Here is a 57671-nt window from a genome sequence, read left to right as displayed (position 1 = left end):
ACACCTGTGACCAGTCGATAATCGTCATACCAATGGAGATACTCAACGTAATCATGAGAATGAGGTTCAAGTTGAGTAATGATGATATCTGAACGGTTCCTTTTTAACGCATCAAGCGCATCATCCGTGGTGGGGCACTGGAGCCATTCAGTTTGCACTCCTGGCGCTAATCGCCAAATCAAATCGATAATTCTTTTCATCAGAATCGGGCTCAGTGATAATGTATGGATAATCTTTACACAGCCCACAATCTCATTTTTTTTATAGTTTCTATAATGTCGATTATATTAGATATTTTTTTTACTATAGTCGCCCCTTCTGTTGTAGGCTGGCAACCGCGCCGATTACGCAGGAATATTTTCTTGCCAAAATACTTTTCAACCTCACTGACCGCGTAACTAATGTTGGACTGGCTGCAATTAAGCACTGCTGCCGTTTCAGAAAATGAGTGTAACTCTGCTATAGCACGAACTATTTCAAGAAAAAAAATTTTCACTGAGTTCACCGTTTTTTAAAGTGTTTAATGCATTTTTTTGGATAGGCTATACGTATGCATACTTGTCAGATGCATATAACAAATTATTATCGCTATGCTTTATCTATAAATTAGATATAGCTGTTTGAATGGAAAGTTCCCTGCCAATCAGATAGTTCATCGACAGGGCAAAAATTAACTACTAAGATGCTCTGTTCTCAGTCCAATCAAACTCAAGTTGTTTAGCCGTTCTCAAAGCAAGATCTCTGTTTTTGAGCCGTTCGATCAAATGTAAACTCATATCTATTCCTGCTGAAATGCCTGCCGAAGAAACAGTAGCTCCTTCATCTACCCAACGAAGCCCTTCTTTAACAGAAAGTTCGGGAAACATTGCGCGCAGATCAGCAATATCTTCCCAGTGTGTAGTGGCTGATTTCCCCTCTAAAACTCCAGCCGCCGCAAGTAAGAATGCTCCAGTACATACTGATGCAGTGATTTTCGTGTTTAACGACTGCTTAGCTATCCATTCAATCACGTTTTTTTTATTGAGTTCAGCACTAACGACTCCACCTGGAATAATCAGACAATCAATCTCAGGATGATTTTCCAGTGAGAAATCAGGATCAATTTTAAGTCCTGCCCTGGCATGAATTGGTTTTAACGTCTCACCCACTGTAAAAACATTAAATAGCGGGTTTTCACCCTGGTTAACTCTTGAAGCACAGGTGAAAACTTCGTACGGGCCTGTAAAGTCGAGCACTTCAACATTATCAAAAATAAAAATACCAACCTGCATAGTCATAACTAGACTCCTTTGATAGTACTAATAATAAGGTGATGAAACTTGTTTTTTTGAATAAAGCGCTAGCTAAATAGCTGTTCCTAATACCGCTACACTTGCTATTTATGGGCGTGCAACAGTCGTGTTAGGGCAAAACATGGCATGAGCTGATGTAGCGCGGCCCAGACATAAGAACAGCACAATCCCTTGTCCTGCAAGGGCTAGCCCAAAGTGGAGCACTATTCCGCACAGCTATTTAGTTCTAATATATATCTATGAATACAGCGTTGTCAGGATTTTTTTAGCAAGGGTTACCCATATTTTTTCACCCGCAGTGTTGGTTAACATAACAAGCGACAAGCCTGCTTGAGGATCTACCCAATAATAGCTGCCATAGAGACCAAACCAGCTCCAGCTGCCTATACCTTCACTTCGTTGAGCCTTTTTGGGGTCTGTAAGCACCAAGCAACCTAATCCGTGGCCCCATCCCGCGTTCCTATCCCCGATACTTATTTCACCGGTCGAATTTCCCAATAAACGTGCTGTAGATTTAGCGCTGAGTATAGAGCCACCGCCTTGACGTAGACATTCAAGCAAGCAGTGGTAATCTTCTGCGGTTCCAACTAATCCAGCTCCTGCGGAATACCAGGCATTGGGTGTTATTGCACGTTCTGGAGATAATCGGGCGCAACCACTTCCGACCGCGAGGATTTCATGAGCAGCCATCCGTCGCCCTGACTGCAGATAGGGAGTTGCCAGTAATGAAGTATCATAAATTTCAAAGGTTGTATTATGCATCCCTAGCGGATCCGTAACCTCCCGTTTGATAATATTAGGTAAGGTGTCACCCTCCAACTGGCCGATCACCCAACCCAGCACGTCGGTTGCAAGAGAGTATTGCCAATGGCTACCGGGTTCAAACTGTAATGGCATGGCCTTAAGACGGTGAAGATTTTCTTCCAAGTTATGTGCCGGCAGATCCAAACCATCTGAAACTCCTGCTTGTTCATAAAGGTTCCCGGGAGGTTGTTCAAATCCATAGCTAAGTCCAGCGGTATGGGTAAGCAAATGGCGGATCGAAATTGGCGGAATTACGCCATTTATTAATGCAGGTTTAAAAAATGGCAGTATTGAACTAACTAATGTATCAAGTGACAGCTTCCCTTTCTCGATTAGTCTCATCGTCGCAACCGAGGTCACCAGCTTGGTTAAAGAGGCCAAACGAAACTGGACGCCTTTTGACATTAAGCGTGATTGTTCACGATCCATCCAGCCTGCTGCATTATGGTAGACACGGTTCCCTTGCTGAGATATCAGGATCTCTCCCCCAACAGGCAACTCTTGCTGCACAGCCTCTCGCCAGACATGATCCAACTGTTCCAGTATCTGAGGAGAAATTGTGCGAGTAGCATTCATAACCATCGCAGCTCACCTTTTACTGCCTGGCAGAAGATTTTGCTGTAATCCTGGGCGGAGTGACGCACAGGATTGGTTAATGAGCAGCCATCAGCAAAGGCCATCTCTCCCACTAAAGTGGCTTGATGATCATCAATACCCACTTCTGCAAGAGTGTGAGGAATATCCAGTGACTGACGTAATTCAAGGATCCATTCCATTACACCTTCAAAACCCGGCCTCCTGAGTTCGAGCATGCGAGCCAGATAGTCCATGGCCGCGTCTATTGTTGCCCGGTTTGCCTTTAGCACATAGGGCAGTATGATGGCATTCAATAAACCATGATGGCCGTCATAAAGTGCACCCAGACTTTGCGCTATCGCATGAACCCCACCTAAGCCTCTCTGAAAAGAGACTGCGCCGAGCGCCGATGCAACCAGCATTTCCTGACGGGCCTCTAGATCCTGACCATTCTTAAAAGCCCGAAGCAGGTTCGCTTTAATCATTTGTATGCCTTTGACCGCAACCGCCTCAGACATGGGATGATAGACGGGTGAACACCAAGATTCGAGGCAGTGAGTTAATGCATCCGCACCAGTGGCAGCCGTTAATTGCGGTGACATTCCTGCAGTCAGTTCGCCATCGAGAATCGCTACACGTGGCATCATCGCTGGATGAAAAATAGTTCGTTTTACTGGCACGGAACTGTCCGTGATCACCGCAGCACGTCCCACTTCAGAGCCTGTACCCGCGGTAGTTGGAATGGCTATAAGAGGTGCAATTCCGGCGACGTTAACGCAGTCAGCTCTGCCCTTAATATCTTCAAACGTCCACAGAGGATGTTGTTGACCGGACATCAATGCTACTGCTTTAGCGGCATCTAGCACTGAGCCGCCTCCAAGCGCAATTACCCCGTCATGGAGGCCTGAATGATAAATTTCCAATCCATGAGCAACGTTTTCACCCGTAGGATTACTTTTCACATTATCAAACAATCCGAATTGCCCTAATTTTTCCTGACAATCTTTCAGAATATTCTTAACCATGTCAGTGCCACTTATACCTGAGTCAGTGATCAATAAAGGATGCCTTATGCCTGACTTATGGCAAATATCGGGAAGTTCTTTGATGCACCCTATTCCGGCCCGAACTTTAGTTGGATAATCCCAGTTGCTCTGCGTCATAGTATTTACCTGTTAGTAGCTAACGGTTGAATGTATAAAAGGAAGCAACATCAAAAGTAGTTTCCCACCAAAAATCATCATGACTATACCCGTAATTAGATCGACACTTCTTTTTGCAGCCCTATAGCGTTCCTGAATCCAGCGAATTGAAAATAAAGTTGCGAGCAAGGTAAACCAACTCATCGCCAGCACCGCAATAATCATTACACCTGCAACACGTACCCACTCAGCTAAATCTGGGGCGGTCACGGTTGTAAAAACACTGGTATAAAATGCCAACGCTTTTGGATTTGTTAAATTGGTTAATAGCCCAAACCGATAAGCACGCCCTATACTCTCAACACCTAATGAAGCAATATCCCGTGATTTCGGTTGACTGCCCGCACTTTTTAGAGTTTTAAACCCAATCCAGCATAAGTAAAGACCTCCAATAAATTGCAGCGCAGGTTGAAGCCAAGGTAAAGTCTGAAAAATAAGCCCTAATCCCGTGGCAGCCAGAATGGCCCAAATTATACTGCCACTTGCCACACCTATTCCGGTGAAAAGACCATACACTCTCGACATACTCACCGAGATCTGGGTGATTACCACAAAATTAGGTCCGGGGCTAATAATTAATACCAAAAAGGCGCCCGCCAGCGTTAATAATAACGAGGTTACGTTCATATACACTCTCTTAATTTATATAGTTTAAAAAACGAAATAACTTTATTTCAGTTCCGGTATAATAATCTTTCCTCGGCTATTGTAAGAACACTGATGCATGATTTTACGGCCTGACGTGTCTCTAAAACAGCATCGCAGTGGTTATCTGTTGTTGTTACATAGTGGTTATAAAATGTCGATCCCTCAACTATTGGGCCAAAAGCCCATATACGAGGTTGTTCGACGTCATCTTCATTAACTACCCTCCCTAATTTATCTGTATCTATTCCATCGTGTGGATATTCTCCAGCAGGACTAATAAGCCCCTGTTGTAGGAGTGAAATTAACATGGGAGAGCGAGTGCGAATTAATCCACTCGATATCACTCTCGCCGAAAGAATGGCATCCACATCCAAAGTGATTTCCTGAGGATTTGTGACACTGTATAATCTGTTTCCCTCTTCAGCCACATACATAGGAGGTAATATATGCAAAATTCCGGATTTTATTAACGCAAGAAGTTCGTTATAACGCTCAATGTGTGGCCCACCCACGAGTCTGTTCCCTACTGCAGCGTATCGCTCATAAAACAGATGTCTAGATGTGGTATTTAAACCGTCATGATTTACAGCTTCACGTAAAACATGTCGTCCTCTGCGCCATACTTCCAGGGCCGCCTTAACTGGGCTGTAATTCACACCACGCAAACTTTCGATAAGGTCCGCTCGTATCCATCGACAAAATTCCTCTTCATATTCCCTAATATCTACTTGCCATGGTTTCCAGTTGAGGTATTGGTCTGGGTCGAAGGGACCATACTCTTTTGCTAATACCGAAAAGAGATATTCACCTGTTCTGGTGGCAAGCTTGTCATAAATATTCTTTGCTATTGCCATGGAGTGATTACGCGCGCATGCCAGATAATAGGTGGCCTTCATCTCTTTTTTAATAAGAGGTAAAATATGCTCGACAAAATCAAGGGGTGATAATCCATTTTTTTCACGTAACTTTTTAACTGCCGCTGATGTTAAAAATAGAAGAGGTAATGTCTCCTGTTCGTCTCTCTGCTGCCACTGTGGTCGTGCATGAAAAGGTAATCCTGAAGGTGAAAACATATAAATTTGAGGCTCTTTGCCCGATGGATGATAAATCAACTCTCCAGCTTGGGGCTGATATTCTCCACCTCTGCCCTCAGTCAGACGAGAAAGCGCATCCAGTGCAGTGAGCCCAAGCCCCGATATGGCCACTTTCTTAATGGGTTTGAACCGGGCTTCCGTTCCCGGCCATACGCCGGCATGAACCGGTGACACAAAAGATGCAGGTACGACACTTTCATGTCCCGTGTGCCCTAGCGTCAAAAATATTGCATTTACTTCTACGTTTTCATCTGACTGGCAGTGGAGTAAATATGTCGTTCTGGTACTTATGGGCGTACACGTCATTACACGTGTTTTATGGTAAAAAAGACGTAAACCTATCGGAGCCATTGTCATCAATAGTTGATAGCAGTCCCGCAGATAACGGCCCAAAAGACGACGAGGGAGAAAATCCCCTGCCGCAACTACCCTCCCAGAGCAGGCTGGATAACCTCGCTCATCAAGACGAACGGTCTGCGAATGACACCATTCGAGGAACGTTGGTCCTAATCGACCGTTATCAAGCTCGCTCCATGAAAATGCGGATAGCTGCCCCGCAACCGTATTAAGCATTAAGTAATCAGGCTGCCATTCACCATGTATTCCGCATCCTGGGACACCATCATCAAATAAATGAAGCTCTACTACCTTTTTGGGTGATTCCCTAAGTGCCAAGATTATGCTTTCAAGAATGAGTAATCCTCTCGGCCCTAAGCCCACAATAGCGATTCGTGAAGGTTTCAGCATATTTACCATCTCCCCGACTCAAAGAAGAAATTCGGTATTTCAATCGCTCGGCCCAACTTACGTGCTTGCTGATATACGCGCTGCCCTACGGCTAGGTCGAGAACACCCAGTCCGAAGGGAGAAAAGATTGTGGCTTTATGCGGATCTAACTGCACTCTGCCCAAAATGAATTCAGCTAGCGTTCCGTTAATAAATTGGCGATGGCCACATAACTGTTCTGCTAAATGTGGCGATGTATTCGCTTTCAGGCAGTGGTCAATATCATCAAGAAGATTGTTACTGCTGGTAATAATCTCAGGTGATAAGTCACGTAGAGAGATATTTAATACAACCTGATGGGGCTTGAAGAAATATTTATGGATATATGGCGCCCCTGCGGTTGTTGCCAGGACAACCACATCGGATGAAAGAGCTTCTTCAAGAGAGCTAACAGAGGTCGTGAGTTGATGATACGTTTGCGCATATTCCGCAAAAGCCTCTACCGAAGGTTGATCCCTGTCATGCAGCACGGTTTTTTCAATATTCCACTTATCATGGCGAAAAAGATCGAGGATGTTTCGTGCGATAAAGCCTGCGCCGATAAAGCCCATACTAATGACGTTTCGCGACGGTAGCAATTTGCAGGCGGCCAATACAGCCGATGCTGCCGTCCGCATTGCGCTAATACGTGACCCTTCAAGGCAAGCATAGGCATATCCGGTATCAGGATTATTTAAAAGGAGTACGGCAGATGCGCGCTGTAATCCTTGTTTTATATTATCTGGATAGCTGGATATCCACTTGATTCCGTTACTTCCATTCTCACCCGATAAGCTTGCGGGCAACGCAATAATCCGATTCGCAGGATTTTCAGGGAAACGTAGAAAATAGCTGTCTGGGTTAACGGTCTTGCCGTTGAAGTGTGACAGGTAGGCATTTTCTACGTCATCAATACAGGCCAAGGGATCTTCGTTAAGAAGAGACGTAACCGTTCGGCCGTCAATAACGTGGAATGGCATAGATGACGCTTCTTCAAGATAGACTGTTGGTTTTGCAGTTGCTTCAACCCACTTAAGCCCTCCGTCTAATGTTTCACTCGGATAACGCTCTGACACCCAACCGTCATGATAAACTGTATCAAGATAGCGCTCTCCCCAGTCTGGTGATAGTGCTACCACAACGGCCCCTGGTGGTATACGATCACGCCAGTGATAGAGACCCGCGATTACCGTGCCGGTAGATCCTCCTACCAACATACCGTGGTTACGGGCGAGGTAGCGACACATTGCCACTGTTGCACTCTCATCAATGAGTTCTAAGGCATGAATGCCTTTCTGCTGGAAGATCGGCGGGGTTTGGCTTGTCCCCAGTCCGGGAATAAAACGTCGGCCAGCGGGAGTCCCAAAGGTCACCGACCCTGCACTATCCACAGCAATTATTTTAGTTTCGGGGTGGTGCTCCTGAAAATAGTCCACACATCCCATCAGCGTGCCAGTTGTACCCGCCCCCACAAAAAGATAATCAATATGTGCGAACTGACTACCGACGGAGTGCGCGGTTCGGGCAGCGTGAACTCGCGGGTTGGCTTTGTTTTCGTATTGGTTAAGCCAGACATAGCGAGGGTCTTCAGCCAATTTTGTACGAATATAGCTAATACGGGAGCCCAGGAATCCGCCGTTATCGTCGGGCTGGCGAATCATCACCACCTCGGCTCCGTAACACTTCATGACCTGTAAATTGTGATCTGCTATATTCGGGTCTACAACACAGGTGAATTTCAGGCCTTTTTCAGCACAGATCATTGATAATGCGACACCAAGATTGCCGGAAGAGGATTCGATTAATACGGTATCTGGGTTGATCAACCCACGCTTTTCTAGATCCTCGACCAGCCCGATGGCCGTTTTTAATTTGATGGAACCAGCAGGATTCAGTGACTCTAATTTCAAATAGAAATCCGGGCCGACATCTTTTACGGAAAGAAAAACCTGATCATGTACAATATCTGAAATATGACTGTGCATATTAATTTTCCTCACGCGAGCCAGGCAATGATTTCATGATTTTCTCAGCCCTCAATGCCATAAGTGAAAATGACTGGCTGTCGCTGATACCGTGGCTTCTCTCTGAAAGTCCGTTAACATAAATATTCACTCCTTTTGTTTCACGGAGGGCAACCCGATAATTACGCTCAATAAGTAATCCACCGTCCTGATCCTGTGCCAACCAGGGTTGCAGCTGAGTCAACAACGCCGGAATGCGCGCCTGCTGGTACCCCGTTGCCAGCACAATCACATCCACTTCGATAATCTCTTCTTTACCGCTAAAAATATCGGCCAGGGTAATTTTGTAGCCGTTATCAGATTGGCGAACGTCAACGACTTCAGAATAAGGTCTGATAAGTAACCTCTCACGTCCGCAAATCCGATCCTCATAAACAAATGAAAACAGTGTCTGACTCTCATCAGGATCGATTCCCGCATAATTGGTGGCATTACTCCATTCCAGAAATTTTCTGCGGGAAACATTATCCAACTGATGAAAATAGTCCACATGCTCAGGTGAGAACACCCGATTAGGGAAGTGTCCAAGCTGAGTCAGACGGAAGCCTGGTGATCTGTGCACGGAGTGGAGTGTGATATCCTCGCGTCTTTTAAGAAGTTCAATGACCGATTCACTCGCGCTCTGGCCGGAACCTAGTACCAGCCAGCGTGCGGGTAACGCTTCACCAAAACGTTTTAAACAGCTCAGAAAATGGGAGGTGTGAAATACGCGCTCACCCAAATAGGGGAGAAATTTATCAGGGATGTGTGGCTGGCTTCCCGAGGACAGTACGATATTTTTGGTTAAGTAGGTGTCGTGTTCAGTCACCACCTTTAAACCATGCAGCTCACCGCCCTCAACAACCGGTAGTATCTCTTTGGCGGGAGTTGAGAAAAGCGTATTTTTATCCACTTGGCTGGACACCCAACGAATGTAATCAGACCATTCATGTCGACTGGCTGGTCTGCTAAGCAGCCCAAAATCAAACATGCGGTTTTTGTCTTTTAAATACATTGCGAATGAAAAACGGCTACGTGGATTACGTGGTGTTACTAAATCACGAAATACGCTGTGATTAATATCTGTGCCACTTAATAATAATTCCCCATGCCAAACGGTATCGTCAGATTTTTCCAGATGCAGCATTTTAATATCCTGCGGGGATGAATTATTCTCCTTGGCATCTTCCTGTACACACGCCAGGGCTATTCCTGCGGGGCCAAAACCAACATTAACAACATCATAATTACTTTTGTTATCACAAAAAGAATCGCGGTCATGCAGGTATGTATGATCCATAATATTTCCTGAGATTTAATGGAGTTTAGATGGCAATAACGTTAAAACCATTTTCCGTAAGTTCCCACACCTTATGTACTGAGTGCCGGCTTTCACCGTAGATGAAAGATATTTTACCTAACACTGTTTCAAAATCTTTTTCACAGAGTAAATATAGATAATTAGTTTTATTACTTTCGGCTAGTTGAGCAATAATCTGAAAGGCAGCTATGCATTCCATATAATATGTTTCAGGCTCATCGCCATAATGCTGCCGGCAGTACTTGCCAAATAAATCTGATAATGGAGTTGTAACTGCAGGAATACCCACTATATAAACGTCAGGGCTTTTATGAGGCTTAACCCCTAAGCTGGGAGAGGCAGCATCATCTGTCAGGATCAGCGGATTATTTTTCGCTTTATTAGCGCAGGCAAGGATTTTTTCCCTGCTTTTCCCCAGGCGTCCTGCAAAAATCTCAGCATCACATTCTCCACCCGGTACGATAACGGAAAGTCCCCGTCTTGACGCTTCATCACAAACTGCTCTGGCAAGGGCCATCCCATGAGCACTATCGTCCGCGCCCACATCTAACTTCGACCACGAACGGCTGATAACGAAATCGATCAGTTTCATAGCCAACTGTTTGTCTGGTGGACACAAACGAAAGGCACCATTCGCAGGCTCACACAGAGCATCCATCGTAGCGGCTGGCGTGATTAGTAGGATGCCCGCCCGACGGTAATGTTGCGCTGTACTTAGCGCTGCATCCGATGAAAAGTGCCCTACAACAACATCAACTTCATTTTTAATAAAGTAGCGTGCCACTGTCAGCGCTGTTTCCTCTGATGCCCCGTCATCCCGAAAGAGGAACTCAATCTTTGATAAGCCTGGAAGTTTGCTTCGCGCTACGGCAAGAGCACGCATGAAGGTTCTGGCGTGACGTGTCACCTGCGGTTCAAAGAGCGCGGTAATGCCGACTTTTAAGGTTTTCATCAGCGATCCACCCGGATTAGCTTTGATAAAGTTGATGACCCCTCTTGACGTTCTGGCGACAGTTCGTGCCAGAAATGTCGGGTAGGTTTGCGTTTGCATTTCAAAAAGCGGCTGATCTCATCTGAAGCAATATCAGCGAGCGCAGGAGCAAGCTTAAAACCAATCCCGCTGAGTCCCGAGGCTATGTAACATGGGCTACTGTTTGAGGTAAATCCCAGTATTGGTCGTCCATCCCGACTGTAGCTGTCATAACCAGCCAGTACATCCAGAACCCGTGTCTCACTACACGCACCAGTGATATCTCGCAAACGCCGCAACGCATCCTCTTCATGCTCTTGATTAGGAGCGGATAATTCCGTAATGCGCGATGCATGCGTGCGTGGCTGGCAGCCAACCTGTACAACATCTCTGCCTGTCGGGATTGCATAGGCCAGAGCAGGTGCATCAATAACCGGAATGTGGGGTAAATCTGCACCATACAGCCGCGCCAGTGGAATCGTCCTGACTTCCATCTCCTGTGAACATAAATGATGGCTCCAGGCACCAGCCGCGATGACTACTACCCTGCAGGAAAAGGTGGCTTGGGCAGTATGTATTCGGCATTTATCCTCTTTTTCCATATCGATAGCTTCAACTTTAGCGTGCTCAAGTAACATTCCCTGATGCATCACTATGTTTGCCATCAGCCGCGCTGCCATCCGCACATCTCCGATACCCGCGTTTGGCTCATATAAGTTCACCCGATCATTTCGATGTGCGACACACAATGACATTTCGTCAACTTCACCTGCTGACAGACTCCGCATAGTGTATTCAGCGCAATTGTATTTGCTCAGCGCATATTCAACCTGAGCAACCTGCGTGGGCGCAGCACGATACAACATTCCTGTTCGCAGAATTGCACTGCTGAACACTTCACCAAAATGAGCGTTACACTGTACATTCAGGGCATGGGAAGCCAGTGCCATAATCATCGGGTCGGGATCATAGCAACGCACCAGACCTCCTGATAAAGCGGACGCGCCCTGACCTGCAACCGTTCCGGCCTCCAGTAGTACAGTTTCAACATTACGCTCGCAAAGCGATGCGGCGAGGGTGGCTCCCACCACCCCACCGCCAATGACGCAAACTTCACAGCCGATGGTCATAGGCTCCCTCGTTATATGCTGTAATCAGCCGGTGAGCCATCCACTAACCAGCAAAGAATGGCGTTTTCATACAAACGAAACTGGGCAATCAGCCGATGGCTCAAATCCGGGATCAAAGCTTGCCCTGCGACGGCAATAAACGCTGCCAGATGCGTGACCGGTTCACCCTGCCCCAGCCTGACACGACACAGAGCGAACGCGTCAAGAATGGTTGCTGCCAGCGCTTTCATAGAAAAATTGCTGGCATCTCCCGCGGAAAGCCACTTCTGACGCAGCCCATTAAGGAGCCCTGCGTCGGGTCCGGTTAATTCCCGACTCCAGCTCCAGTTCATTGTTTCCGCTTCTACTTCATGGAAGATACGGGGAACCAGGTCCTCGAATATTGCCTGATGCCATGATTCAAATTCGTCACTACGAAAATCCCCCTCCTCCTCTTCCGGCGCAATGCTGGCCAGATACAGGCGTGCGCTGTCACTGCCTACTTTCTCCACTAGTTCGCGTGCCCAGATAGCATGATTCCGGCTGGTAGACAGGTTCAGACCGTCCAGCTTAAGAAACTGGTTGGGAATAAAGCTCTGGCGGACGTTAATTTCGGGACACTGTTCAAGCAGGACTGGGTAAGCAATGGCGTGACTGAACAGGCAATCAAAGCCTAAAAAATGGACAATTTCACCGTCCCCGGAATACCAGAAGCGTGAGAAAAGATCAGCTTCATTGCGTTGTGCTGCATATTCTCGAAAGGCAGCGATATAACCCGCCATGCCCATAAACCAAGTGTGAACACGGCAGCTACCATCTTCTTCGAGGTCTAATCCTGCCTCTTCAGGACGGGTAATTCCCCAAGGTTTGAGCTGGTTAATGGCAGTATCCAGCCAGCTATCCATTGGGTGACGTTTTTCATACTTTGAATGAACGTTTTGTAGTAACGGGGCAAAGCGTTCAAGGTGTAAAAAAGCGCGCTTTACGGGGTTAAATTTGGGAAGTTTACGACACAACTTACAGTGAAAATCCTTCATTAGATTAGCATCTGGGGCATGGGCACAACCTTCACACTGGCTGGCGTCTGAATCAACACCACAGTAGTTGCATAAACCACGGCCAAAAGCTTCGTAGCCCCACACCTTGCAACTCTCACAGTAGGGCTCTGAAGATTCGTGAAACTGAATCGCGCCTCGTTCCTGAACAAACTTGAACAATTCGCTAACCGCGTCCTTGAAAAATGTATTCTTGTAAGGTGACATCCAGTTATCAATGGAGATCTTCATCGCCGCTAATGACTGTTTTATTTTCTCTGTGTTGCTTTGCGCTAGCACGGTCGGTTCTATACCGGTTTCAATGCCTTTACGTTGCATGTAGGACTGGTAATCGTCTGAGTAAGAAATCAAAACACACTCATGTCCGCGCTGACGCTGAACTCGGGTAAAAACATCAGCAGATAAAAATGGTCCGGCGATGTGGCCAATATGCAAATCGCCATTTGGAGTAGGTGGTGTGACAGTGACAATATATTTAGACATCCAAACACCCCGTACTGTCGTTATGTTGATCAATAAAGTTATTAACGTAATTCATATCCCACCACACCACATAAAAATGAAAGTCTTCGCTTGAGTCATTAATGATGTAATGATTAGTGTGTTTCGGAATGGCTGCTATATCGCCGGTGGCGAATGCATAGCGGTCATCACCGACAATTAATGTTGCTTCTCCTTTTATAGCAATAAATATTTCTTGATCTATTTGGGTATGTGGCTCACTTTCCGTTCCTGGTCGGACTACGCACCACCCGCCAGCAAATGGCATGGGGTAATTATCCCATGGAAGTAATCTTCTCCCATCTAATCCATATTCATGGATCAGCCCATCAAAATTAGATTTACGAAAAACCTCAAATTTATTCATAAGCCCCTCACATTTAAAAAACAGAAATGATATTGGAGCAAAATAGAAAGAATGTTTATCTAAATTTCTGATACATAGAGAGATTGATATCGAACTTTTAGTTGCTAAGACTTTATGTTTAACCAGTTTTTTCTCTGCTGGTTACGTATTAGCTTTCCTTTTGAATGAAAAAGGCAGCGAATATTGCTGTTATTTTCATTGTCGGCAGATGAATGCACCTCCAGATAATATTTATTTAAACAGTGCTGTTTACCCCTAAGTATCAGAATAGTTGTCACCCCCTCTGAAAAAGACACCTGAGGGCGATGGAGTGACAAATGAAACGTATTTCACCGGAGCGCAAAGCTGCAACACTGGCAAAACTGCTGCCCCTTACAACATGACCATCGCGGCTGTTGCACAGATGGAGGGAATAGGTGACCCCGGGGCAGCGGCACCGTGGAGAAGATAATGCCCTGCTGAAGCAGCGTGATGACCTGTACCGGACGGCACAGAAAGCCCATCCTGAGCGGTGGTCAGGGAGAACGAGAAATTGGCAGCCGGAAGGCCCGGTAACACTGAATCCGGAACGGGAAAAACATGCCGATTAAATTAAGCAGGGGTGCCAACTACCTTGACACTTACCGCTTACCTAAAACACCACAATCGTTTCCGCTTTGAATCTGTGGTGAAAGGAAGCGTTTTTCGCGCTAGAGGGTGATTCAAACCTGCTAGGGAGCAGCAGCTGAACGCGGATAATTTGCAGTAAATTTATGTTAAACAGGGTTATTGTGAAGATTTTTCAGGGGGGATTTGAGTGCGTGAAATTTGCTAATGTAGAAATCCAGGTCATTGCCAATGATTTTACGCATGAGTGCCAGGTAGGTACGGGGAGCCTGGAAAGTTGCTATTCAACATTACGAGGGGGTTATCATAGGGAAATGGATCGTATTAATGCCGATTTTGATAGAAGTGTAGTCCTCGTTCGTCAGTGAATCAGCTACTTTTGTCTAAAGAGTCTACCTTGCGAATTTTGAGTGTAATTGACTTGAATCGATTTTGGGCATTAACTGTAACGAAACCGATCACCACATCATAAGCTATCCTTATTGCTGCAACTTGAGCAGAATGGAAGTGAGGGCAATGAACACAGAATAGTGACATAAATCACCTTTAAGAAAAAAATTTATATATTATTGAAAAGGTAAACTTTATGCTGTGTTCTTTAATCAAATGATAATTAACACGAGGCTATAAGTTGTTACAGGAGGCGATATGCAGTTCAGAAAAATTGCCAGCTATGATTATGAAGAATGGAAAATTCTTTGGGATGGATATTTATCTTTTTACAAAACCAGCGTGGACGAGAGCGTTTCAATTGAAACCTTCCGAAGATTGATTTCTGAAAATGAACCAATGTACGGTCTATTGGCTGAGAATGCAGGTGCCATTATTGGTTTAGTGCATTTTGTTTTCCACAGGAGCACCTGTACTAAAGGAAATTACTGCTACTTACAAGACCTTTTTGTCAGTCCGGAAGCACGTAAGCAGGGTGTCGGCCGTACATTAATCGAAAAGGTCTATGATAATGCAAATGAAAACGGATGCTCGCGAGTGTATTGGCTCACTCAGGAAAATAATTATCAGGCACGAACAGTGTACGATAGAGTTGCTGAGAGGACTGATTCCATACAGTATCGCAAGTTTTTTAGCTAAAATCGTTGGGCCTTGGCAACCTATATGTAAATTTTAATTGCATACAGAATGGCCCGCTTAATTGAACGATGTGATGTTAACCTTTATCCACAGAGATTTTCATTCATAAACATAAGATTAATGCCTGATAAGAAAAATGCTTGTTGAAGGCATTGGAGAGAGTATGGGCAGTCATATGCCTGATGAGTTTTCATTCGGCCATGACTAGGGGTTTGAGGGGCAATGTTGCAAAGTTATTGATGAGTTAGCCTTTCGTGTTATTGAAAGGTCTTATCTTTCAAAGACTCTGCTCACCAGACGCATCTCATCCAGGGGATGCCCAAAATAAAATGATTCTGCCTGACCTTTCCGTAGCGCACGCATCACTTCAATCCCTTTGATTGTGGCGTAAGCCGTCTTCATTGATTTGAAGCCCAGCGTGGCGTTGATTATCCGTTTCAGTTTGCCATGATCGCACTCGATTATATTATTCCGGTACTTTATCTGCCGGTGATGCACATGCTGCGGACATTTACCTTCCCGCTTCAGCAGTGCCAGCGCCCGCCCATACGTCGGGGCTTTATCTGTGTTGATCAACCGTGGAATTTGCCGGCGCTTCGTATTGTTCAGAAGTTTACCCATAAAGCGATATGCGGCTTTGGTGTTACGACGTGAAGACAGGTAAAAGTCAATGGTGCAGCCCCTGCTGTCGACGGCGCGGTACAGATAAGCCCAGCGTCCGTTGACCTTCACGTAGGTTTCATCGGGATGCCATGAGCCAAAACCGGAAGGCTCACGCCAGTACCAGCGCAGCCGCTTTTCCATCTCAGGTGCATAACGCTGAACCCAGCGATAAATCGTGGTGTGATCGACATTTACTCCTCGCTCAGCCAGCATCTCCTGCAGCTCACGATAACTGATGCCATATTTGCAGTACCAGCGGACGGCCCACAGGATAATATGACGCTCAAAATGCCGACCTTTGAATGGGTTCGTGTGCTGCTCCTTCAACTAAACAGTGGCATCAGTTTACCATCGCCAGATCTTTGCAACAGTGCCCGAAAAACTCCTATATCGTCACCCTGGTAGAGCGCCATTCCCGCTTTGTTATGCTCGCCAAAATCAGGGACAACAAGACCATAACGGTTATATCAGCGCTCATCAAACAAGCACGGGAATTGCCTGTTGAGCTTTATAAAACATTAACATGGGATCGTGGCACTGAAATGACCAGCCACACCCGATTTACTGTAGCGACAGACATTCAGATTTATTTCGGTGATCCTCAATCTCCCTGGCAACGTGGCTCAAATGAAAATACGAACAGATTGCTCAGACAATATTTTCCAAAAGGAACTGACTTATCGGTTCACAGCCAGCAAAGACTTAACAGTGTTGCCAGACAGCTCAACGAAAGGCCGAGAAAAACGCCAGACTATGAATCACCCGCAGAGCGGTTCAATAAGTGTGTTGCGTCAATTGGTTGAACTCACAATGGAAACGTGACGGCAAAGCGAAACAATCTTATTTCATACATCATCGCGACAATAAGACGCTATTTTTTGCGGCTATAGGACGCGCTCCTTTTGACAAGGAAGCTGGCAGAGAGGGATTCGTGATAGTCACTGCGGCCGGTGATAAAGGTCTGGTAGGCATACATGACCGGATGCCGCTTGTACTCAACGCCACCGCGGCTTTGGAATGGGTCAGTTCAGAAACGTCGGCAGACAGGGCCACTGAACTTATGCACGAGAGCGCTCTCCCCTGTGAAGATTTTGACTGGTACCCAGTATCTGAAAAAATTGGCAATGTCAGAAACCAGGGAAAAGGTGTGATTGAGAAGATATAGGTTGTGTCATTCATAAATTAAACTGTTTCCTCCCGGACGTCTTTCGACAATATCTTTAGCTTATGAGCCATCCGACTCTGCTCTGATACAGCATTAATTTATTTATAAGCTTTGACTAAATTATTCAACTGGTCCAGAACCTCCATTACTCCCGCTTTCGCATAGCGCTACCCACGCCATAAGCCGCTTCCTTGAAATTTTAACCCCGCCGCCGCTCAGATCGGGCAGCCTGTACCATGCTACCGGCCGCTGGAAACCGGCCAGCCTGCTGCCTGCCCAGTCGGCAATCTCTGCCAGCGTGGCGGCCTCTGTTGCTACCAGCGCGACCGGACGATGACCATATTCAGCGTCCTCGCGCGGCACAATAAAAACCTGTGAAATAGCGGGATGCGCCAGCAAAATCTGCTCGATCTGCTCGGGCTGGATACCTTCCCCGGCAGAGAAAAACTGATTATCCATGCGTCCGCACACCCGAAGCTCCCCTGCCCGCCACTCGCCTCTGTCGCGGGTAGAGAACCAGCCCTCCTCGTCCGTCAGCGGGATCAGGCCACCGTTTCGCCAGTAGCCGCAGCCCAGCGCCGCCGACCGAATCTGGATCTGGCCGTCATTAATGCGGATGCGCTGCCCGTTAAGCGGCAGGCCCACGCCCTCTTTCCCATCTGCCCGCTTAGCGGCCAAGGTGGAGGCGGTTTCCGTCAGGCCATATCCGCACCAGCAGGCGATGCCGCGCGCTTCCGCCTCCGAGGTTAACGAGGCTGGTATTGCCGCTCCACCCAGCAGCACGGTATGCAGCGTTTCCGGCAGCGAGGGCAGCTGCAACACCCGCCAGAGCTGCGTAGGCACCAGCGAGGCGAAAGTGGCGTTTTCCAGCGCCCGGGACAGGGGGAGTTCGCCCGGTAGCACCAGCCCGGCCCCCCTCAGCAGCCAGCGCCAGAGAATGCCCTGCCCGGAAACGTGAAACAGCGGCAGGGAGAGCAGCCAGCTCTCTTCGGCGGTAAACCCCAGCCGCTCACACACGCCCGACGCACTGGCCAGATGCGCGCTGAACCTGTGTGCCACCGCCTTCGGGGTGCCGCCGGAGCCTGAGGTAAAGGTCAGAGTGGCGATGTGGGCGGGATCCCACGGATGGGGGATAACGCCCGCCTGCTCCGCCAGGGTCAGCGTACGGGGCGCAGTATCGGCGTCGCAATCGGGGGGCGAAGAATGGGGCACCGTATCGGCTCCGCCGTCGGCGCGTAAAGAACGGAGCCGGGTATTTCCCTCCGGCTCCGAACGCAATAATGGCGTCAGGGGGGAGCCGATTTCTTCCTCAGCCGTCAGGATAAACTCTGCATCAAGGCCGCAGAGCATCGCCGTCAGCTGGGCAGCAGGGAGTCGGGGGTTGACCGGTATCAGCCGCGCGCCGCATTTGAGCAGCGCCAGATACGCCAGCAGGCTCGTTTCACCGTTCGCTCCCCGGAGCACCACGGCACTGCCGCAGCGTACCCCCTGCTGGCTGAACCCAACGGCCAGACGCTCAATCCTTCCGGCCAGCGTATGCCAGTCGTAGCCCTGTTCACCGCAGCAGAGCGCAACTCGCTGCGGATAACGTCGCGCCCAGCATAGCCAGGGCCAGTCAGTTAGCTCTGTCACATGCTCTCCAGCTCACTCTGCGAGACAGCGGGCGGCATATTCAGCTCTGCCATATGCTCTCCAGCTCACCCTGCGAGACAACGGGCAGCGCACTGCCGGGCCAGCAGCGGATAAGCTGCTGCTGCATTAGCGCAAGCGTATCCAGCCCGGGCAGCGCATCCGGCGTCAGCCAGCGGGCGATACGCGCCAGCTGCGTCAGGCCCAGGCTCGACTCCAGCGAGGAGCCGATCACCGCGACCAGCCCCGCCCGCTGTGCAAGCTCTGCGCGCTGGCTAACGGCGTGCAGGCTGCCGGTCAGGGTGGGTTTGATGATGACTGCGCGAAAATGAGGCTCAGCCTTCAGGGTGAAACCCGGCTCGCGCGCGCTTTCATCCCAGCCCAGGGCGATGCCCGTCTCCAGGGCAAAGCGGCGAGACTCTGCCGCCGTACGGCACGGCTCCTCAATAAACGCGATACGAGAACGGTATTCGCTGGCGACGAAGTGGGCAAAGCGGGCGGCTTTATCGGGCGACCAGCTGCGGTTGGCATCCAGCCGCAGCGTCAGCCCCGGCACCGCTTCCAGCAGCAGATTGACCATTACGCCATCGCGCACCGGTTCGTACAGCCCCACCTTCATCTTGGCGACCGTAGCGCGCTGTTTCCGCAGCCTGTCGATAAGCTCATCGGGATCGCCATTGCAGAGAAGGGCGCTGTCGTAATTCCCCTCTCCCGGGAGCTCGCCGGATAATTCCGCCTGGGCGCAGCTCAGACCAAAGGCAACCGACGGCAGCCGACTTTCGCTGTCCGGCTCGCCCCGACACCAGCGAGACAGCCACGCGATGGCGTCCTGCCGCGCCTCGTCCAGCGACTCAGCGCTGAATCCGACCAGCGGTGCGATCTCTCCCCATCCTTCGCGATCGTCTTCCTCAAGCCTGACCAGCAGGCCGGATCGGGTTTTGATGCGTCGGTCCCGCAGAACCGTGCCCGCCTCAAGGGGGATCGCATAATGAAATAACGCAGCGCGGCGCATCAGGGATTCCGCGTAAATTTACTGAAGTCGGGCTGGCGCTTCTGATTGAACGCGTTACGCCCCTCCTGCCCCTCTTCCGTCATATAGAACAGCATGGTGGCATTGCCGGCCAGCTCCTGTAATCCGGCCTGACCGTCGCAGTCGGCGTTAAGCGCCGCCTTCAGACAGCGCAGCGCCATCGGGCTGTTCTGCAACATCTCGCGACACCAGCTTACCGTCTCCTGTTCCAGCGCGGCCAGCGGGACCACCGCATTGACCAGCCCCATCTCCAGCGCCTGCTGCGCACTGTACATCCGGCACAGGAACCAGATCTCCCGCGCCTTTTTTTGCCCGACGATACGCGCCATATAGGCAGCGCCCCACCCGCCGTCAAAGGAGCCGACTTTAGGCCCGGTCTGACCGAACTGAGCATTATCAGCCGCGATGGTCAGGTCACACAGCATATGCAACACGTGCCCGCCGCCCACCGCGTAGCCCGCCACCATCGCCACCACGGGTTTAGGACAGGTGCGGATCTGCCGCTGGAAGTCGAGCACGTTAAGATGATGCACGCCCGATTCATCACGATAGCCGCCGTAGTCGCCGCGAATTTTCTGATCCCCACCCGCGCAAAACGCCTCATTCCCCTCACCGGTGAGGATAATCACCCCCACCCGCTCATCATGACGGGCGTTGTCTAACGCCTTAATCATCTCCTTAACCGTTTGAGGCCGAAAGGCATTGCGCACCTCCGGACGGTTGAGGGTGATTTTTGCAATACCCTCCGGTGATTTGTGAAAGCGGATATCGCCATAGCCTGCGCTACAGTCCAGCCATTCAACCGGTGCCGATAACATTTCTGGATCAGGATAGATCATAATTGTTCCTTAGTCGGGAAGACGCTGCGCCAGACGGCGGGCAAACGCCTGCGGATTAGCCCGATGGGCGTTATGGCCCGCTGCGGGAAGGGTCTCATACGGAATATCAGCCTGTTCGGCCAGCGCGCTGAAACGGCGATCCTGTTCCCCACAGAGATACTGTAGCGGGCAGGTGAGCTGCGCGATGTCGGGGCGTAAATCGGGCTGTACGGCAAGGGATGTGGCCATCAGCATCTCCGCCAGCGCCTGTGGGTGATTGTTGCGGCGCAGGGCGATCAGCGCCTGCCGCTCTGGTTCCCGGAGGTCGGCAAAAACAGGCTGGCGATACCAGCCGTCAAGGGTTCGCTCCAGCGGCTGCTGGCGGAACCTTTTTGCCCAGGCCCGATCGTTTTCTCGTCGCTGCTGCCGCTCTTCATCGGTGGTCAGCCCGACATGCCCGCCCTCGACGGTCAGCCCCAGCAGATCGCTGCCGCCGTGACGGCAGGCGTGGTATAACGCCACCCGCCCCCCGAGCGAATAGCCGATCAGCCAGTAGCGTTTCACCCGATGAAAGCGCAGCGTGGCGGTGAGACGTTCAGAGAGCTGTTCGAAACCGGCTACCCGCTGCGCGCGGGAGCCGCCGTGTGCGGGCAGGTCAATACTGAGCTGGGGGCTGTCAGGAAAGTAGTGCTGCACGCTTAGCCATTCTGCCCCGCTGCCGAGAAAACCATGCAGCCAGACCAGCACCGGCCTGTCGCTAACGTGCTTACCGCGCCACTGCGCGTGAAGGATCATCGTGTGTCCTTACCGGCGTCAGCCAGAAACTGCGCCGCAGCCTGTTCCTCTACCCGCAGCTCTATCAGGGCGGCACCGCTCTGCCATCCCTTGTCTACCGCTGCCAGCAGCGCCGACCAGCTGCCAGGCTGATAACAGGCGAGGCCGAACAGAGCCGCGGCGCCGGAAAAATTAACCTGCTGCGGCAGGGAAAAAAAGCGTTCACGCCCGGCTTTCGGCGTGGGCAGCATCGAGAAAATCTGTCCACCGTTGTTATTCACCACGATCAGCACCAGCGGCGCACTGCCCTGGCGCAACAGCGCGAGACTGTTGATGTCGTAAAGCGCGGAGAGGTCGCCCACGACGGCCAGCAGCGGCTTACCGCTGCCGCGCTGAACGCCGGCGGCGGTCGCGATCAGACCATCAATGCCGCTGGCGCCACGGTTAGCAAACACCGGATAGCCCGCTGGCAGCTGCGCCAGGGCATCCACCAGCCGGATAGTCAGGCTGTTACCGAGGAACAGGCTGCCCTTTTCAGGCAGCAGCGCAGGCAACCGGTACGCCAGCTGCGCCTCGCCGAAATGGTCGAGCGCCCGGTGCAGATTTTCCCGCGTTTGCGTCACCCGCGCGTTTAGCCCGCTGTACCAGGGGCGCCGCGACGTAAGAAGATCGGTATCGTGCCGCAGATCGGGCATCAGGGATGAACCTGCGTCCTGCCGGAGGTGGGGCGTCAGGGCAGAGTTGCCCGTCAGCTCTGACGCTGGTGCGACAGCCGGATGGGCCGCCAGCCAGGGGAGAATGTCAGCGGCAATGCGCACGCCGCGATGGTGGGCGGGGTCGCGCCTGCCCGGCATCGACTCAATCAGCCAGAAGGCATCCGGATGAATACCGGCCAGCCAGCGGCTAAGCTGTTTACTGGTCAGGTGACTGCCGAACTGCACCACCACCTCAGCCGCTGACAGGATTTCATGCGTTTCCGGGTGCCGCAGCCAGACTTCCGCGCTGGCAAGCGGCTGTCCGCACTGTGACTGAACGTCGGCCAGCAGGGGCCAGCCTAACGCGCTGGCCCATGCCGCCAGCGCGATGCCCTCCTCCGGCGTGATTTTCCCGGCGATCGCCACGCCGCGCTTTTGCCGCAGGATGGGCCACTCCGGCTGAACGGGTATCGCTAATCGCGCGGGCGTGCTGAGCCAGGGCTGGTCGCTATGCCACCAGTCGCCCAGCGCGTCGTGCCAGTCGCGAAATGCATCAGGATCGCCGCCATACAGCGGTTCGGCAAATGGGCAGTTGAGGTGTACCGCGCCCCAGCGATGTTCATCAAGCAGCGCGTCCACCGCCGAAACCAGCCAGCGGGCGGGAATATCCGGCGTGGGTCGCGGAAGGTTACATGCGGCGGCGACCTGGCCGGCAAACAGTCCCGGCTGCGCAATAGCCTGGTTGGCTCCGCAGTCGATCAGCTCCGGAGGACGGTCGGCAGTGAGGATAACCAGCCTTTCACCGGTAAGCCGTGCTTCAATAATTGCCGGATAAAGGTTTGCAACGGCTGTCCCCGAGGTCACGATTACCGCCACCGGCTGACGCAGCGCTTTTGCCAGGCCGAGGGCAAGGTGCCCGAGGCCCCGCTCGTCGAAATGAGTGTGACAAATCAGAGTGGCATGCGCCGCAGCCTCGAGCGTCAGGGGGGCGGATCGCGATCCGGGAGCGATGCAAATATGACGTACGCCGTGGCGCGTAAGGGCTTCAAGGATAATGCCCGCCCAGCGGCGGTTGAAGGTGCTGTGTGACATAACCCGCTCCGAAATCAAGCCAGGCTTGCAGTATAAAAGCAGCAGGCCGCGACTATTTTGATTTGAGGCAGGATCCCGCCGTTAAATCGACATTAAGCAGGGAAGCCAGTCCCGCCGCCTTATGGTTAAGCTCCTGCCACTCACTTTGCGCTTCAGACCCGGCGACAATTCCCGCCCCGGCATACAGACGCACGAGATTTCCCTCTACCCCGGCTGAACGCAGTGCGACGGCAAATTCGCTCAGCTCCGCGGAAAGATAGCCTACCGACCCCGCATACCAGCCGCGCGTGAAAGGTTCATTTGCGGCAATAAACGATCTGGCAGGCTGACGGGGCAGCCCGGCAACGGCCGCGGTAGGTTGCAGGCGCGACAGGCACTGGAGATCGTCCGCACGCGCCAGGCTGGCGTGAATTCTGCGCCGAAGATGCTGAACGTGCCGCAGGCGCAGGGTTTCAACCGGCAACACATCCAGCCCGGCGGTGACCGATTGCAGGCGCAGACAAATATCTTCCACCACCATGCCGTTTTCACGCAGATTTTTATCATCCCGCAACAGCTGGCGCGCCAGCCTGTCGGCCTGGGCGCTATCCGCTGAACTGGCGCAGGTTCCCGCCAGCGCCTCGGTTGAGAGCCGTAATGCACGGCGGTGATAGAGGCACTCCGGGCTGGATCCTGTAAAGGCGCGGCCCGGCTCAGGCGCCAGCAAAAAGTGGTAGCAGTGCTGGTTGCTATCCCGGCTGGCGGCCAGCAGCGAGGCAACCGACACCGTGCGGGTAAACCAGAGGTCGGTGGCACGGGCCAGCACCACTTTATCCAGATCCCCACGCTGAATTGAGGCCAGCGCGCGTTCGACTAGCCGGTTCCAGTCATGGTAATCCGGCAGATGCGTCAGTTCGCTCAACTGGTCGGGTAACGCCATTATGTCGCGAGCAGGAAGCAGTCTGTCGATAAAGGCGATCGCCCGCTGCGCATCGGCCAGCAGTGAGACGGCGTCATGCAGAAAAATGCTCAGGGTTAACCCCTGCAATAGCAGGCGGGGAAGAAACAGAAAACTGTGGGTAAGCCCGAATTCATTGGCGCCCACCAGCTTCCAGCCAGGGGGCAATGTCTCAAGCAGTTGACGGGCATCCTCTGCCGACCCGGCATGCATCACCTCACCGCAGGCGGTCAGCGTCTCGCCTTCACTGCGCGGCTGCCAGTAGAACTGCGGCCAGACGACCTGTGCGGCCAGCCAGCGAAGTCCGTCACTGTCGGCAGGCAGCTGAGTATCCAGCCTGGCGTAGCCGGGGCGGCTATCGGTGATATTAAGCAGCTGCTGGCGCAGACGCTGGAGCGCGGCAAAAATTAACACGGCGGTCTTTCCGGGCTGCGAAGAATGCCGCTATTTTACGCGTGAATACTTTGGCTATTTTGATCCAGACCCGTTTCAGACGCGCAATCAGATTTTTTGCGCATAAAAAAACGGGCGCCTTTTCAGACGCCCGTTCAGTCAATCAGTTACTCTTAGCGACGAGCCAGCAGTAAACCTACAACCAGACCCAGTGCGGCGCCGACGCCGACACCCTGCCATGGCTTGTCATGAACGTACTCATCAGCGCGGTCAACAGCCTGCTTAGCACGAGCATAATAGGAATCTGCCGCATCGCTGGCGCGGGATTTCACCTCTTTGAGAGATTTTTCCGCTTTCGCTTTCAGCTCAACATATTTCTGATCGGCCGTGTCGCCTGACGAGTTCAGAACATCTTCCAGCGTTTGAGTTAACAGCGCCAGGTCGTCGTCTACACGGGTATCTTGTGGTTCATTATTTTTAGTAGCCATAACATCTCCTTGTGCGAATTAATTTTCTTCACTAACTATAGACACTTTAAGAACTTCTGCCGCTTAAATGGACCAGGAATTGACTGATAAAATGCCCGATCCGGTGAATAATGCGCCAGACGAAAAAAACCGGGATTAAACGGATTACACTGCTTTGATTAGATTAATCTGATAAATTTCGCAGCAGTGAATTTTCAAACCGCTACGCTGTCGTACCCCTCTGTGACCTTGCTCACAACTCGGGTAAAGCAGGCTGCGTTTCGTTCGGGTCGTGACGCAGCTGATGTGCATCAGTGCGCGACAGGCTCTACACACTCCGTTCAGCAAAGGAAATGATTTCTGGCATGAATCGAAGAATGTTTATGAAAGCGTCAATGGCTTTCGCTACGGTAAGCGGGATGTCCGGTTTATCAACGTTATTTGCTCAGGCCGCCTGGGCAGACACCGATATTGCCGACGGCACGGCGAAGCGATTTGACTTCGACGTGCTGAAAAAGATGGCCGCCAGTCTGGCCAGACAGCCCTGGAGCGGCGCGCCAGCGCCTCTGCCGGAAACGCTGGCCACGCTGACGCCGCAGGCCTATAACGAAATCCAGTATGACGCCAATCACTCGCTGTGGAATGCCACCCCCGATCGAGAGCTGGACGTTCAGTTCTTCCACGTGGGGATGGGATTTAAGCGCCGCCTGCGCATGTTTTCCGTTGATGCCGCCAGCCGTGAAGCGCGTGAAATCCACTTCCGGCCTGAGCTGTTTAACTACAACAACGCGAAGGTGGATACCCATCAGCTTGAGGGCAAAACCGATCTGGGCTTTGCCGGCTTCCGCGCCTTCAAAAAACCCGAACTGGCCAGTAAAGATATTGTTTCCTTCCTCGGCGCCAGCTATTTTCGCGCCGTTGATGAGACTTATCAGTACGGCCTGTCTGCGCGCGGCGTGGCCATTGACACCTTTAGCAGCAAAGAAGAGTTTCCGGACTTCACCGCCTTCTGGTTTGAAACGCCGGCCGCGGGCGACACCACCTTTACCGTTTATACCCTTCTCGATGGGGCAAGCTGTACCGGTGCCTTCAAGTTTATTATCCACTGCGAAGATAAGCGCGTGGTGATGGAGGTGGAAAACCACCTTTATGCCCGTAAGGATATTGACCAGCTCGGTATTGCACCGATGACCACCATGTTCAGCTGCGGCAATAATGAGCGTCGCATGTGCGATACCATTCACCCGCAAATCCATGACTCCGATCGTCTGGCAATGTGGACCGGCACCGGAGAGTGGATCTGCCGCCCGCTGAACAATCCGCAGCGCCTGACCTATAACGCCTACCAGGATGAAAATCCGCGCGGCTTCGGCATGTTGCAGCTGGATCATGATTTTCAGGACTATCAGGATGTGATCGGCTGGTACAACAAGCGCCCCAGCCTGTGGGTGGAGCCGGTTGGCAAGTGGGGCAAGGGGGCCATCAATCTGATGGAGATCCCTACCACGGGGGAAACGCTGGATAATATCGTTTGCTTCTGGCGTCCTGCCGAGGCCATTAAGGCAGGCAGCGAGCACAGCTTTAGCTATAAGCTTTACTGGAGCGGTCTGCCGCCGGTCCGCAGCGGCCTGTCGCGCGTAAACGCCACGCGCACCGGCATGGGCGGCTTCCCGGAGGGCTGGGCACCGGGCGAGCATTACCCGGATGTCTGGGCGCGTCGTTTCGCGGTGGACTTTGTCGGTGGCGATCTTAAAGCCGCTGCGCCAAAGGGGATTGAACCGGTAATAAACGTGACGTCAGGCACCATCAAACAGGTGGAAATCCTCTACGTTGAGCCGATTGATGGCTACCGTATCCTGTTTGACTGGTACCCCAACAGCGACTCTACCGAGCCGGTCAACCTGCGCCTGTTCCTGCGTACGAAGGATGAGACGCTGAGTGAAACCTGGCTTTATCAGTACTTCCCGCCGCCGCCCGATAAGCGCCGGTATGTGGATGACCGACAGATGACCGCGGGCTGACATCAGGAGGGCGAGGTTTACTCGCCCTTTTGATTCACCGCTTTACGTCTCCGTTTACCTTTCCATATCAATATGCGGAATAGCGTCTTCCAGGTAAGTGTCGCTCACCGGCGTAAACCCGAAACCGGCATAAAAGCGTTGCAGATGAGCCTGCGCAGAGAGGAAGATTTTGTGCTGCGGCCAGTGCTGTTCGCAGCAATCGACGGCCTGCTCCATCAGCCGGTTACCCAGGCTTAATCCACGCGCTTCACTGGCAACGATAACCCGGCCAATTTTCACCGGTTCACTGTCCGTTTGCGGAGCCAGCAGGCGGGCACAGGCGACCAGCTTGTTATCCATCATCCCCAGCAGATGGCGATTTTCACCCAGCAAATCAATGCCATCCGCATCCTGATAGGGACAGTTTTGCTCAACCACAAATACCGCGCTGCGCAGGGCTAATAGCTGGTAGAGCTGCGCCGTGTTCAGTTCAGTGTGATGCAGATCGTGCCACTCTGGTTTCATGCATTTTCTCCGTTTCAGCCAGTGGCATCTACTTTAGCTGTAATCGCCTGCGGAAACGACTCTGCCGTATGCGTCCTGCTGCGGGGGCGGTGACCTTTTTAAGCAGCGTTACGTAGTCCATTAACAGGCCGGGCGTCCATGTCATCCCCTCCGCACGGCTGCGTACCAGCCCCAGCAGCCAGAACTGCGGGTCAAACAGAAGTGCGAATCCCCGCATACCCCGATCGCTTAATATCCCCTCCATCGCCACATCCAGCGCCTGCATAACGCTGGTTGAACAGTTGCGCGACGTCAGGTTATAGGTGGTATCTGACGAGTAAATTTTCCAGTAGTTTCGCAGCGCCTCTGCATTGTAACGCGGTAAATGGATGCGATGGTCAGGCAGGCACCAGTCATCAATTTCCTGCTGGAGCGAGGGCAGAAAACAGCCTGACACATCGTACTCTTCCCCTGCGCGCAGTACGGCGCGGAAGTTCGTGAAGTTGCGATCGATATCCTTCACCGGATAGTGGCTGATGTAAATCTCCTGCTCCAGAGAGAGCGCAGCATGACCGGCTGAGATAATGCCGTGCTGATCCACCGCGGCAAGATAGCGATCGATAATTAATCGCCGGTCGGTAACCTCAGCCGATCCGACCGGTGTCCACACCAGCACCTTGAGCGGAGCCGCTGGATCGCAGTCAGGAAACGGGGGATGGGAATAGGCCGTGCCGTGCGGGCGGCGCAGTCCGCGCGAGGTGTACATCGGCAGGGTCGTAACCGAGGCGTTTTCCGGCAGCCGCCAGACCTGCAGCGCCATCGCCATGGTTGCCGCTCCCCAGGCCAGCAGGACCAGCGCGAAGCAGAGCGGAACGGTGATATGATGATGAAACGGCCAGTTGCTGAAGATCACGCCGCTCAGACCGATCTCCGTCAGCCCCAGCATCACCTTCCTGCGCCAGAGTCGGCAGCGCATCAGCGAGGTAGAAATCAGCCGGAACAGGCCGTCCAGCAGGAATGCCACCCCGAACAGCAGCGAGGCGGTGACATTGTTATCGGCGGGATCGCTGAAGATCAGAAAGGCGATCAGCAGAAAGGCCCAGCCCTTCGCCATCCCCGGCCAGTCAATGCGTAAATCGGCCACCCGCGCCTTAATACACTCCCCGACCCCGGCAACAATCAGCAGTAAGGCCAGCATATTGAGCGGCACCGACAGTAACCCATCCTGAGCAATATCAATGATGATAGCGATCCCCAGACCAAAGCAGGTCAGGGCGACTCCGACCAGCGTCAGCCAGCGCGCTTTCAGCAGCTGTGCGCCCATCAGCAAAAATAACAATCTGAGCAAAGGATCTCTCCGGCCTGAGTAGTCTGTGACAGACATCCACTATTGTATTCGGTTAAGACGATACGCCCGGGAAAGCGTTCAGTCGTTCGGCGGCTAAAGTACGTCTGTTTACTAACCGTTAGCAATAGCAGGCAACATACGCCCGTTTGCTTAGTTTTTGCTTAATGCATTAGGTGTACAGAGGGGAAACAGGAAGCAAAAAAAACGGGCTCCCAGGGGAGCCCGTTTTATCAGCAGGGTGAGAATTACATTAAAGGCTGCGCCATCTGCACCAGCGAAATCAGCGGCTGAGGATAGACACCCAGCAGCAGTACGAGGATGGCAGAAATCAACACCACGACCCCGCCTGCGGTGAATGCCCAGTTTGCTGGCGTATCACGCTGCAACAGCTCCGGCGGATTCAGGTAGAGGCTGACGGTCACGCGCAGATAGTAGTAGAGGCCGATGGCACTCCCGACGACCACTGCGCCGGTCAGCCACCACAGATGCGCCCCCACGCCCACCGCGATAATATAAAACTTACCGATAAAGCCCAGCGTCATTGGGATCCCGGCCAGTGACAGCATCATCACCGTCATCACCGCCGACAGAATCGGACGATGCCAGAACAGACCACGATAGGAATAGAGTGAATCCGCATCCGGCCCACGGTAAGGGCTGGACATCAGGCTGACCACGCCAAAAGCACCCAGACTGCTGAACAGGTAGCCTGCCAGGTAGACCCCGACCGCTTCCAGCGACAGCTGGTGAGTCTGAATAGCGATCAACGCCACCAGCAGATATCCCAGATGCGCGATAGAGGAATAGCCGAGCAGACGCTTGATATTGGTCTGCGAAATGGCCATCAGGTTACCGAACAGGATTGAGGCAACGGCAATGAGCGCCAGCACCAAACGTACCGCTTCGCTGTCCGCTACCGGCGCATCAAGGAACAAACGCATCACCACGCCAAAGATAGCAATCTTGCTGGCGGTTGCCAGGAAAGCCGATACCGGTGCGGGTGCACCCTGATAAACATCTGGCGTCCACAGGTGGAAAGGCACCAGTGACAGCTTGAAGCCCAGACCGACGATCATCATGCCCAGCCCTGCCAGCAGCAGTGGCTGATGCAGCAGACCGTCGTTCAGGCTTTGGCCCAGCGCCACAAAGCTCAGGTTGCCGGAATCGGCATAGACAAGCGCCATCCCAAACAGCAGGAAGGAGGAGGCCACCGCTGACATAATGGTGTATTTGATACTGGCTTCCAGCGAACGCTTTTGCTGGAAGGCGTAGCCCACCAGACCAAACAGCGGCAGGGAGATCAGCTCAATGCCGATAAACAGCGACGCAAGATGGTTCGCGCTGGCCAGAACGATACCGCCTGCCGCTGCGATCAGCACCAGCAGGTAGAACTCTTCGCGGTTATCGGGATAGGTCGCCAGCCACGGGTAGGCAAAGGTGCAGGTCGCCAGGCTGGCAAGGATCACCAGTCCGCTATAGAGCATCGAATAGCCATCCACGCGCAGCAGCGGCGTGACGTCCATCGCGCCGACGTGCCCCACAAAAAAGAGCGAGAACAGGGCAACGTTAAGACCTGCCACCGCCAGCGTGGCATTGGCGAAGTGGTTGCGCCGCCACGCAATGGAGAGCATTACCACGACCACCGTCAATCCGACGATCAGCAACGGCAGTAGCGCGATCAATTGTTGAGGAGTTATTGTCATGGCGAGTTACGGCCTTGTAGTTAAAATTGAAGCGGTATACCACTGCTGAATGTTACTCATAGCGGCATGAGAGGTATCCAGAATCGGCTGTGGGTAAACGCCCAGCAGCACCAGCAGGACCACCAGCACCATAATCATCAGAAACTCTCTGGGCGACATTCCGCGCAGCGGCGTTTCAGACCTGGGTGCGCCGTAGTAAGCACGCTGCATCATAACCAGTGAATAAACGGACGCGAACACCAGTCCAAAGGTCGCGATAACGATAATCACCGGCACGGACCTGAAGCTGCCGGTCAGGATCATAAACTCACCCACAAAGTTACCGGTCCCCGGCATCCCCAGGTTGGCAACGGCGAAGAACAGCGACAGTCCCGGCAGCCATTTAATGCGTGACCACAGGCCGCCCATCTGGCGCATATCACGGGTATGCAGCCGCTCATACAGCTGACCGCAGAGGATAAACAGCGCGGCAGCAGAGAGACCGTGAGCAATCATCTGCACCACCGCCCCCTGGAACGCGAGCTGACTGCCGGTATAGATTGCAATCAGCACGAAGCCCATATGCGAAATGGAGGTGTAGGCAATCAGGCGCTTGATGTCGTACTGTGAGAAAGCCATCCACGCGCCGTAGAAGATACCGATGATCCCGAGCCACATGGCGATCGGGGCAAATTCCGCAGAGGCGTGTGGAAACAGCGGCAGCGCGAAGCGCAGCAGACCATAGGCCGCCGTCTTCAGCAGAATACCCGCCAGATCCACCGAACCCGCCGTGGGTGCCTGACTGTGCGCGTCCGGCAGCCAGCCATGCAGCGGCACCACCGGCATTTTTACCGCAAAGGCAATGAAGAAGCCGAGCATCAGCGCATATTCAACGGTGTGCGACATCGGCGTTTTCAGCAGGTCTTCGTAGTTGAAGGTCCAGATGCCCGTCGCGTTGTAGTGCACAAAGACCAGCGCCAGAATGGCAATCAGCATCACCAGACCGCTGGCCTGGGTATAAATAAAGAACTTGGTTGCGGCGGTAATACGGGTTTTACCGTCAGATGCCTTATGACCCCAGAGTGCGATCAGGAAGTACATCGGCACCAGCATCATTTCCCAGAAAAAGAAGAACAGGAACATGTCGATGGCAAGGAACACGCCTATCACGCCGCCGAGTATCCACAGCAGGTTCAGGTAGAAGAAGCCCTGCCACTTTTCAATCTCATTCCATGAACAAAGCACAGCCATCACGCCAAGCAGGCCGGTCAGTACCACCATTAACAGCGACAGACCGTCCAGCGCCAGATGCACATTAATGCCGAAGCGCGGGATCCAGGAGACGAGGAATTCCGATTGCCACTGCGGCAGGCCCGCAGCCTGCGTCAGCGAATAGCCTCCCTGCATCCAGAGCTGCAGCGAGAGTACCAGCGTCAGTCCCATCGAGATCAGCGCTATCCAGCGCGGCAGTTTGCTGCTTATGCGCTCAAGCTGCCAGCATAGCAGGCCACCGATAAACGGGATGAGTATAAGCCAGGGTAATAACATGGCGTTTTGTTTCCCTTTTCTGAACCTGCATGGGCTATCTTGCTTGCCATTTTCGCCCCCGGCAGTGCTCGCACTCCTCACATACAAAAGTATGCTGTGGTGCTGCGCGCTGGCGGTGACAAAACTGACTGCGCCGATGACGCCCAACCTTCAGGTAATTTTCAATATCTTCAAATCAAAGGGCGAGGTACGAGCCCTCCCCCGCCACTAACCTTTAAACCACCATCAGCAGCGCCAGCACCACAACGGCACCGATGCTCATGGAAGCGACATACCAGCGCAGATAGCCGTTTTCACTGACTACCAGCCCTTTATTCGCCACGCGGGAGAACAAAGCGGGCAGATTCATCAGCGTATTCAGCGGATCGCGTGACAAAATTCTGGCGACAAACAGGTAAGGTTTGACGAAGACTTTGTCATAGAGCCAGTCGAAGCCCCAGGCGGCAAACCACCATGTGCTGAAGAAGCGGCCCGGCACGCTGTTGGCAATGCGGGTGACCAGCGTCCGGTTGCCCAGCCACAGCGCCGCGGCCAGCAGAATACCGACAATCGCTACCACGCCAGAGGTGATTTCAAGCGTCAGCACGCGACCATGCGCCAGCGCGGTGGTTTCTGGCAGCACGCCCCTGAGCGGAGGCACTATCATCGCGCCAATAAAGGTCGAAAGGAGCAGCAGCACGATCAGCGGCAGATGGTGCGTAATGCCTTTGCCCGCATGCGCGTGAATTTTCTCTTTCCCGTGGAAGGTGATAAAGATCATCCTGAAGGTGTAGAGCGAGGTCATAAATGCCCCGACCAGACCGGCCGCCATCAGGTTGATATGCCCATTAGCCAGCGCACCGGCCAGGATTTCATCCTTACTGAAGAAGCCCGCGGTGATCAGCGGCAACGCCGACAGCGCCGCACCGCCCACGAGGAAGCAGACGTAAACCAGCGGAATGCTTTTACGCAGGCCACCCATTTTGAAGATATTCTGCTCGTGGTGGCAGGCCAGAATCACCGAACCCGAAGAGAGGAACAGCAGGGCTTTGAAGAACGCATGGGTCATCAGATGGAAGATAGCGGCGTCCCAGGCCTGTACGCCAAGCGCCAGGAACATATAGCCAATCTGACTCATGGTTGAGTAGGCCAGCACGCGTTTAATATCCGTCTGTACCAGTGCGGCAAAGCCCGCCAGCACCAGAGTCACCGCGCCAATAATCCCCACCAGATGCAGGACTTCCGGCGTCAGCAGGAACAGGCCGTGCGTGCGCGCAATAAGATAAACCCCGGCGGTTACCATGGTCGCCGCGTGGATCAGCGCAGAAACCGGGGTTGGACCCGCCATCGCATCCGCCAGCCACGTTTGCAGCGGCAGCTGAGCCGATTTACCGACCGCGCCGCCGAGCAGCATAAGCGTGGCCCACTGCAGCATGTGATTATCTGCGGCAAAGTGCGCCGGTGCCAGCTCGACCATTTCCCGGAAGTTCAGGGTGCCCAGCTCGTTGTAGAAAATAAACAGCGCGAAGGCCAGGAACACGTCACCCACACGGGTAATGATAAAGGCCTTCATCGCCGCCGCGCCGTTTTTCGGATCGGTATAGTAGAAGCCGATCAGCAGATAGGAGCAAAGGCCCACGCCTTCCCAGCCCAGATACATCAGCATCAGGTTGTCGGCCAGAACCAGAACCACCATGCTGGCGATAAACAGGTTGGTATAGGCGAAAAAGCGCGAATAGCCCTCTTCTCCCCGCATATACCAGGAGGCAAACATATGGATCAAAAAGCCCACGCCGGTTACCACCGACAGCATGGTCAGCGACAGGCCGTCCAGCGTCAGGTTAACGTTAATGGTGAAGTTGCCCACCTGCATCCAGGTCCACAGCGCCTGATTAAAGACCGCCTGGCCGTGACTGAAAAAATCGATTCCGACATAGACTGTGACCAGCGCCGCCAGACCGACGGACCCCATGCCTACCGTCGCCGCCAGGTTTTCCGACCAGCGGCCCCGGGAAAAGGCCAGCAGCAAAAAGCCGATAAGCGGAAAGAGAACAGTTAAATAGAGAAGATTCATCCGCGCATCTCGCTCACTTTATCAATGTTGAGGTTCTGACTGCGGCGATGAAGCTGAAGCAGCAGCGCCAGACCGATACTTGCCTCGGCCGCGGCCAGGCTGATGGCCAGGATATACATCACCTGGCCGTCCGCCTGTCCCCAATATGCCCCCGCCACGACAAACGCCAGCGCAGCGGCGTTAATCATGATTTCCAGACTGATTAACATAAACAGCAGGTTGCGGCGAATGACCACGCCGGTCAGCCCAAGGACAAATAAAATCGCGGCCAGAATCAGGCCATGTTGCAAAGGGATCATGCGTGTTCCTCCTTCCTGGCTTTTTCAGCGTCTTCCGGACGGTTACTCAGCACTTCACCCGCACGTTTTTCGCGACCAATGTGATAAGCCACCACCAGACCCGCCAGTAACAGCATCGAGGCAAGTTCAACCGCCAGAACGTAAGGGCCAAACAGGCTGATACCCACCGCTTTTGCGTCGATCATCGAACCCGCAATACCGCGATCCTGAACGGACAGGATGGCGTAAATCATTACCACCAGCAGCACCAGTGACAGCAGTCCGGGACCTATCCAGGCGCCAGGCTGCAGCCACTGACGCTCCTGCGCCTGTACGCTGTCGCCCAGATTGAGCATCATCACCACGAAGACGAACAGCACCATAATGGCGCCCGCATAGACGATAATTTCCAGCGCCCCGGCAAAATAGGCACCCAGCGAGAAGAATACGCCGGCAATCGCCAGCAGTGAGATGATCAGATACAGCAGCGCGTGCACCGGGTTGCTATGGGTAATAACGCGTAGCGTGGTGAGTACGGCCACCAGTCCGCAAAGATAAAACGCAAATTCCATGCCTGGCTCCTTAAGGTAACAAGCCCTTGACGTCGACAGGTTTGGCTTCATTTTCAGCCTGACCTTTGTCTTTCCCGTCGATTGCCATACCCGCCATCCGGTAAAAATTATATTCCGGGTATTTGCCCGGACCGGAAATCAGCAGATCCTCTTTTTCATAAACCAGATCCTGACGCCTGAACTCACCCAGCTCAAAGTCCGGGGTAAGCTGAATCGCCGTGGTCGGGCAGGCCTCTTCACACAGGCCGCAGAATATGCAGCGTGAGAAGTTGATGCGAAAAAACTCGGGATACCAGCGGCCATCCTGCATTTCGGCTTTTTGCAGAGAAATACAGCCTACCGGACAGGCAACCGCGCACAGGTTGCAGGCTACGCAGCGCTCCTGACCGTCGGGATCGCGCGTCAGCACGATGCGACCACGATAGCGCGGCGGCAGATACACCGGCTCTTCCGGGTACATCATGGTTTCACGCTTCGCGAACGCGTTCATGCCAATCAGAAATATACTGCGAACCGTGGTGCCAAAACCCACCACAATATCTTTTAATGTCATTGTCTTACCCCTTACTGCGCGTTGTACAGAATCACTGCGGCGGTGGCCAGCAGGTTCAACAGCGTCAACGGCAGACAAACTTTCCAGCCGAACGACATCACCTGGTCATAGCGCGGGCGCGGTAACGCAGCACGAATCAGTATGAACATCATCATGAAGAACGCCGTTTTGATCGCAAACCAGAAGATCGGTGGCAGCCACGGACCATTCCAGCCGCCGAAAAACAGCGTCACCATCAGCGAGGAGACGGTAACAATCCCGACGTATTCACCCACAAAGAACAGGCCAAACTTCATCCCGGCGTATTCAATATGATAACCGTCGGCCAGTTCCTGCTCCGCTTCCGGCTGGTCAAAGGGGTGACGGTGACAGACCGCGACGCCCGCAATGGCAAAGGTCAGAAAGCCGAAGAACTGCGGAATGATATTCCACAGATGCTGCTGGCTGTTGACAATGTCGACCATATTGAACGAACCCGCCTGTGCCACCACGCCCATCAGCGACAGGCCGAGGAACACTTCGTAACTCAGGGTCTGCGCCGAGGCGCGCATCGCCCCCAGCAGGGAGTATTTGTTGTTACTGGACCATCCGGCAAACAGCACCGCATACACGGCCAGCCCGGCCATCATCAGGAAGAACAGCAGCCCAATATTGAGGTCCGCCCCCATCCAGGTTGAGGTCACAGGAACAATAGCCATCGCCAGCAGCAGCGAGGTAAAGGCGATCATCGGCGCCAGCGTGAAAATCACCCGGTCGGTAAAGGGCGGCGTCCAGTCCTCTTTAAAGAACATTTTGATCATGTCCGCTACCAGCTGTAGCGAACCGCCCCAGCCGACCCGGTTAGGTCCGTAGCGGTTCTGGAACAGGCCGAGCAGACGGCGTTCGCCGAAGCTCATAAATGCCCCACAGCCGACCACGACAAACAGGATCACGAGGGCCTTAACCACGGCAATCAGTACGTCAATAACTTCCGGTGTCAGCCAGCTCATTGTGCCGCCTCCTGCAGATTGTCAATATTGGCACCCAGCAGGAAAGGAGGAATGCCCGGCAGGCCAATCGGCAGCCCTACCTGCCCCGCCTGTAACGTTACGGAGAAACGTACCGGCAGACGCAGGGTTTCACCGGCACAGTTAAACTCGACGGTGGCCCCCGCATTCACACCAAGCGTTGCCGCATCGGCCGGGTTAACCATGGCATACAGTGCGGGCATACGCTGCTGAATCACCGCTGAACGCTGCGTCATCTCTTCGCTGCCAAACAGGTGGAAATAAGGCGCCACGCGCCAGCGGCCAGGCTGACCAGCAAAGGCAGCGGGTACTACGTCAAACCAGTCCATCTGCGCCTCACCGGCCTCAAACAGGCGCACGCCCGGGTCGCCATTGCGCAGCTTTCCGCCCACTTCAGCCTGGAATTTATTCCATGCCTGCGGGGAGTTCCAGCCCGGCGCCCATGCAAAGGGGATCTGCGAACGCGCGGCTGAGGGCTGGTTGTTACCCTCCATGGAGAAGGCAAACATGGTGTCCTTATCCTGCGGCTGACGCGGCTCATGTACGCTGATGTTAGCGCGCATGGCGGTACGGCCGCTGGAGCGCGCAGGGGAGCGCGCCAGTTTCTGTCCGCGAATACGGAAGCTGGCATCCGGCGCGGCGTCTTTAATTGCGGCCAGCTGCGGCAGCGCCTGAACGCAGGCGTCGATCACATGGTCAAGCTGGGTCCAGTCCACTTCACGGCTGCGGATAGTGCTCTGCAGTGAGTGCAGCCAGCGCCAGCTTTCAAGCATCTGCACGCTGTCGTTGTAATAGGCCGGATCGTAAACCTGGAAGAAGCGCTGTGCGCGGCCTTCCTGATTGATTACGGTGCCATCGCTCTCCGCAAAGCTGGCGGTGGAGAGGATCAGCCCCGCCCTGTCACTGGTCGCCGTGCGCTGGTGATCGACCACAATCACGTTGGCCGCATTGCTTAACGCCGCGTCCACGCTGGCCTTAGGAGCATGGCGATAGAGATCGTTTTCCATAACGATAACCGCATCCGCCGCGCCGCCTGCCATTTCATCCAGCGCCGCTTCGAGCGGTTGCCCGCCGATCAGGCCCAGACCGACGCTGTTAGCCGCACCGGAAAGCAGGGTAATACCAACGTCGGCACCGCGGCCCTTGAGCGCTTTTGCCACGTTGGCGGCCGCCTGAATAACGGCTTCGCTGCCCGCGTTAACGCCTGAGATAATCAGCGGCTTTCTTGCCCCGGCCAGCGCCTGGACGATAACATCAATTTTTCCGCTCAGCGCCCTGTCGATATCGCTGACCGCTGGCGCCGTTTCATCCAGCGCGTGAGCAATGGCAAAGCCCAGACGAGCCTGGTCTTCCACCGGCGCGCAGTAGCTCCACGCCGCGATGTCATCCATGCGGGTGCGATCGACGTTAGTGACAAAAAGCGGATGTTTGGCGTGCTGTCCAATGTTCATAATGGCCGCAATCTGCCAGTCCGCCACTTTCTGCGCGGCGGCCATCTCACGCGCTTTGCCCTTCACCGCCTGACGTACCGACAGCGCCACCCGGGCACCGGTCTGGGTCAGGTCCTCACCCAGCACCAGCACGGCGTCATAGCTTTCAATTTCACGCAGGGCAGGCGTGTGAATGCCGCCATCGCGTAGAATATTCAGCATCAGCTCAAGCCGCGCCTGTTCAGCGGCCGGGATGCCGGTAAAGAAGTTTTCAGCACCAACCAGCTCGCGCAGAGCGAAATTGCTTTCAACGCTGGCGCGCGGAGAGCCAATACCGATCACTTTCTTCGCCTGACGCAGTACGTCCGCCGCGCCCTGCATTGCCTGTTCGGCGTTGAGGGCGATCCAGTCATTACCGCGACGCTGCATGGGCTGACGTGGCCGGTCTTTCAGGTTCACATAGCCATAGCCAAAGCGCCCGCGATCGCACAGGAAGTACTGGTTTACGGTGCCGTTGTAGCGGTTTTCGATGCGCCTGAGTTCGCCGTAGCGCTCGCCCGGGCTGGTGTTACAGCCCACGCTGCACTGCTGGCAGATGCTTGGGGCATACTGCATATCCCATTTGCGGTTATAGCGCTCGGAGTGCGTTTTGTCGGTAAAGACGCCGGTCGGGCAGATCTCTACCAGGTTGCCGGAGAATTCGCTCTCCAGCGTGCCATCTTCCGGACGACCGAAATAGACGTTGTCATGCGCGCCGTACACGCCAAGATCGGTACCGTCCGCATAATCTTTGTAGTAGCGAACGCAGCGATAACAGGCGATACAGCGGTTCATTTCGTGCGAGATAAACGGACCGAGATCCTGATTGCGGTGGGTACGCTTGGTGAACCGATAGCGACGGAAGCTGTGGCCGGTCATCACGGTCATGTCCTGCAGGTGGCAGTTGCCGCCCTCTTCACAAACCGGACAGTCGTGCGGGTGGTTGGTCATCAGCCACTCCACCACGCTTTCGCGAAACTCTTTCGCTTCACCATCATCAATGGAGATGAACGTGCCGTCTGAGGCCGGGGTCATGCAGGACATGACCAGGCGACCACGGGTGTCTTCGGCATTTTGATATTGCTTGACCGCGCACTGGCGGCAGGCTCCCACGCTTCCCAGCGCAGGGTGCCAGCAAAAATAAGGAATATCGAGGCCGAGCGAGAGGCAAGCCTGTAGCAGGTTGTCCGCTCCATCAACGTCATATTCTTTACCGTCTACATGTATTGTAGCCATAGTGAACATGCTTCCGTAAGGCTCATACGAGCGTTAAACACAATTCTCTTTGCCCTTCATCTTTCCGGCCACAGCGGTGTTGACTGCGTTCTTTTACCCCAGTCACTTACTTATGTAAGCTCCCGGGGATGCGTTCTCTTGTCGCCTTGCTGCGACCGGAAAGCTATTGGGCAAATTTGCGGCGATTTATCGCACTAAATATTCATTTACCAGCGGGCTTTCAGCAGGTTGGCCTGGATGCCCGCAATCGCGTGGGCGTTACTGAACACCTGCGGGGCAATACCTGCCTCGAACTCTTCGCGGAAATATTTGATCGCGCTTTGCAGCGGCTCGACGGCACCCGGCGCATGCGCACAGAAGGTTTTCCCCGGTCCGAGCTGACGGCAAAGTTGCAGCAGCGTTTCGATATCGCCCGGCTGCCCCTCTTTTCGCTCCAGCGCGCGCAAAATTTTGACGCTCCACGGCAGGCCGTCACGGCATGGCGTACACCAGCCGCAGGATTCGCGGGCAAAGAACTCTTCCAGATTGCGCACCAGCGACACCATGTTGATCTCATGGTCCACCGCCATCGCCAGCGCCGTACCCAGACGGCTGCCCGCTTTACCGATGCTGGCAAACTCCATCGGCAGGTCGAGGTGCGATTCCGTCAGAAAGTCAGTCCCCGCCCCGCCCGGCTGCCAGGCCTTGAATTTCAGGCCGTCGCGCATGCCGCCAGCGTAATCTTCCAGGATTTCGCGCGCGGTGGTGCCAAACGGCAGCTCCCAGACGCCAGGGTTTTTAACCCGGCCCGAGAAGCCCATCATCTTGGTACCGGTGTCGTCACTTGAAGAGATGCTTTTGTACCACTCCACGCCGTTGGCGAGGATAGCAGGCACGTTAGACAGGGTTTCCACGTTATTAACGCAGGTAGGTTTGCCCCATACGCCCGCGGAGGCCGGGAAAGGCGGCTTGGAACGCGGGTTCGCGCGACGTCCTTCCAGGGAGTTAATCAGCGCCGTTTCTTCACCGCAAATGTAGCGCCCCGCGCCGGTATGAACGATGAGCTCAAAGTCGAAACCGGTGCCGAGAATATTTTTACCCAGGTAACCCGCTTCGGTCGCTTCCGCAATGGCCCGGCGGAGGTTTACTGCCGCTTCAATATATTCGCCGCGCAGGAAGATGTAGCCACGGTAAGCTTTCAGCGCAAAGGCGCTGATCAGCATACCTTCCACCAGCTGATGCGGCAGCTGCTCCATCAGCAGGCGGTCTTTATAGGTACCGGGCTCCATTTCATCCGCATTACACAGCAGATAGCGGATATTCATCGACTCATCTTTTGGCATCAGGCTCCACTTCAGTCCGGTGGAGAAGCCCGCGCCGCCGCGACCTTTCAGGCCGGATTCTTTCACCGCCGCGACGATTTCGTCCTGAGACAGCGTCTTCAGCGCTTTGTCGGCACCGGCGTAGCCGTTTTTGCTGCGATACTCATCAAAGAAAATGGGCTGTTTATCGTCGCGCAGCCGCCAGGTCAGCGGATGCGTTTCCGCCGTACGAACGATCTCTCTGACTGTCATGGATACTGCTCCAGCAGGTTGACGATATTTTCCGGCGTCAGGTGAACGTGCGTATCCTCGTCCACCATCATCGTCGGCCCCTTGTCACAGTTGCCCAGGCAGCACGTGGGCAGCAGCGTGAATCGGCCATCCGCCGTGGTCTGACCCGGCTTAATGTGCAGATTCTGTTCCAGCGCCGCCTGGATGCCCTGGAAACCGGTGATATGGCACACCACGCTGTCGCAGTAGCGGATCACATGGCGGCCCACCGGCTGGCGGAAGATCTGGCTGTAGAATGTCGCCACGCCTTCAACGTCGCTGGCCGGAATGCCCAGCACCTCAGCGATGGCATGGATAGCGCCGTCCGGCACCCATCCGCGCTGTTTCTGCACGATTTTCAGCGCCTCAATCGAGGCCGCACGCGCGTCTTCGTAATGATGCTTCTCATGCTCAATGGCATCACGCTCTGCCGCGCTCAGCACAAAAGCGTCGTGGTCATCGATCGTTTCGATCGCAATTCTTTCCTGATGCATAGTTAGCGGTCCACGTCTGACATAACAAAATCGATACTACCGAGGTATACGATCAAATCGGATACCAGGCTGCCGTTGATCACCGAAGGGATCTGTTGCAGATGCGGGAAGCTCGGCGTTCGCACGCGGGTGCGGTAGCTCATGGTGCTGCCGTCGCTGGTCAGGTAGTAGCTGTTAATCCCTTTCGTCGCCTCAATCATCTGGAAGGATTCGTTGGCTGGCATCACCGGCCCCCATGAAACCTGCAGGAAGTGAGTGATCAGGGTCTCGATATGCTGCAGGGTGCGCTCTTTCGGCGGCGGCGTGGTCAGCGGATGGTCTGCCTTGAACGGCCCCTCCGGCATGTTGTTCAGGCACTGTTCAAGAATACGCAGGCTCTGGCGCATCTCTTCCATTTTCAACATAACGCGGGTATAGGCACAGCTCACGCCATCGCCAATCGGTATTTCAAAGTCGAAATTTTCATAGCCAGAGTAGGGACGCCATTTACGCACGTCAAAGTCCAGCCCGGTAGCGCGCAGCCCGGCACCGGTTGTTCCCCAGGCCAGCGCCTCTTCCATCCCGTAGGCAGAGACACCTTTAGCACGACCAATCAGCACGCTGTTTTTCAGCGCCGTCTGCTCATAGGCCTTCAGGCGTTTCGGCAGCCAGTTAAGGAATTCCCGCAGCAGGCGATCCCAGCCTTTCGGCAAATCGTGCGCCACACCGCCAATACGGAACCAGGCAGGATGCATACGGAAACCGGTTATCGCTTCCACAACGTCATAAATTTTCTGGCGGTCGGTAAAGGCAAAGAACACCGGTGACATCGCGCCGACGTCCTGAATAAAAGTAGAAATATAGAGCAGATGGCTGTTTATGCGGAACAGCTCTGAAAGCATCACGCGGATCACGTCAACGCGTTCGGGAACCTTGATGCCCGCCAGCTTTTCAACCGCCAGCACGTAAGGCATTTCGTTAACGCAGCCGCCGAGGTATTCGATACGGTCAGTGTAGGGAATGTAGCTGTGCCACGACTGACGTTCGCCCATTTTTTCTGCGCCACGGTGGTGGTAACCCACATCCGGTACGCAGTCGACGATCTCCTCGCCGTCCAGCTGCAGCACAATACGGAAAGCCCCGTGCGCTGAAGGGTGGTTAGGACCGAGGTTGAGGAACATAAAGTCCTCGTTGGCGGTGCTGCGCTTCATGCCCCACTCTTCCGGCTTGAAGGTCATCTGCTCCATTGCCAGATCTTCGGTCTGCTTCGTCAGCTCAAAGGGGTCAAATTCGGTGGCGCGTGCCGGATAATCTTTACGCAGCGGATGCCCCTCCCAGGACTGCGGCATCATGATGCGCGTCAGGTGGGGATGCCCATCGAAAGTGATACCGAACATTTCCCAGGTTTCACGCTCGTACCAGTTGGCGTTAGGGAAAATTTTGGTCAGGGTCGGGACGTGCAGATCTTTCTCTGACAGTGCCACCTTGAGCATAATATCGCGATTACGCTCAATGGAGATGAAGTGGTAGAACACGGAAAAATCTGCGGCAGGCAGGCCTGCGCGATGGGTGCGCAGACGCTCATCCATGCCGTGCAGATCATAGAGCATCACGTAAGGCTGTGGCAGCTTGCGCAGGAATTCCGTGATTTCCAGCAGTTGCTCCCGCTTCACCCAGACCACCGGCACGCCGGTGCGGGTAGGCTGAACGGTGAAAGCATCGGGCCCAAAACGGTTACGCAGCTCGCCAATCACCGGGTCATCCAGGTGATCGCGGGTTTGCCATGCTGGCTGAGCGAGATCTTGCGTGGTCAAATCAGTCATAAGTTATTCACCATGTGGGCCTGCGTGCAGGCGCTCATTATTGGCGTCAGGACGGGCCTTGCGCTGGTTGTGGTTTTTATGCGCCGGGTTTTTCAGGCCACGTCCATAAACTGCAGTGCCCTTTGCGGGCATTCTCTAAATTTCGTCAGGCGTACGCAGCGTGGTGACGGCAATACGCTCGCCCTGCTTACGTTCACGCTCGGACTGCATATTGGCGCGATAAACGCCCTGGTCGCCAACCACCCAGGAGAGTGGACGACGCTCTTTGCCGATCGATTCCTGTAACAGCAGCAGCGCCTGCATATACGCCTCCGGGCGCGGTGGGCAGCCGGGGATATACACATCAACGGGCAGGAATTTATCCACGCCCTGCACCACAGAATAGATGTCGTACATGCCACCGGAGTTAGCACAGGCACCCATCGAAATCACCCACTTAGGTTCCAGCATCTGGTCGTACAGACGCTGAACAACCGGCGCCATTTTTGTGAAGCAGGTACCGGCAACCACCATAAAGTCCGCCTGACGCGGCGAGGCACGAATAACTTCCGAACCAAATCGCGCCACGTCATGCACGGCCGTAAATGACGTGGTCATCTCTACGTAACAACACGAAAGGCCAAAGTTGAACGGCCACAGAGAATTTTTGCGCCCCCAGTTCACCATGTCATGCAGCGCGTGTTCGAGCTTGCCCATGTAGACGCTTTGGTGAACGTGCTTTTCCAGGGGATCGCTGACGATTTCCTGTTTCTGCAGGGGGTAACGGTCATTCTCACCGTTCGGGTCGGCGCGGGTGAGCGTATAGTCCATTTTAATGCCTCGCTGTTACTGCGTATGACGATTGGAATGCGAAATGGTGGTTGGCTTGACCACGATGCGGCGCGGTGCAGGAGCCCAATCCAGTGCACGTATCCGCACCAGATAAACCAGACCAGCAAGCAGTACCAAAATGAAAATCGTAGCTTCCACAAAGCCGGTCCATCCGCTTTCGCGAATGGCGGTCGACCATGCGTATAAATAGAGGGCTTCAACGTCAAAGATGACGAAGAACATGGCCACCAGATAGAACTTGGCAGACATGCGCAGCTTAGCGGTACCCACGGGCGCGGCACCGGACTCAAAAGGGGTATTTGTATAGCGTCCGCGTGCTTTCCCGCCCAGAAACCAGGCCCCGGCTAACATTGCGCAGCACAGACCGACGGAGACAATGAGAAATACAGCGAATGCCCAGTGGTGGGCAACAATTCCATTAGTAGTTGACATGCTTTCTGCTTCACTCACACAGTGATGTCCGGCGTACTGCTCTGTATCGGCAGCTGACCCACCACATCGATTCAAGGGAAAAAATAAAAAACCTTATAAATTTTACGGTCTTTTTTGATAAGACAGCAGTTTTATGGGGTTTTTTACTCCTTTCTATAACCTTTTGTCAACTTTGACAAAAGTATCCACACGTTAATTTACACCCGCAGCATTTTATTAACATATCATGCGCAGAAAGTGAGCTAAATCGAGTCAGTCTCATCCTGTGAACAAAGTGTAGCGGGTATTCCCCTGCATGGATCGAGGTTTTAACACCCTCTATTCTCGCAGGAATTGTCGTCTTTTCCTGCCCCTCATCAGGGTTATTTTTTTGATCCAGGACACAGTTTTATCTTTTATGAAGAAAATCCAGTCACCTTACGGGCCCCTGGGCCACGCGGGCTGGCGCTAGTTGAGAAGAGGAATCATTTAAAAAACTTTAACCAGTGACATTTCAGGGTCTTAAATCGGAGCCGTGAGGCGTGGAGAACAGCAGAAAGTTTAATGCGGATAATTGGGTAGAAACAGGCAGAAAATTACACTAAAAAAAAGCCTTCCCGCTTTACATCGCAGGAAGGCTTTGTTTATCTCAGTTTTCTATTATTTATCTATAATAAATAAAAGCTTGAGAATAAATTATTAACTTAAGATTATTCAGCGTCGTCGGTAAGCTCGCTGCTATCCTGCACAGCCAGAGCGAGGTTATAAGGGTCGTTACTGGACTCCATCGCATTAAATATAGCCAGCGCCAGCTCATTATCGCTTTCCGGGTTACGGCAGAGTAAGTACTCGGTATCCGGCAGTACCGGCAGACCCTCAGCCGCGCCCATTACCCGCAGTTCCGGACTCATCATCTCAACCGGGCGTGCAGTAACACCCAGTCCGGCCTTAACCGCAGCGCGAACAGCCGCCAGCGTGGAAGCCACGTACGAAATGCGCCACGGTATACCCGCCTCATTAAGGTGGTCGATAGCCATATCACGATACGGGCTTGGCTCATCCAGCAGCACCAGCGGGATCGCTTCTCCACGCTGAAAAATATAGTCTGCTGCGCAGTACCATAATGTTGGAGAAGTACGTAGTACCTGCCAGGTGAAGTTCATTGGACTGGAAGTGGTCACGACCAGATCAACCTCGCCCTGATTTAACATCTCCATCATAAAGGGATTACGCTTCACCCGCACATCTATAGCCAGCTTAGGGTAAACCGAAGTCACACGGTTCAGCAGAAACGGCAGGATGGTATCGGAGGTATCGTCGGATGCACCAATAGTCAGGACGCCCTGAATATTGCTGTACATCAGAGAAGTACAGGCCTCGTCATTAAAGCGCAAAATTTTACGCGCATAGCCCAGTAGCTGGATACCATGCTCAGTCAGTAATTTATTGCGCCCGTGTCTGGCGAACAGCTCTTTGCCTACCAGCTGCTCAAGACGCTGCATCTGTTGGCTCACTGCCGACTGCGTTCTGCATACCGCGGCGGCGGCTGCCGCAAAGGTATTCAGATCGGCAACGGCAACAAACGTTCTCAATAGATCAAGGTCAAGATTGAGGATGGGACGATTTGTACTAGTCATTTTTTTTCTTCACTTTATAAGTTTTTATTAACAGCTATCCTGGTGTTTTTCCTTCAATATCAATTTGATACTAAGGGAATCTGGCGGTAATGCACTTGAAATCAGCCGTACATTACTTTTTATCGCAGACCTTAAAACCCTGCCGGTACAAAACCTGAAATACGTTTTCAGGTAATAGCCTTAACAGGTTCTTCGATCTGATACATCACAAACGCATAAGGCCCTGACCCATAAGGATCAGAAAGCCGGGCGGTTAAGGGGGTCAGCGTACGTTGAGATACAATTATTCGGGCTGCGTACCCGGCATTGTAAAGCAATCATCAAAAAGTTGATGGATTAAAAGTTGCCATATTCTCACGCTACTATTAAGAAACCCTTAAGCTTGCAGGCGGCAAAAACGCTGACTATGCCGCCTGAAACACCTGCATATTCGGTGCAAAGTCCGCTGAACATTATCCTGACATACTGCCGATTAATTTTTAAGCCCAAAAGCGATTATTCTTATCAGTAAAATAAGATTTTATTGGCCAACCCTTATCACATCAGCATTCCGCCATAAAAATTTACCATTTCTTACAGGCTTAGTCCTGGAGTATCACACCGGGTACTGACAATCGCACTTCAGACAGTCAGGAACCCATTATGCCATGCTGATTAAACTTTATACACCCAGTAAAGTTTTTTTTGACAATAACCCCATGCATCAATACACCATACTTAACCAAATATTGACAAAAAAGTCCTGCCTCATATGAATAAACTCGCTGACTTTCTCCCCGTTTAACCCGTTGATTGCGGCATATTGACCAATCTGCGGGATTTAATTTTTATGATATTAATTAATCACTAAGCGAACTTACTTTCCTTAGATCCTGCACAGCCCGTTTGATTCATATGGATTTGTTGAATACAGGGGGCTAAAGCCGTCCTGCACCCTTCAAAAGTGACGGTGACAGGAGTACATTGTGCAGGTTTTAATTTTCCACGGCAGGAATGCGGCTCTGAGAGTTTAAGGCGAGAAAAATGAACCCAATTAATAAGTCCGATAAGCTGGATAACGTGTGTTATGACATTCGTGGTCCGGTACTGAAAGAAGCAAAACGTCTGGAAGAAGAAGGTAATAAGGTCCTTAAGCTGAACATCGGCAACCCGGCACCCTTTGGTTTCGAGGCGCCTGACGAAATCCTTGTCGATGTCATCCGTAATCTGCCCAGCGCACAGGGCTACTGCGATTCAAAAGGCCTTTACTCTGCACGTAAGGCGATTGTGCAGCACTATCAGGCACGAGATATGCGTGACATGACCGTTGAAGATGTCTACATCGGCAATGGCGTTTCTGAGCTTATCGTGCAGTCAATGCAGGCGCTGTTGAACAGCGGTGACGAAATGCTGGTGCCTGCGCCCGATTATCCGCTATGGACCGCAGCGGTCTCGCTCTCCAGCGGTAAAGCGGTGCACTATCTCTGTGATGAATCGGCCGGCTGGTTCCCCGACCTTGATGATATCCGCAGCAAAATTACTCCGCGTACCCGGGGCATCGTCATTATTAACCCTAATAATCCGACCGGCGCGGTTTATAGCAAAGAACTGCTGATGGAAGTCGTTGAGCTGGCGCGTCAGCACGAGCTCATTATTTTCGCCGATGAGATCTACGACAAAATTCTTTACGATGCCGCGCAGCATCATTCGATTGCCGCCCTGGCGCCGGACCTGCTTACGGTCACCTTTAACGGCCTGTCCAAAACCTACCGCGTGGCGGGCTTCCGCCAGGGCTGGATGGTGCTTAATGGACCCAAAAAGCATGCTAAAGGCTATATCGAAGGGCTTGAGATGCTTGCGTCAATGCGTCTTTGTGCCAATGTCCCGGCCCAGCATGCCATTCAGACTGCTCTGGGTGGATATCAGAGCATTAGCGAATTTATCGCACCGGGAGGCAGATTGTATGAGCAGCGCCAGCGCGCCTGGGAGCTGATCAATGATATTCCGGGCGTCAGCTGCGTGAAGCCAGACGGCGCGTTGTATATGTTTCCGCGCATTGATGCCAAAAAGTTTAATCTGCACGACGATCAGAAAATGGTGCTGGATTTCCTGTTACAACAAAAAGTTTTACTGGTTCAGGGGAGCGCATTTAACTGGCCCTGGCCGGACCACGTGCGTATCGTTACCCTGCCCCACGTAAACGATCTGGAGATGGCGATCGGTAAATTTGGCCGCTTCCTGGAGGGATACCGCCAGTAAGCCAGTGCTGGGATCAGTTGGGCGGGCTAACGCCGGAAGGGCCTCTCCATTCATCCGTCGGATGCAGTTGGAAGGGTTTCAGGATGCTTTCAGCCCGACGGCAGGGGCTGTCTCCGGCTCCCGCACCATACACCCCCTGTGCCAGCCAGGCTGCCCGTCCCATACAGCCCGGCTGCCACAGGGTGTATACTTGCCGCGAGGGCCGGACAGTCTGGCTCCTTTGTCAACGCACAGGAAACCGTCCGATGAACCAGAGCCATTTTTTTGCCCATCTCTCACGTCTTAAGCTGATTAACCGCTGGCCACTCATGCGTAACGTACGTACTGAGAACGTGTCTGAACACAGCCTGCAGGTTGCGATGGTGGCCCATGCGCTGGCGGTGATCAAAAATCAAAAATTCAACGGTAGTCTGAACGCCGAGCGTATCGCACTGATGGCGATGTACCACGACGCCAGCGAAGTACTCACCGGCGATCTGCCGACACCGGTAAAGTACTACAACGCGCAGATCGCTCGCGAATACAAAAAGATCGAGAAGATTGCCCAGCTGAAGCTGATTGATATGCTGCCGGAAGAGCTGCAAGCCGCCTACCGCCCACTGCTTGATGAACACCAGCACAGTGAAGAGGAAACGGCGATCGTCAAGCAGGCCGATGCGCTGTGCGCTTATCTCAAATGTCTGGAAGAGCTTTCAGCGGGGAATCACGAATTCCAGCTGGCTAAGGCGCGGCTGGAAAAAACACTGACTGCCCGTCACAGTCCGGAGATGGACTACTTTGTGGCGGTCTTTGTGCCCAGCTTCAGCCTCTCTCTGGATGAGATAAGCCAGGAGTCTCTGTAATAAAGCCTGACGAATAAAGCCTGACGAGTAGGTATGGGTGCGGCGGCTTGGTGCTAAAAAGGAAACAGAACCGGCACCATCACTACGCTAACCACCATAATCAGCAGGGTAAAAGGGACGCCCACCATCACAAAATCACTGAATTTGTAGCCTCCCGGCCCCAGCACCAGCGTGTTGACCGGTGAAGAGACCGGCGTCATAAAGGCAGCCGAAGCCGCTACCGCCACAATCAGGGTAAAGGGATAAGGCGAGACCCCCATCTGATGAGCGGCCGCTACCCCTATCGGCGCCATAAGCACCGCCGTGGCGGTATTAGAGATAAATAAACCGATGGTTGCACAGAGCACGAACAGGCAAAGCAGCATCATATGCGGGCTGCGCCCCCCCGCGATGCCCATCAGCCCGTTTACGATAAGCGTTACCCCACCCGTTTTTTGCAGGGCCAGCGCAAATGGCATCATCCCAACAATCAAAATGATGCTGGGCCAGTGAATGGCCCGGTAGGCGCTCTCCATATCAAGGCAGCGAAATTTTCCCATCAGCAGGCAGGCAATCAGCGCCGCTATGGCGTTAGGGATCTCGTCGGTGAGCATCATCGCCACCATCAGCGCCAGAGAAAAAATCGCATGGGGCGCCTGACTGTGAGCGGGTGCAACGTCGTCAATCTCAGCGGGCAGGTTGAGCATAACAACATCATGCGTTTGCTGCTGCAACAGCCGGATCTTCTTCCAGTCCCCAATCACCAGCAGGATGTCCCCCTGCTCCAGCGGTAAATCAATCACGGAATCTTCATATAGCTGACCCCGGCGACGCAATCCCACCACGCTGGTGTCATAGCGTGTACGGAACGTGATTTCACGCAGCGTTTTTCCCGCCAGCGACGAGTCCGGCACGATCAGTACCTCTGCCAGCCCCACGTCCTGCGCGCGATCGGAGAAATAATCTCCCCGCAGGATCTTTGGCTCAAGCCGCTGTTCGCGTAAAAACTCGCGTAAGTCGGTGTCCGTAGCGGAGATATCAACCAGCAAAATATCCTGCGCCCGAAACTCAGTGGTACCGCTCACCGGAACCATCACCCGACGAAACTTGCGCCAGCGTTCCAGCCCGACCACGTTAATACCGTAACGCTCCCGAAGCTTCAGGTCATCCACCCGCAGGCCAATCAGCGGCGAACCCGGCCAGACTGCCAGCCTTCTGGCGCGCCCGCTCAGCTTATAGTCGCGGATGAGGTCCTGCCAGCTGCGACGGGGGTGCCGCAAAGCTTCACTCTCACTCTGCGAGGTCACCAGCCAGAAGCGCGCGATCATCATATAGCCGATGCCCAGCACCAGCGTGACCAGCCCGATGGGGGTGACGTCAAAGAAGCCGAAGCCTTTTAGCCCCTCTCTGACCAGCTCGCTGTTAACCACCAGGTTCGGTGGCGTTGCGACCAGCGTCAGCATGCCGCTAATCAGGCCGGCAAAACTCAGCGGCATCATCAGGCGGCCAGGCGATCGCTTCATCTTCGCCGCAACGCTAAGCACCACGGGGATAAAGATAGCCACTACGCCGGTCGAACTCATGATTGCGCCCAGTCCGGCCACCGTGAGCATCAGCAGCACCAGCATGCGCGTTTCGCTGCTTCCGGCCATTTTTATCAGCCAGTCGCCCATTGTAATCGCTACCCCAGTGCGCACCAGGCCAGCGCCAATGACAAAGAGCGCGGCAATGAGTATCACGTTAGGATCGCTGAACCCGAGGGTCGCTTCCTGTAGCGTCAGCGTACCGCTGAGGACAAAGGCAACGATGACCAGCAATGCGACGACATCCATACGCAATCTGCCGCTGGCGAATAACAGCACCGCCACCAGTAATAAACCAATTACCCAGATAAGCTCTTTAGTCACGACAACCCTCTGTACGCCAACGGGAAGGGTATAAATTGTGGCATAAAAAAACCCCGCATAAGCGGGGTTAAATCATCTCTTAGTGTTTTCTGTGCACATCAATCGTTCCGTCAGGATTCTTATGCACGATCAGCTCTGTAAGGGAGCTGAGCTGCATATCGACATCTTCCAGCCTCGGCGCGCCTGCAGGCGGATTGACGGCAACCACATGGCAACCCGCCGCCAGTCCTGAAAGAATACCGGCGGCGGCATCTTCAACCACGACGCACTCTTCCGGCTCCAGATCGAGCAGTTGAGCCCCCAATAAGTATGCATCCGGCTCCGGCTTGCCATTCTGCACCCGCTCGGCGGTGACCAGCACTTCCGGTTCGGGCAGCCCCGCCGCCTTGCGCCGTGCCGACGCCACCGGCAATGAGCCTGAGGTCACAATAGCCCAGGGAATGTCCAGCTCCTCCAGCGTAGCCAGAAGCTGCATGGCACCCGGCAGGGCGGTGATCCCGTCGGTATCCTCAGCCTCACTCTTCTCCAGAGCAAAAAATTCCTGCTGAATCGCCTCGTCTGATGCCCCTGCCATAAAATGGCGCAGTGAGGTGATTGCCTGCTTGCCGTGAATAAAATCCAGCACGTCATGCGCTGCAATACCGTGACGTGATGCCCAGCCTGTCCAGGCGCGTTCGACAACCGGAAGTGAATCCACCAGCGTGCCATCCAGATCAAACAGAAAACCTTTACACTTCACTACGCTCTTCCTTACCCAACTCAGGCGTTGATGATTTGCGCGATCTCATTCGCACTCAAATGGTACTGCCTTGGACAAGTGTGCCACACAGACAGCATCCGTTGGTACTTTTCCCACATCGGCGTCTGGGCATTAAAACCGTGAAGGCTGGAATCGAAGTGCGTATAACGCCCCTCCACATGTACCATAAATCGCACATAGCCAAGCAATTGCGCTTCTGTGGCCGCGTCAAAGCCATGAAACATCAGTCGGCGCGCTTCAATAACGCTGGGATCTTTCAGATTAGTCCAGGACACGTGCAGTGCGTGATGCATCTCCATAATATCGTTCAGCGTTCGGCACTCTGCTTCGCAGAGCGCACCGAACTCACGATCGAGCTCGCGCATTTGCAAACCATAGCCGCGCTCAATGATGGTCTGCTGACGGCGATAGCACTCAGCATTATCCGGATCGAGCATGCTCATGATTTTATACTGATTAGCGAGGATCAAGCGTTGGGGGGCGGTCATTTCCATTATGAACTCCTGCATAGGGGTAAAGAAACTGAAATCGGAAGCGCATGACTCAGGATCGCATAACCCGCGTACAGGTGGTATGGCAAGGTGACGGTTCTTTGATTCAGGCCGGGTTTTTCATGGCTTCAGGGCGTAAACCCCGCCTTAACATCAAAGATCGTCCAGAAAGGTCTTATCGAGCTGTCTGAATGCCCGCTTCAGCACGTCAGCCAGCGACTGATAGGTCGGTTTACCCTCAACGGGGGCAATAGCCTGCCCGGCTGCCTGCAACTTTTCACGAACCTCATGGAACCAGCTAAGCAACGCGGGTGGCAGTGGCGTAACAGAGCGCTTGCCCAGCCACCACAGACCCTGCATCGGCAGGCTACAGGCAAACAGCGCGGTTGCAATAGCTGGCCCCAGCTGCCCCCCAAGGGCAATCTGCCAGGTCAGAGAAAAGATGGCCAGCGGCGGCATAAAGCAAATGGCGAAACGCGTCGCGCGGGTGACTCTGTTCTCAGGAAACATTGGCGCAAGGCGCTTATCGACTGGCCACGTCTTCATATAATGCTGCCCGTGCTGGAACAGTTTTATCCAACCGACGCTACCTGATTCATTAGCCATAGCTGACCTCAATTCTGGAGAGATAAAATTAATAACATGCTTAAACAACTTTACACGACATTTTTCAAAAAATTTTGTCTTTAAACGGCGCTCTGGTTATCCTGTGCGCATTTGTTGACTACCTGTTGCAGGGTTGCTGCCGCATGACAGGCATTAGTGCATTTGAGCGGCAACAATCAAAAAATCGCGTAAATTTTCTGAGATTTTTTTGCTTTCGGACAAAATTTTCCAGGAGCATATTGTTCATCATTAATGTCCTGCTTTCATGCGTCACGCTGATAGTCCGGATCGCGTTTTTTTCGCCACTTTTAACTAATAGGACCTTCCATGTCGAGTAAGTTAGTTCTGGTTCTGAACTGCGGCAGTTCTTCGCTTAAGTTTGCCATCATCGATCCTGCAAGCGGTGAAGAGTATCTCTCCGGTTTAGCCGAATGTTTTCACCTGCCCGAAGCCCGTATCAAGTGGAAGATGGAAGAGGGCAAACAGGAAGCCACTCTGGGGGCAGGCGCCGCGCATAGCGAAGCCCTCAACTTCATCGTTAAAACTATTCTGGCACAAAAAACCGCCCTGTCTGCACAAATTACTGCAATCGGCCATCGCATTGTACACGGTGGTGAAAAACTCACGCACTCGGTCATTATCGATCGGGACGTGATTCAGGGTATTAAAGATGCCTCTTCCTTTGCCCCGCTGCATAACCCGGCGCACCTGATCGGCATTGAGGAAGCGATGAAAAACTTTCCGCACCTCTCTGATAAGAATGTCGCGGTTTTCGATACCGCTTTCCATCAGACAATGTCTGAAGAGTCCTATCTTTATGCCCTGCCCTACTCACTCTATAAAGAGCACGGCATCCGACGCTACGGCGCGCACGGCACCAGCCACTATTACGTTACTCAGGAAGCAGCCAAAACGCTGAACAAGCCGGTCGACGAGCTGAATATTATCACCTGTCACCTGGGTAACGGTGGCTCCGTCTCCGCCATTCGTAACGGTAAGTGCGTGGATACCTCCATGGGCCTGACGCCGCTCGAAGGCCTGGTGATGGGCACCCGCTCCGGTGATATTGACCCCGCCATCATCTTCTTCCTGTACGATACCCTGGGTATGAGCGTTGACGCGATCAATAAGATGCTGACCAAAGAGTCGGGCCTGCTTGGCCTGACGGGCGTGACCAGCGACTGTCGCTATGTAGAAGATAACTACGAGGCAAAAGAAGATGCCAAACGGGCGATGGATGTTTACTGTCACCGTCTCGCCAAGTACATCGGTTCCTATACCGCGCTGATGGAAGGACGGCTGGATGCGGTGATCTTCACCGGCGGCATTGGCGAAAATGCCGCGATGGTGCGCGAGCTGTCGCTGGCGAAGCTGGGCCTTCTGGGCTTTGAAGTCGATCACGAGCGCAATCTGGCTGCGCGTTTTGGTAAATCCGGCTTTATCAGTAAAGAGGGCACCCGGCCTGCACTGGTTATTCCAACCAATGAAGAACTGGTCATCGCGCGTGATGCCAGCCGCCTTACCGCTTAAGCACGTCTCCCGCCAGCGCAGGCTGGCGGCATTAATTTTGACACTAACAACTACATACCCGGTATAACGGGAGCAGTGGCAGAGAGAGGTCTCCGCGTGCCAACCCTGGCGCAATTACCGCCTGCCGCCGTTATAAAAGGTTAACAAGAGAGGTTTATCGTGTCTCGCACCATTATGTTGATTCCAACCGGCACCAGCGTCGGCCTCACCAGTATCAGTCTCGGCGTCATTCGCGCCATGGAACGTAAAGGCGTCCGTCTCAGCGTGTTCAAACCTATCGCTCAGCCGCGCACCGGCGGCGATGTTCCTGACCAGACGACCCTTATTATCCGTAAAAACTCCTCCATCCCGGCGGCCGAACCGCTACAGATGAGCCGCGTCGAATCGCTGCTGGGTTCAAACCAGCAGGATGTGCTGATGGAAGAGATCATCAAGCGCTATCACGAAAATACGAAAGATGCCGAAGTGGTGCTGGTTGAAGGGCTGGTCCCTACCCGCAAGCATCAGTTTGCCTCCGCGCTGAACTATGAAATTGCTAAGACGCTGAATGCCGAAATCGTTTTTGTTATGTCGCTGGGCAACGATTCGCCAGCGCAGTTGAAAGAGCGCATTGAACTGACGCAAAGCAGCTTTGGCGGCAGCAAAAATAAAAACATCACCGGCGTTATCATCAACAAGCTGAATGCCCCGGTTGACGATCAGGGGCGTACCCGCCCCGATCTCTCTGAAATTTTCGATGATTCCACTAAGGCCAGCGTCGCCAATGTCGATCCAAAGCAGCTGTTTGCCAACAGCCCCCTGCCGGTACTGGGCTGCGTCCCATGGAGTTTCGACCTGATCGCGACGCGCGCAATTGATATGTGCCGTCATCTGAATGCTGATGTGATCAATGAAGGTGATATCCAGACCCGACGCGTCAAATCGGTAACCTTCTGCGCGCGCAGCCTGCCGCATATGCTGGAACACTTCCGTCCTGGCTCTCTGCTGGTCACCTCAGCAGACCGACCTGACGTGCTGGTTGCTGCCTGTCTGGCTGCGATGAACGGCGTGGAGATTGGTGCCGTCCTGTTGACCGGTGGCTATCAGATTGACGAGCCGATCCGTAAACTTTGCGAACGTGCTTTTGCCACCGGCCTGCCGGTGTTTATGGTGAAAACCAATACCTGGCAGACCTCACTCAGCCTGCAAAGTTTTAATCTTGAAGTGCCCAGCGACGATACCCAGCGTATAGAGCGCGTTCAGGAGTACGTCGCCAGCCACATTGATGCCGAATGGATTGACTCGCTGACGGCAACCTCCGAACGTAGCCGCCGCCTCTCGCCGCCGGCTTTCCGCTATCAGCTCACCGAGCTGGCGCGCGAGGCAGGCAAACGCATTGTTCTGCCGGAAGGCGACGAACCGCGCACGGTTAAAGCGGCAGCTATTTGCGCCGCACGTGGCATTGCGACCTGTATCCTGCTGGGTAATCCGGATGAGATCCAGCGCGTGGCAGCCGTTCAGGGCGTTGAACTGGGCAAGGGTATTGAGATTGTTGACCCGGATGCCGTGCGGGAGAACTACGTACCGCGTCTGGTCGAACTACGTAAAAGCAAAGGCATGACCGAAGTCGTCGCTCAGGAGCAGCTGGAAGACAACGTGATGCTTGGTACTATGATGCTGGAGCGTGGAGAAGTTGACGGCCTGGTTTCGGGTGCGGTTCACACTACGGCGAATACCATTCGTCCGCCGCTACAGTTGATCAAGACCGCACCGAATAGCTCGCTGGTGTCATCGATCTTCTTCATGCTGTTGCCTGAACAGGTACTGGTGTATGGCGACTGTGCGATCAACCCGGATCCCAACCCGGAACAATTGGCAGAAATCGCCATTCAGTCCGCTGATTCCGCCACGGCCTTTGGCATTGAGCCTCGCGTGGCGATGATCTCCTACTCGACCGGTAATTCCGGCGCGGGCAGCGACGTTGAGAAAGTGCGCGAAGCAACGCGCATCGCTAAGGCGAAACGTCCCGATCTGATTATTGATGGTCCGTTACAGTATGATGCGGCAATCATGGCTGACGTGGCGAAATCCAAAGCGCCTGATTCTCCGGTCGCCGGCCGGGCAACCGTGTTCATCTTCCCGGATCTGAACACCGGTAACACGACCTATAAAGCCGTGCAGCGCTCGGCCGACCTGATTTCAATCGGACCAATGCTTCAGGGGATGCGTAAGCCGGTCAACGATTTGTCACGTGGCGCGCTGGTTGACGACATCGTTTATACCATTGCGTTGACGGCGATCCAGTCAAAGCAGGCTGAAGGCTAATCGGGTCTGAGTGTTCAATGACGGGTCGTTTTCGATCCGTCTTTTTTTAAAAGACGTGCTTAGCCGTTGAGCGGATTTTTAGCGGCAAAAGGTCGATCCTGGTCCCAAACTCCCCCTAAGAACATTCCACAATCCTATATTTTCACCTGAGACATTCATCTCCTTAAAGTCTTTTACTCATCCAGCCTTCCATTAACTCAATAATTACCAACAAGAATTTAATTTTTTATTTTTTTTCTGGTAGAAACAACCGATTGCGACCAGGCTTATCACCAGCAGGGCGTATTAGATAAAGTCATTAATAACGATGTTTGATTATGGCATCGAATAACTATCCGACTAAGGGAGACTTCGCAATGAGTGATACTCATATCCATCCGGTTTACAGTGAATTAAACACGGGTATACCGCTTAAGCGTATTTCGTGGAGCGCCGTTTTTGCAGGCGTTATCATTTCCATCGTTATTTATTTGCTACTCACTATTTTAGGTACGGCAATTGGTGCTACGACAATTGACCCGCTTAAAGAACAAAATCCGGTGGACGGTCTTGGTAAAGGCGCGTTGATCTGGACCGGCCTTTCAATGCTTATTTCTATCGCTGCGGGCGCGTTTATTACCGGTCGCCTGGCCCAGCGTGAAGGCGCGCTGCACGGCGTACTGATGTGGGCCGTGAATACGCTGATTTGCGTCTGGCTGGTGGTATCGGTATTAAGCAGCGCGGTAAGCGGTACGGCCAGCGTCATTGGATCCGGATTTAGCTTACTGGGTAATGGTATTTCTGCCGTTGCGCCTTCTGTCACTCAGGCAGCAAAGGATAAACTCCAGGAAAATAATATCGATCTTAACAATATCCAGAATGAGCTTGAAACCACGCTGCGTCAGACCGGTAAACCCGAGCTGCAGCCGGAGAATCTCAAGCAGGATGCCAACAACGAGAAAAATCACGCACAG

Annotated in this window: 48 protein-coding genes and 3 pseudogenes (2 of these 51 running past the window's edge); 10 read left to right on the top strand and 41 right to left on the bottom strand. The window is 53.3% G+C overall.

Annotated features, from left to right (window positions below):
* The 13 genes from ACLRGG_RS08355 to ACLRGG_RS08295 all read right to left on the bottom strand — a co-directional run.
* On the bottom strand, positions 1–200 hold the beginning of the coding sequence (locus tag ACLRGG_RS08355) for a LysR substrate-binding domain-containing protein (protein WP_503369231.1). Its footprint begins 373 nt before the window's first position; the window shows 200 of its 573 coding nt (coding positions 1–200); its start codon is at positions 198–200; the stop codon falls past the left edge of the window.
* Between the two features lie 35 nt (positions 201–235).
* On the bottom strand, positions 236–496 hold the full coding sequence (locus ACLRGG_RS08350; RefSeq protein ID WP_416249279.1) for a LysR family transcriptional regulator: 261 nt from the start codon (positions 494–496) through the stop codon (positions 236–238).
* Between the two features lie 181 nt (positions 497–677).
* Positions 678–1277: a DJ-1/PfpI family protein gene (locus tag ACLRGG_RS08345; RefSeq protein WP_067705657.1), complete on the bottom strand. Its 600-nt coding sequence runs from the start codon at positions 1275–1277 to the stop codon at positions 678–680.
* Between the two features lie 252 nt (positions 1278–1529).
* Positions 1530–2678, bottom strand: a complete 1149-nt coding sequence (locus ACLRGG_RS08340; protein ID WP_416249278.1) for a serine hydrolase domain-containing protein — start codon at positions 2676–2678, stop codon at positions 1530–1532.
* Entirely contained in the window at positions 2669–3835 is a 1167-nt protein-coding gene (locus tag ACLRGG_RS08335; protein ID WP_416249277.1) for an iron-containing alcohol dehydrogenase, read from the bottom strand. Before ACLRGG_RS08335 ends, ACLRGG_RS08340 begins: the two co-directional genes overlap by 10 nt.
* A 12-nt stretch (positions 3836–3847) precedes the next feature.
* Positions 3848–4501 carry a LysE family translocator gene (locus ACLRGG_RS08330; RefSeq protein ID WP_416249276.1) on the bottom strand — a complete coding sequence of 218 codons (654 nt, stop codon included), beginning with the start codon at positions 4499–4501 and terminating at the stop codon, positions 3848–3850.
* 47 nt (positions 4502–4548) lie between these two features.
* Positions 4549–6363: an FAD/NAD(P)-binding protein gene (locus tag ACLRGG_RS08325; RefSeq protein ID WP_416249275.1), complete on the bottom strand. Its 1815-nt coding sequence runs from the start codon at positions 6361–6363 to the stop codon at positions 4549–4551.
* A gap of 2 nt (positions 6364–6365) precedes the next feature.
* On the bottom strand, positions 6366–8366 hold the full coding sequence (gene sbnA / locus ACLRGG_RS08320) for a 2,3-diaminopropionate biosynthesis protein SbnA (protein WP_416249274.1): 2001 nt from the start codon (positions 8364–8366) through the stop codon (positions 6366–6368).
* 1 nt (position 8367) lies between these two features.
* Positions 8368–9684, bottom strand: coding sequence for a SidA/IucD/PvdA family monooxygenase (locus tag ACLRGG_RS08315; protein WP_416249273.1), 1317 nt, complete (start codon positions 9682–9684; stop codon positions 8368–8370).
* A gap of 25 nt (positions 9685–9709) precedes the next feature.
* A complete protein-coding gene (locus ACLRGG_RS08310) occupies positions 9710–10657 on the bottom strand; it encodes an ABC transporter substrate-binding protein (RefSeq protein WP_416249272.1) in 948 nt (315 codons plus the stop codon).
* Positions 10657–11805 carry an NAD(P)/FAD-dependent oxidoreductase gene (locus ACLRGG_RS08305; protein ID WP_416249271.1) on the bottom strand — a complete coding sequence of 383 codons (1149 nt, stop codon included), beginning with the start codon at positions 11803–11805 and terminating at the stop codon, positions 10657–10659. Before ACLRGG_RS08305 ends, ACLRGG_RS08310 begins: the two co-directional genes overlap by 1 nt.
* Positions 11806–11816: 11 nt before the next feature.
* Positions 11817–13322: a methionine--tRNA ligase gene (locus ACLRGG_RS08300; protein ID WP_416249270.1), complete on the bottom strand. Its 1506-nt coding sequence runs from the start codon at positions 13320–13322 to the stop codon at positions 11817–11819.
* Positions 13315–13707: a cupin domain-containing protein gene (locus tag ACLRGG_RS08295; RefSeq protein WP_416249269.1), complete on the bottom strand. Its 393-nt coding sequence runs from the start codon at positions 13705–13707 to the stop codon at positions 13315–13317. Before ACLRGG_RS08295 ends, ACLRGG_RS08300 begins: the two co-directional genes overlap by 8 nt.
* A gap of 416 nt (positions 13708–14123) precedes the next feature.
* Between ACLRGG_RS08295 and ACLRGG_RS08290 the strand changes: the two are divergent.
* Together ACLRGG_RS08290 and ACLRGG_RS08285 are read left to right on the top strand one after the other, a co-directional pair.
* A pseudogene (locus ACLRGG_RS08290) lies at positions 14124–14297 on the top strand (IS3 family transposase); the annotation flags it as partial.
* A 664-nt stretch (positions 14298–14961) separates the two neighbouring features.
* On the top strand, positions 14962–15402 hold the full coding sequence (locus tag ACLRGG_RS08285) for a GNAT family N-acetyltransferase (protein ID WP_416249268.1): 441 nt from the start codon (positions 14962–14964) through the stop codon (positions 15400–15402).
* A gap of 270 nt (positions 15403–15672) precedes the next feature.
* Here ACLRGG_RS08285 and ACLRGG_RS08280 read toward each other — a convergent pair whose 3' ends face one another.
* Entirely contained in the window at positions 15673–16392 is a 720-nt protein-coding gene (locus ACLRGG_RS08280) for an IS6 family transposase (protein WP_416249267.1), read from the bottom strand.
* Between the two features lie 53 nt (positions 16393–16445).
* Here ACLRGG_RS08280 and ACLRGG_RS08275 point away from each other — a divergent pair.
* Both ACLRGG_RS08275 and ACLRGG_RS08270 read left to right on the top strand, forming a co-directional pair.
* Positions 16446–16868: pseudogene (locus ACLRGG_RS08275) on the top strand (IS30 family transposase); the annotation flags it as partial.
* Positions 16847–17230, top strand: a complete 384-nt coding sequence (locus ACLRGG_RS08270; RefSeq protein WP_416249266.1) for an SOS response-associated peptidase family protein — start codon at positions 16847–16849, stop codon at positions 17228–17230. The pseudogene ACLRGG_RS08275 and the gene ACLRGG_RS08270, both read left to right, overlap by 22 nt.
* Before the next feature lie 120 nt (positions 17231–17350).
* Here the strand turns inward: ACLRGG_RS08270 and menE are convergent, their stop codons facing one another.
* The 7 genes from menE to elaB all read right to left on the bottom strand — a co-directional run bounded on the left by menE (position 17351) and on the right by elaB (position 25086).
* The gene (menE, locus tag ACLRGG_RS08265; RefSeq protein WP_416249265.1) at positions 17351–18862 is read right to left on the bottom strand and encodes an o-succinylbenzoate--CoA ligase; all 1512 of its coding nucleotides are present in this window, start codon (positions 18860–18862) and stop codon (positions 17351–17353) included.
* 40 nt (positions 18863–18902) lie between these two features.
* The gene (menC, locus tag ACLRGG_RS08260; RefSeq protein ID WP_416249264.1) at positions 18903–19871 is read right to left on the bottom strand and encodes an o-succinylbenzoate synthase; all 969 of its coding nucleotides are present in this window, start codon (positions 19869–19871) and stop codon (positions 18903–18905) included.
* Positions 19871–20728 carry a 1,4-dihydroxy-2-naphthoyl-CoA synthase gene (gene menB / locus ACLRGG_RS08255; RefSeq protein WP_416249263.1) on the bottom strand — a complete coding sequence of 286 codons (858 nt, stop codon included), beginning with the start codon at positions 20726–20728 and terminating at the stop codon, positions 19871–19873. Before menB ends, menC begins: the two co-directional genes overlap by 1 nt.
* 9 nt (positions 20729–20737) lie before the next feature.
* Positions 20738–21502, bottom strand: a complete 765-nt coding sequence (gene menH, locus ACLRGG_RS08250) for a 2-succinyl-6-hydroxy-2,4-cyclohexadiene-1-carboxylate synthase (RefSeq protein WP_416249262.1) — start codon at positions 21500–21502, stop codon at positions 20738–20740.
* Complete coding sequence (gene menD, locus ACLRGG_RS08245) at positions 21499–23268, bottom strand: 2-succinyl-5-enolpyruvyl-6-hydroxy-3-cyclohexene-1-carboxylic-acid synthase (RefSeq protein ID WP_416249261.1); 1770 nt, start codon at positions 23266–23268, stop codon at positions 21499–21501. Before menD ends, menH begins: the two co-directional genes overlap by 4 nt.
* Positions 23269–23320: 52 nt before the next feature.
* A complete protein-coding gene (locus tag ACLRGG_RS08240) occupies positions 23321–24619 on the bottom strand; it encodes an isochorismate synthase (RefSeq protein ID WP_416249260.1) in 1299 nt (432 codons plus the stop codon).
* Positions 24620–24771: 152 nt separating this feature from the next.
* Entirely contained in the window at positions 24772–25086 is a 315-nt protein-coding gene (gene elaB, locus ACLRGG_RS08235; RefSeq protein ID WP_416249259.1) for a stress response protein ElaB, read from the bottom strand.
* A gap of 344 nt (positions 25087–25430) precedes the next feature.
* Between elaB and ACLRGG_RS08230 the strand changes: the two genes are divergently transcribed.
* The gene (locus ACLRGG_RS08230) at positions 25431–27086 is read left to right on the top strand and encodes a glucan biosynthesis protein D (RefSeq protein WP_416249258.1); all 1656 of its coding nucleotides are present in this window, start codon (positions 25431–25433) and stop codon (positions 27084–27086) included.
* Positions 27087–27140: 54 nt separating this feature from the next.
* Here ACLRGG_RS08230 and ACLRGG_RS08225 read toward each other — a convergent pair whose 3' ends face one another.
* From ACLRGG_RS08225 to lrhA, 16 genes and pseudogenes are all read right to left on the bottom strand, one after another.
* On the bottom strand, positions 27141–27590 hold the full coding sequence (locus tag ACLRGG_RS08225; protein WP_416249257.1) for a GNAT family N-acetyltransferase: 450 nt from the start codon (positions 27588–27590) through the stop codon (positions 27141–27143).
* Positions 27591–27618: 28 nt separating this feature from the next.
* Positions 27619–28917, bottom strand: a complete 1299-nt coding sequence (locus tag ACLRGG_RS08220) for an HdeD family acid-resistance protein (protein ID WP_416249256.1) — start codon at positions 28915–28917, stop codon at positions 27619–27621.
* A 245-nt stretch (positions 28918–29162) separates the two neighbouring features.
* A complete protein-coding gene (gene nuoN, locus ACLRGG_RS08215; protein WP_416249255.1) occupies positions 29163–30620 on the bottom strand; it encodes an NADH-quinone oxidoreductase subunit NuoN in 1458 nt (485 codons plus the stop codon).
* A gap of 6 nt (positions 30621–30626) precedes the next feature.
* Positions 30627–32147 carry an NADH-quinone oxidoreductase subunit M gene (gene nuoM, locus ACLRGG_RS08210; protein ID WP_416249254.1) on the bottom strand — a complete coding sequence of 507 codons (1521 nt, stop codon included), beginning with the start codon at positions 32145–32147 and terminating at the stop codon, positions 30627–30629.
* Between the two features lie 214 nt (positions 32148–32361).
* The gene (gene nuoL / locus ACLRGG_RS08205; protein WP_416249253.1) at positions 32362–34200 is read right to left on the bottom strand and encodes an NADH-quinone oxidoreductase subunit L; all 1839 of its coding nucleotides are present in this window, start codon (positions 34198–34200) and stop codon (positions 32362–32364) included.
* Entirely contained in the window at positions 34197–34499 is a 303-nt protein-coding gene (gene nuoK, locus ACLRGG_RS08200) for an NADH-quinone oxidoreductase subunit NuoK (RefSeq protein ID WP_067705691.1), read from the bottom strand. Before nuoK ends, nuoL begins: the two co-directional genes overlap by 4 nt.
* The gene (nuoJ, locus tag ACLRGG_RS08195) at positions 34496–35050 is read right to left on the bottom strand and encodes an NADH-quinone oxidoreductase subunit J (protein ID WP_416249252.1); all 555 of its coding nucleotides are present in this window, start codon (positions 35048–35050) and stop codon (positions 34496–34498) included. The genes nuoK and nuoJ overlap by 4 nt, the downstream gene beginning before the upstream one ends.
* A 10-nt stretch (positions 35051–35060) precedes the next feature.
* Complete coding sequence (gene nuoI / locus ACLRGG_RS08190; RefSeq protein ID WP_416249251.1) at positions 35061–35603, bottom strand: NADH-quinone oxidoreductase subunit NuoI; 543 nt, start codon at positions 35601–35603, stop codon at positions 35061–35063.
* A gap of 11 nt (positions 35604–35614) precedes the next feature.
* Positions 35615–36592, bottom strand: a complete 978-nt coding sequence (nuoH, locus tag ACLRGG_RS08185; protein WP_067705697.1) for an NADH-quinone oxidoreductase subunit NuoH — start codon at positions 36590–36592, stop codon at positions 35615–35617.
* Positions 36589–39315, bottom strand: a complete 2727-nt coding sequence (gene nuoG / locus ACLRGG_RS08180; protein WP_416249250.1) for an NADH-quinone oxidoreductase subunit NuoG — start codon at positions 39313–39315, stop codon at positions 36589–36591. The genes nuoH and nuoG overlap by 4 nt, the downstream gene beginning before the upstream one ends.
* 206 nt (positions 39316–39521) lie before the next feature.
* Positions 39522–40868, bottom strand: a complete 1347-nt coding sequence (gene nuoF / locus ACLRGG_RS08175; RefSeq protein ID WP_345828357.1) for an NADH-quinone oxidoreductase subunit NuoF — start codon at positions 40866–40868, stop codon at positions 39522–39524.
* Positions 40865–41380 carry an NADH-quinone oxidoreductase subunit NuoE gene (gene nuoE / locus ACLRGG_RS08170; RefSeq protein WP_416249249.1) on the bottom strand — a complete coding sequence of 172 codons (516 nt, stop codon included), beginning with the start codon at positions 41378–41380 and terminating at the stop codon, positions 40865–40867. Before nuoE ends, nuoF begins: the two co-directional genes overlap by 4 nt.
* 2 nt (positions 41381–41382) lie before the next feature.
* Positions 41383–43196: pseudogene (gene nuoC, locus ACLRGG_RS08165) on the bottom strand (NADH-quinone oxidoreductase subunit C/D).
* Positions 43197–43317: 121 nt separating this feature from the next.
* Positions 43318–43992: a NuoB/complex I 20 kDa subunit family protein gene (locus ACLRGG_RS08160; protein ID WP_067705705.1), complete on the bottom strand. Its 675-nt coding sequence runs from the start codon at positions 43990–43992 to the stop codon at positions 43318–43320.
* A 15-nt stretch (positions 43993–44007) separates the two neighbouring features.
* A complete protein-coding gene (locus ACLRGG_RS08155; RefSeq protein ID WP_067705708.1) occupies positions 44008–44445 on the bottom strand; it encodes an NADH-quinone oxidoreductase subunit A in 438 nt (145 codons plus the stop codon).
* A gap of 689 nt (positions 44446–45134) precedes the next feature.
* Positions 45135–46061 (bottom strand): transcriptional regulator LrhA, encoded by a 927-nt coding sequence (lrhA, locus tag ACLRGG_RS08150; RefSeq protein WP_416249248.1) that lies wholly within the window; start codon positions 46059–46061, stop codon positions 45135–45137.
* A gap of 1023 nt (positions 46062–47084) precedes the next feature.
* Here lrhA and ACLRGG_RS08145 point away from each other — a divergent pair.
* Entirely contained in the window at positions 47085–48299 is a 1215-nt protein-coding gene (locus tag ACLRGG_RS08145) for a pyridoxal phosphate-dependent aminotransferase (protein ID WP_416249247.1), read from the top strand.
* A 245-nt stretch (positions 48300–48544) separates the two neighbouring features.
* Positions 48545–49141 (top strand): 5'-deoxynucleotidase, encoded by a 597-nt coding sequence (yfbR, locus tag ACLRGG_RS08140; RefSeq protein ID WP_416249246.1) that lies wholly within the window; start codon positions 48545–48547, stop codon positions 49139–49141.
* Between the two features lie 53 nt (positions 49142–49194).
* Here the strand turns inward: yfbR and ACLRGG_RS08135 are convergent, their stop codons facing one another.
* The 4 genes from ACLRGG_RS08135 to yfbV form a co-directional block, all read right to left on the bottom strand.
* Positions 49195–51027, bottom strand: a complete 1833-nt coding sequence (locus ACLRGG_RS08135) for an SLC13 family permease (protein ID WP_416249245.1) — start codon at positions 51025–51027, stop codon at positions 49195–49197.
* A gap of 79 nt (positions 51028–51106) precedes the next feature.
* Positions 51107–51766 (bottom strand): sugar phosphatase, encoded by a 660-nt coding sequence (locus ACLRGG_RS08130; protein ID WP_416249244.1) that lies wholly within the window; start codon positions 51764–51766, stop codon positions 51107–51109.
* A gap of 20 nt (positions 51767–51786) precedes the next feature.
* Positions 51787–52281 (bottom strand): YfbU family protein, encoded by a 495-nt coding sequence (locus ACLRGG_RS08125; protein ID WP_416249243.1) that lies wholly within the window; start codon positions 52279–52281, stop codon positions 51787–51789.
* Between the two features lie 150 nt (positions 52282–52431).
* Positions 52432–52884 carry a terminus macrodomain insulation protein YfbV gene (yfbV, locus tag ACLRGG_RS08120; RefSeq protein ID WP_416249242.1) on the bottom strand — a complete coding sequence of 151 codons (453 nt, stop codon included), beginning with the start codon at positions 52882–52884 and terminating at the stop codon, positions 52432–52434.
* Positions 52885–53211: 327 nt separating this feature from the next.
* Here yfbV and ackA point away from each other — a divergent pair, with 327 nt between their 5' ends.
* The 3 genes from ackA to ACLRGG_RS08105 form a co-directional block, all read left to right on the top strand.
* Positions 53212–54414, top strand: a complete 1203-nt coding sequence (gene ackA / locus ACLRGG_RS08115; RefSeq protein ID WP_416249241.1) for an acetate kinase — start codon at positions 53212–53214, stop codon at positions 54412–54414.
* A gap of 159 nt (positions 54415–54573) precedes the next feature.
* On the top strand, positions 54574–56718 hold the full coding sequence (gene pta, locus ACLRGG_RS08110; protein WP_416249240.1) for a phosphate acetyltransferase: 2145 nt from the start codon (positions 54574–54576) through the stop codon (positions 56716–56718).
* A 356-nt stretch (positions 56719–57074) separates the two neighbouring features.
* Positions 57075–57671 carry the 5' portion of a TIGR04086 family membrane protein gene (locus tag ACLRGG_RS08105; protein ID WP_416249239.1) on the top strand. 405 nt of this gene lie beyond the right edge of the window, so only the first 597 of its 1002 coding nucleotides appear in the window; the start codon lies at positions 57075–57077; its stop codon lies beyond the right edge, outside the window.

Origin of the sequence: Erwinia sp. PPS120 (assembly GCF_047918655.1) — a bacterium.
In the GTDB taxonomy this organism is placed as follows: domain Bacteria; phylum Pseudomonadota; class Gammaproteobacteria; order Enterobacterales; family Enterobacteriaceae; genus Erwinia; species Erwinia tasmaniensis_A.
Note: the sequence above shows the minus strand (reverse complement) of the source record. Positions and strands in the feature narration are given on the sequence as shown.

Excerpts from the sequence above, each read along its gene's own strand:
- ACLRGG_RS08315 (WP_416249273.1), bottom strand. The coding sequence starts at position 9,684 with ATGGATCATACATACCTGCATGACCGCGATTCTTTTTGTGATAACAAA.
- lrhA (WP_416249248.1), bottom strand. The coding sequence starts at position 46,061 with ATGACTAGTACAAATCGTCCCATCCTCAATCTTGACCTTGATCTATTG.
- menD (WP_416249261.1), bottom strand. The coding sequence starts at position 23,268 with ATGTCACACAGCACCTTCAACCGCCGCTGGGCGGGCATTATCCTTGAA.
- ACLRGG_RS08225 (WP_416249257.1), bottom strand. The coding sequence starts at position 27,590 with ATGAAACCAGAGTGGCACGATCTGCATCACACTGAACTGAACACGGCG.
- nuoI (WP_416249251.1), bottom strand. The coding sequence starts at position 35,603 with ATGACATTAAAAGATATTGTGGTGGGTTTTGGCACCACGGTTCGCAGT.
- nuoN (WP_416249255.1), bottom strand. The coding sequence starts at position 30,620 with ATGACAATAACTCCTCAACAATTGATCGCGCTACTGCCGTTGCTGATC.
- ACLRGG_RS08330 (WP_416249276.1), bottom strand. The coding sequence starts at position 4,501 with ATGAACGTAACCTCGTTATTATTAACGCTGGCGGGCGCCTTTTTGGTA.
- ACLRGG_RS08335 (WP_416249277.1), bottom strand. The coding sequence starts at position 3,835 with ATGACGCAGAGCAACTGGGATTATCCAACTAAAGTTCGGGCCGGAATA.
- menH (WP_416249262.1), bottom strand. The coding sequence starts at position 21,502 with ATGATCCTTCACGCGCAGTGGCGCGGTAAGCACGTTAGCGACAGGCCG.
- nuoK (WP_067705691.1), bottom strand. The coding sequence starts at position 34,499 with ATGATCCCTTTGCAACATGGCCTGATTCTGGCCGCGATTTTATTTGTC.
- nuoG (WP_416249250.1), bottom strand. The coding sequence starts at position 39,315 with ATGGCTACAATACATGTAGACGGTAAAGAATATGACGTTGATGGAGCG.
- ACLRGG_RS08160 (WP_067705705.1), bottom strand. The coding sequence starts at position 43,992 with ATGGACTATACGCTCACCCGCGCCGACCCGAACGGTGAGAATGACCGT.
- nuoF (WP_345828357.1), bottom strand. The coding sequence starts at position 40,868 with ATGACAGTCAGAGAGATCGTTCGTACGGCGGAAACGCATCCGCTGACC.
- ACLRGG_RS08310 (WP_416249272.1), bottom strand. The coding sequence starts at position 10,657 with ATGAAAACCTTAAAAGTCGGCATTACCGCGCTCTTTGAACCGCAGGTG.
- menC (WP_416249264.1), bottom strand. The coding sequence starts at position 19,871 with ATGCGCCGCGCTGCGTTATTTCATTATGCGATCCCCCTTGAGGCGGGC.
- sbnA (WP_416249274.1), bottom strand. The coding sequence starts at position 8,366 with ATGCACAGTCATATTTCAGATATTGTACATGATCAGGTTTTTCTTTCC.
- nuoL (WP_416249253.1), bottom strand. The coding sequence starts at position 34,200 with ATGAATCTTCTCTATTTAACTGTTCTCTTTCCGCTTATCGGCTTTTTG.
- ACLRGG_RS08285 (WP_416249268.1), top strand. The coding sequence starts at position 14,962 with ATGCAGTTCAGAAAAATTGCCAGCTATGATTATGAAGAATGGAAAATT.
- nuoJ (WP_416249252.1), bottom strand. The coding sequence starts at position 35,050 with ATGGAATTTGCGTTTTATCTTTGCGGACTGGTGGCCGTACTCACCACG.
- ACLRGG_RS08145 (WP_416249247.1), top strand. The coding sequence starts at position 47,085 with ATGAACCCAATTAATAAGTCCGATAAGCTGGATAACGTGTGTTATGAC.
- ACLRGG_RS08325 (WP_416249275.1), bottom strand. The coding sequence starts at position 6,363 with ATGCTGAAACCTTCACGAATCGCTATTGTGGGCTTAGGGCCGAGAGGA.
- nuoE (WP_416249249.1), bottom strand. The coding sequence starts at position 41,380 with ATGCATCAGGAAAGAATTGCGATCGAAACGATCGATGACCACGACGCT.
- ACLRGG_RS08230 (WP_416249258.1), top strand. The coding sequence starts at position 25,431 with ATGAATCGAAGAATGTTTATGAAAGCGTCAATGGCTTTCGCTACGGTA.
- yfbR (WP_416249246.1), top strand. The coding sequence starts at position 48,545 with ATGAACCAGAGCCATTTTTTTGCCCATCTCTCACGTCTTAAGCTGATT.
- elaB (WP_416249259.1), bottom strand. The coding sequence starts at position 25,086 with ATGGCTACTAAAAATAATGAACCACAAGATACCCGTGTAGACGACGAC.
- ACLRGG_RS08345 (WP_067705657.1), bottom strand. The coding sequence starts at position 1,277 with ATGACTATGCAGGTTGGTATTTTTATTTTTGATAATGTTGAAGTGCTC.
- ACLRGG_RS08125 (WP_416249243.1), bottom strand. The coding sequence starts at position 52,281 with ATGGAAATGACCGCCCCCCAACGCTTGATCCTCGCTAATCAGTATAAA.
- menB (WP_416249263.1), bottom strand. The coding sequence starts at position 20,728 with ATGATCTATCCTGATCCAGAAATGTTATCGGCACCGGTTGAATGGCTG.
- ackA (WP_416249241.1), top strand. The coding sequence starts at position 53,212 with ATGTCGAGTAAGTTAGTTCTGGTTCTGAACTGCGGCAGTTCTTCGCTT.
- ACLRGG_RS08300 (WP_416249270.1), bottom strand. The coding sequence starts at position 13,322 with ATGTCTAAATATATTGTCACTGTCACACCACCTACTCCAAATGGCGAT.
- ACLRGG_RS08295 (WP_416249269.1), bottom strand. The coding sequence starts at position 13,707 with ATGAATAAATTTGAGGTTTTTCGTAAATCTAATTTTGATGGGCTGATC.
- nuoM (WP_416249254.1), bottom strand. The coding sequence starts at position 32,147 with ATGTTATTACCCTGGCTTATACTCATCCCGTTTATCGGTGGCCTGCTA.
- yfbV (WP_416249242.1), bottom strand. The coding sequence starts at position 52,884 with ATGGCTAATGAATCAGGTAGCGTCGGTTGGATAAAACTGTTCCAGCAC.
- ACLRGG_RS08305 (WP_416249271.1), bottom strand. The coding sequence starts at position 11,805 with ATGACCATCGGCTGTGAAGTTTGCGTCATTGGCGGTGGGGTGGTGGGA.
- nuoH (WP_067705697.1), bottom strand. The coding sequence starts at position 36,592 with ATGAGCTGGCTGACACCGGAAGTTATTGACGTACTGATTGCCGTGGTT.
- ACLRGG_RS08155 (WP_067705708.1), bottom strand. The coding sequence starts at position 44,445 with ATGTCAACTACTAATGGAATTGTTGCCCACCACTGGGCATTCGCTGTA.
- ACLRGG_RS08340 (WP_416249278.1), bottom strand. The coding sequence starts at position 2,678 with ATGGTTATGAATGCTACTCGCACAATTTCTCCTCAGATACTGGAACAG.